General features: G+C 60.9%; 48 protein-coding genes (1 of these 48 running past the window's edge). 23 read left to right on the forward strand and 25 right to left on the reverse strand.

Annotated features, from left to right (window positions below; translation table 11 throughout):
* Positions 1 to 1,625: the 3' portion of a mechanosensitive ion channel family protein gene (locus CQ009_RS25545; RefSeq protein ID WP_105709078.1), read on the forward strand. The gene continues 469 nt to the left of window position 1, outside the view; the window shows 1,625 of its 2,094 coding nt (coding positions 470-2,094); the start codon falls outside the window, past its left edge; the stop codon is at positions 1,623 to 1,625.
* Positions 1,626 to 1,740: 115 nt separating this feature from the next.
* Here CQ009_RS25545 and CQ009_RS25550 read toward each other — a convergent pair whose 3' ends face one another.
* Positions 1,741 to 6,027 (reverse strand): DEAD/DEAH box helicase, encoded by a 4,287-nt coding sequence (locus CQ009_RS25550; RefSeq protein ID WP_105709079.1) that lies wholly within the window; start codon positions 6,025 to 6,027, stop codon positions 1,741 to 1,743.
* 278 nt (positions 6,028 to 6,305) lie between these two features.
* Here CQ009_RS25550 and CQ009_RS25555 point away from each other — a divergent pair, with 278 nt between their 5' ends.
* Positions 6,306 to 7,190, forward strand: a complete 885-nt coding sequence (locus CQ009_RS25555) for a sugar nucleotide-binding protein (RefSeq protein ID WP_105709080.1) — start codon at positions 6,306 to 6,308, stop codon at positions 7,188 to 7,190.
* Positions 7,183 to 8,115, forward strand: a complete 933-nt coding sequence (locus tag CQ009_RS25560; protein ID WP_064392216.1) for an NAD-dependent epimerase/dehydratase family protein — start codon at positions 7,183 to 7,185, stop codon at positions 8,113 to 8,115. Before CQ009_RS25555 ends, CQ009_RS25560 begins: the two co-directional genes overlap by 8 nt.
* A gap of 476 nt (positions 8,116 to 8,591) precedes the next feature.
* Here the strand turns inward: CQ009_RS25560 and CQ009_RS25565 are convergent, their stop codons facing one another.
* The 5 genes from CQ009_RS25565 to CQ009_RS25585 form a co-directional block, all read right to left on the reverse strand.
* A complete protein-coding gene (locus CQ009_RS25565; protein WP_064392214.1) occupies positions 8,592 to 9,290 on the reverse strand; it encodes an OmpW family protein in 699 nt (232 codons plus the stop codon).
* A gap of 223 nt (positions 9,291 to 9,513) precedes the next feature.
* Complete coding sequence (locus tag CQ009_RS25570; RefSeq protein ID WP_064392280.1) at positions 9,514 to 10,032, reverse strand: DUF3299 domain-containing protein; 519 nt, start codon at positions 10,030 to 10,032, stop codon at positions 9,514 to 9,516.
* An 11-nt stretch (positions 10,033 to 10,043) separates the two neighbouring features.
* Positions 10,044 to 11,309, reverse strand: a complete 1,266-nt coding sequence (locus CQ009_RS25575; RefSeq protein WP_105709081.1) for an ABC transporter permease — start codon at positions 11,307 to 11,309, stop codon at positions 10,044 to 10,046.
* A gap of 1 nt (position 11,310) precedes the next feature.
* On the reverse strand, positions 11,311 to 12,021 hold the full coding sequence (locus tag CQ009_RS25580; protein WP_090286721.1) for an ABC transporter ATP-binding protein: 711 nt from the start codon (positions 12,019 to 12,021) through the stop codon (positions 11,311 to 11,313).
* Positions 12,022 to 12,157: 136 nt separating this feature from the next.
* Positions 12,158 to 12,757 (reverse strand): DUF2796 domain-containing protein, encoded by a 600-nt coding sequence (locus CQ009_RS25585; protein ID WP_105709082.1) that lies wholly within the window; start codon positions 12,755 to 12,757, stop codon positions 12,158 to 12,160.
* Between the two features lie 135 nt (positions 12,758 to 12,892).
* On the opposite strand from CQ009_RS25585, the gene CQ009_RS25590 reads away from it, so the two are divergent.
* Positions 12,893 to 13,252 carry a hypothetical protein gene (locus CQ009_RS25590; RefSeq protein ID WP_105709083.1) on the forward strand — a complete coding sequence of 120 codons (360 nt, stop codon included), beginning with the start codon at positions 12,893 to 12,895 and terminating at the stop codon, positions 13,250 to 13,252.
* A gap of 88 nt (positions 13,253 to 13,340) precedes the next feature.
* Here the strand turns inward: CQ009_RS25590 and trxA are convergent, their stop codons facing one another.
* The 3 genes from trxA to CQ009_RS25605 all read right to left on the reverse strand — a co-directional run bounded on the left by trxA (position 13,341) and on the right by CQ009_RS25605 (position 15,487).
* Complete coding sequence (trxA, locus tag CQ009_RS25595; RefSeq protein WP_105709084.1) at positions 13,341 to 14,213, reverse strand: thioredoxin; 873 nt, start codon at positions 14,211 to 14,213, stop codon at positions 13,341 to 13,343.
* A 156-nt stretch (positions 14,214 to 14,369) separates the two neighbouring features.
* Positions 14,370 to 15,026, reverse strand: a complete 657-nt coding sequence (locus tag CQ009_RS25600) for a methyltransferase (protein ID WP_105709085.1) — start codon at positions 15,024 to 15,026, stop codon at positions 14,370 to 14,372.
* A complete protein-coding gene (locus tag CQ009_RS25605) occupies positions 15,023 to 15,487 on the reverse strand; it encodes a YbaY family lipoprotein (RefSeq protein ID WP_064392278.1) in 465 nt (154 codons plus the stop codon). The genes CQ009_RS25600 and CQ009_RS25605 overlap by 4 nt, the downstream gene beginning before the upstream one ends.
* Positions 15,488 to 15,615: 128 nt before the next feature.
* Here CQ009_RS25605 and nrdR point away from each other — a divergent pair, with 128 nt between their 5' ends.
* The 12 genes from nrdR (at position 15,616) to CQ009_RS25665 (ending at position 24,449) form a co-directional block, all read left to right on the forward strand.
* Positions 15,616 to 16,080, forward strand: coding sequence for a transcriptional regulator NrdR (gene nrdR, locus CQ009_RS25610; RefSeq protein ID WP_007910946.1), 465 nt, complete (start codon positions 15,616 to 15,618; stop codon positions 16,078 to 16,080).
* The gene (gene ribD, locus CQ009_RS25615; protein ID WP_105709086.1) at positions 16,077 to 17,210 is read left to right on the forward strand and encodes a bifunctional diaminohydroxyphosphoribosylaminopyrimidine deaminase/5-amino-6-(5-phosphoribosylamino)uracil reductase RibD; all 1,134 of its coding nucleotides are present in this window, start codon (positions 16,077 to 16,079) and stop codon (positions 17,208 to 17,210) included. Before nrdR ends, ribD begins: the two co-directional genes overlap by 4 nt.
* Positions 17,211 to 17,257: 47 nt before the next feature.
* Entirely contained in the window at positions 17,258 to 17,923 is a 666-nt protein-coding gene (locus CQ009_RS25620) for a riboflavin synthase (protein WP_105709087.1), read from the forward strand.
* Between the two features lie 31 nt (positions 17,924 to 17,954).
* A complete protein-coding gene (ribBA, locus tag CQ009_RS25625) occupies positions 17,955 to 19,046 on the forward strand; it encodes a bifunctional 3,4-dihydroxy-2-butanone-4-phosphate synthase/GTP cyclohydrolase II (RefSeq protein WP_008081846.1) in 1,092 nt (363 codons plus the stop codon).
* Positions 19,047 to 19,137: 91 nt separating this feature from the next.
* Entirely contained in the window at positions 19,138 to 19,614 is a 477-nt protein-coding gene (gene ribE / locus CQ009_RS25630) for a 6,7-dimethyl-8-ribityllumazine synthase (RefSeq protein WP_003228649.1), read from the forward strand.
* Positions 19,611 to 20,111, forward strand: a complete 501-nt coding sequence (gene nusB, locus CQ009_RS25635) for a transcription antitermination factor NusB (RefSeq protein ID WP_034153728.1) — start codon at positions 19,611 to 19,613, stop codon at positions 20,109 to 20,111. Before ribE ends, nusB begins: the two co-directional genes overlap by 4 nt.
* Before the next feature lie 18 nt (positions 20,112 to 20,129).
* Entirely contained in the window at positions 20,130 to 21,095 is a 966-nt protein-coding gene (gene thiL / locus CQ009_RS25640; protein WP_105709088.1) for a thiamine-phosphate kinase, read from the forward strand.
* Positions 21,092 to 21,595 (forward strand): phosphatidylglycerophosphatase A, encoded by a 504-nt coding sequence (locus CQ009_RS25645; RefSeq protein WP_011336134.1) that lies wholly within the window; start codon positions 21,092 to 21,094, stop codon positions 21,593 to 21,595. The genes thiL and CQ009_RS25645 overlap by 4 nt, the downstream gene beginning before the upstream one ends.
* Positions 21,596 to 21,632: 37 nt before the next feature.
* On the forward strand, positions 21,633 to 22,370 hold the full coding sequence (locus CQ009_RS25650) for an ABC transporter substrate-binding protein (protein ID WP_105709089.1): 738 nt from the start codon (positions 21,633 to 21,635) through the stop codon (positions 22,368 to 22,370).
* 245 nt (positions 22,371 to 22,615) lie between these two features.
* Positions 22,616 to 23,233, forward strand: coding sequence for a GTP cyclohydrolase II (gene ribA, locus CQ009_RS25655; protein ID WP_016984117.1), 618 nt, complete (start codon positions 22,616 to 22,618; stop codon positions 23,231 to 23,233).
* Complete coding sequence (locus CQ009_RS25660) at positions 23,230 to 23,649, forward strand: hypothetical protein (RefSeq protein ID WP_064392192.1); 420 nt, start codon at positions 23,230 to 23,232, stop codon at positions 23,647 to 23,649. The genes ribA and CQ009_RS25660 overlap by 4 nt, the downstream gene beginning before the upstream one ends.
* Entirely contained in the window at positions 23,649 to 24,449 is an 801-nt protein-coding gene (locus CQ009_RS25665; protein WP_105709090.1) for a cobalamin-binding protein, read from the forward strand. Before CQ009_RS25660 ends, CQ009_RS25665 begins: the two co-directional genes overlap by 1 nt.
* 113 nt (positions 24,450 to 24,562) lie before the next feature.
* On the opposite strand, the gene CQ009_RS25670 is transcribed toward CQ009_RS25665, so the two are convergent.
* The 5 genes from CQ009_RS25670 to CQ009_RS25690 form a co-directional block, all read right to left on the reverse strand.
* Positions 24,563 to 26,449, reverse strand: coding sequence for a TonB-dependent receptor domain-containing protein (locus CQ009_RS25670; protein ID WP_105709091.1), 1,887 nt, complete (start codon positions 26,447 to 26,449; stop codon positions 24,563 to 24,565).
* A gap of 139 nt (positions 26,450 to 26,588) precedes the next feature.
* A complete protein-coding gene (dxs, locus tag CQ009_RS25675; protein ID WP_105709092.1) occupies positions 26,589 to 28,487 on the reverse strand; it encodes a 1-deoxy-D-xylulose-5-phosphate synthase in 1,899 nt (632 codons plus the stop codon).
* A gap of 91 nt (positions 28,488 to 28,578) precedes the next feature.
* Positions 28,579 to 29,466 carry a (2E,6E)-farnesyl diphosphate synthase gene (gene ispA / locus CQ009_RS25680; RefSeq protein ID WP_064392184.1) on the reverse strand — a complete coding sequence of 296 codons (888 nt, stop codon included), beginning with the start codon at positions 29,464 to 29,466 and terminating at the stop codon, positions 28,579 to 28,581.
* The gene (locus tag CQ009_RS25685; RefSeq protein WP_003228627.1) at positions 29,463 to 29,705 is read right to left on the reverse strand and encodes an exodeoxyribonuclease VII small subunit; all 243 of its coding nucleotides are present in this window, start codon (positions 29,703 to 29,705) and stop codon (positions 29,463 to 29,465) included. Before CQ009_RS25685 ends, ispA begins: the two co-directional genes overlap by 4 nt.
* 112 nt (positions 29,706 to 29,817) lie before the next feature.
* Entirely contained in the window at positions 29,818 to 30,963 is a 1,146-nt protein-coding gene (locus CQ009_RS25690; protein ID WP_105709093.1) for a Fic family protein, read from the reverse strand.
* A gap of 276 nt (positions 30,964 to 31,239) precedes the next feature.
* Between CQ009_RS25690 and CQ009_RS25695 the strand changes: the two genes are divergently transcribed.
* From CQ009_RS25695 to CQ009_RS25720, 6 genes are read left to right on the forward strand one after another with little or no spacing between them, the layout of a single operon-like run.
* A complete protein-coding gene (locus CQ009_RS25695) occupies positions 31,240 to 32,031 on the forward strand; it encodes a YfaP family protein (protein WP_105709094.1) in 792 nt (263 codons plus the stop codon).
* 48 nt (positions 32,032 to 32,079) lie between these two features.
* Positions 32,080 to 33,792, forward strand: coding sequence for a DUF2138 domain-containing protein (locus CQ009_RS25700; RefSeq protein WP_105709095.1), 1,713 nt, complete (start codon positions 32,080 to 32,082; stop codon positions 33,790 to 33,792).
* Positions 33,777 to 34,427: a DUF1175 domain-containing protein gene (locus tag CQ009_RS25705; protein ID WP_105709096.1), complete on the forward strand. Its 651-nt coding sequence runs from the start codon at positions 33,777 to 33,779 to the stop codon at positions 34,425 to 34,427. The genes CQ009_RS25700 and CQ009_RS25705 overlap by 16 nt, the downstream gene beginning before the upstream one ends.
* On the forward strand, positions 34,424 to 38,998 hold the full coding sequence (locus CQ009_RS25710; protein WP_105709097.1) for an alpha-2-macroglobulin: 4,575 nt from the start codon (positions 34,424 to 34,426) through the stop codon (positions 38,996 to 38,998). The genes CQ009_RS25705 and CQ009_RS25710 overlap by 4 nt, the downstream gene beginning before the upstream one ends.
* 1 nt (position 38,999) lies before the next feature.
* Complete coding sequence (locus CQ009_RS25715) at positions 39,000 to 40,619, forward strand: DUF2300 domain-containing protein (protein WP_105709098.1); 1,620 nt, start codon at positions 39,000 to 39,002, stop codon at positions 40,617 to 40,619.
* A gap of 3 nt (positions 40,620 to 40,622) precedes the next feature.
* Entirely contained in the window at positions 40,623 to 41,435 is an 813-nt protein-coding gene (locus tag CQ009_RS25720) for a YfaP family protein (RefSeq protein ID WP_064392173.1), read from the forward strand.
* Between the two features lie 9 nt (positions 41,436 to 41,444).
* On the opposite strand, the gene CQ009_RS25725 is transcribed toward CQ009_RS25720, so the two are convergent.
* The 11 genes from CQ009_RS25725 to CQ009_RS25775 form a co-directional block, all read right to left on the reverse strand.
* On the reverse strand, positions 41,445 to 41,876 hold the full coding sequence (locus CQ009_RS25725) for a hypothetical protein (protein ID WP_082355488.1): 432 nt from the start codon (positions 41,874 to 41,876) through the stop codon (positions 41,445 to 41,447).
* 77 nt (positions 41,877 to 41,953) lie between these two features.
* On the reverse strand, positions 41,954 to 43,123 hold the full coding sequence (locus CQ009_RS25730; protein ID WP_105709099.1) for a diguanylate cyclase: 1,170 nt from the start codon (positions 43,121 to 43,123) through the stop codon (positions 41,954 to 41,956).
* Between the two features lie 498 nt (positions 43,124 to 43,621).
* A complete protein-coding gene (locus CQ009_RS25735; protein ID WP_064392169.1) occupies positions 43,622 to 44,368 on the reverse strand; it encodes a helix-turn-helix transcriptional regulator in 747 nt (248 codons plus the stop codon).
* A 222-nt stretch (positions 44,369 to 44,590) separates the two neighbouring features.
* Entirely contained in the window at positions 44,591 to 45,118 is a 528-nt protein-coding gene (gene ppa / locus CQ009_RS25740; protein ID WP_003205933.1) for an inorganic diphosphatase, read from the reverse strand.
* A 112-nt stretch (positions 45,119 to 45,230) separates the two neighbouring features.
* Entirely contained in the window at positions 45,231 to 46,043 is an 813-nt protein-coding gene (locus tag CQ009_RS25745) for a zinc-dependent peptidase (RefSeq protein ID WP_064392168.1), read from the reverse strand.
* 3 nt (positions 46,044 to 46,046) lie between these two features.
* Positions 46,047 to 46,697 (reverse strand): DedA family protein, encoded by a 651-nt coding sequence (locus CQ009_RS25750; RefSeq protein ID WP_064392166.1) that lies wholly within the window; start codon positions 46,695 to 46,697, stop codon positions 46,047 to 46,049.
* Between the two features lie 230 nt (positions 46,698 to 46,927).
* A complete protein-coding gene (locus CQ009_RS25755) occupies positions 46,928 to 47,389 on the reverse strand; it encodes an N-acetyltransferase (RefSeq protein WP_003228592.1) in 462 nt (153 codons plus the stop codon).
* 115 nt (positions 47,390 to 47,504) lie between these two features.
* Positions 47,505 to 48,338: an ethanolamine ammonia-lyase subunit EutC gene (eutC, locus tag CQ009_RS25760; RefSeq protein WP_371920186.1), complete on the reverse strand. Its 834-nt coding sequence runs from the start codon at positions 48,336 to 48,338 to the stop codon at positions 47,505 to 47,507.
* Positions 48,335 to 49,729, reverse strand: a complete 1,395-nt coding sequence (locus tag CQ009_RS25765) for an ethanolamine ammonia-lyase subunit EutB (protein WP_064392162.1) — start codon at positions 49,727 to 49,729, stop codon at positions 48,335 to 48,337. Before CQ009_RS25765 ends, eutC begins: the two co-directional genes overlap by 4 nt.
* Positions 49,730 to 49,781: 52 nt before the next feature.
* A complete protein-coding gene (gene eat, locus CQ009_RS25770) occupies positions 49,782 to 51,233 on the reverse strand; it encodes an ethanolamine permease (protein WP_064392161.1) in 1,452 nt (483 codons plus the stop codon).
* Positions 51,234 to 51,411: 178 nt separating this feature from the next.
* Complete coding sequence (locus CQ009_RS25775) at positions 51,412 to 52,932, reverse strand: aldehyde dehydrogenase family protein (protein ID WP_064392159.1); 1,521 nt, start codon at positions 52,930 to 52,932, stop codon at positions 51,412 to 51,414.
* Between the two features lie 380 nt (positions 52,933 to 53,312).
* Between CQ009_RS25775 and CQ009_RS25780 the strand changes: the two genes are divergently transcribed.
* Positions 53,313 to 55,226 carry a sigma-54-dependent Fis family transcriptional regulator gene (locus CQ009_RS25780; protein ID WP_105709101.1) on the forward strand — a complete coding sequence of 638 codons (1,914 nt, stop codon included), beginning with the start codon at positions 53,313 to 53,315 and terminating at the stop codon, positions 55,224 to 55,226.
* The last annotated feature ends 254 nt before the right edge of the window (positions 55,227 to 55,480 follow it).

Below are 55,480 nucleotides of genomic sequence, written 5' to 3' on the forward strand. Positions count from 1 at the left end.
TGCCGCTGACGCTTTACGTCAGCCACTTTCTGCCAGCTTCGGTCGGACGTGCGCTGGCGCTGTGTCTGGCCTACGCGACCAGCAGCGGCATCTTTTCCACGTCGATGTTGTTGTGCGTGGTGGTGATGTTCAATGTCGGGCACAAACGGCCCGCTGCACGCATCATCCGCAATTATTGTCCGCGACCATTGTTCCTGATCGGCTTCCTCGCCGCCCTCAGCGATGCGCTGACCAGCCCGCAAATCGCCCGTCAACTGGGCGGCAATATCACCAGCAGCGTCGCCGTGTTTACCGGCCTGATCGCCTCGGTGATTTTCGGACTGTTGGTGATTCGTCTGCGCCGTCCAGTGGCCCATCTGATTCGCAACCGTTCGCTGGCTCAACGTTTGAAACAGCCCTCCTTGCAGGAGTCACTGCGGATTTTTTCCGGACTGTGGTATTGGCCGATTGTGTTGATGGTGCTGGTCTCGGCGGTGAATCTGATCGGCATCGGCGAGGACAATCAAAAAGCCCTGCGCTGCGCGTTGTTCACCACGGTGCTGCTGATCGGCACGGTGTTTCTCAGCACGATTCTGCAGCACTTGTTCAAGTCACGAAAAGCCGAGGCGATCCAGCGCAGCAGCGCCTATAAGGAACGCTTCCTGAGCCTGTTGCATGCCTTGCTACGGATCGTCATCGCGGTTGCCTTCATCGATATCCTCGGACGGATCTGGGGCGTGTCGCTGCTTGATTTCGCCCAGAGCAGTACAGTCGGGCGAGCAATCAGTAACGCGCTGAGCAGCATTGGTCTGATCTTTCTGGTGACGTGGCTGTTGTGGGTGGTGCTCGACACGGCGATTCAGGAAGCACTGAAGCCACCAGTCAGCAAGCGCGGCGCTCGCCAGCCAAGTACGCGGGTGAAAACCATCCTGCCGCTGCTGCGCAACGCGATCAAAATCATCCTCGTGGTGATCTGTGCGATCACCACCATGGCCAATCTGGGGATCAACGTTGCGCCACTGCTGGCCGGGGCCGGGGTGGTCGGTCTGGCCATCGGTTTCGGTTCGCAGCAACTGGTGCAGGACGTGATCACCGGGTTGTTCATCATCATCGAAGACACCTTGTCGATTGGCGATTGGGTGGTACTCGATTCGGGCCATGCCGGCACGGTCGAAGGGCTGACCATTCGTACCCTGCGTCTGCGTGACGGTAAAGGTTTTGTGCACTCGGTACCGTTCGGCCAGATCAAGGCTGTGACCAACCAATCGCGGCAGTTTGCCTTTGCGTTTTTCTCTGTGCAGTTCACTTACGACACGGATGTGGACAAGGCCATCGAGCTGATTCGTGAGACCGGCGATTCGATCCGCGAAGACCCGTTCCTCAAGTACAACCTGCAAGGGCCGCTGGATGTGTTTGGCGTGGACAGGATGGATTTGAACGGCGTGGTGCTCACGGCGCAATTCCGCACCGTGTCGGGTGGGCAGTATGCGGTGAGCCGGGCGTTCAATCAGCGTTTGAAGAAGCTTGTGGATAACACCGAGACGGTGCATTTCGCGCAGACTTATCCACAGCAGGTTTTGTTGCCGAAGCGTTCGCAGGGGAGTGAGGTGGTGGTGAGCGAGGTGCCACATGAATCGAGGACTTAATATCGGGTTTTGTGTTGGTAATACTGGCGTCATCGCGAGCAGGCTCACTCCTACCTTTGGAATGCGTTCCCCTGTAGGAGTGAGCCTGCTCGCGATAGCACCAGAACAGCCGACATCAATGCCGGATCAATTTGCTGCGCACCTGCTCCATCGCGATCTGATCCAGCACCAGCCAAAATTGCGGCTTACCGGCAATCTCCGCCGCCGCCGGCAAACCATCCCGATACACCAACCGATTACTCACCAGCGCCGGCACTTTCACCCCCGGCAACAACGTCCCGGCGAGGTTCAGCGGATCAGCCCCGCACACCGCAACCAGACTGCCGTCCTGTGGCCGCCGACGTACTTCGCGTAAAAGTGGAATCGCCTCCGGCAAGGCAAACTGTTCCCCCGCCAAGCCACTGACAAACCGTCCACCACGAATCTCGCCGCGCGCTTCCAGTCGATGAAACGTGCGCAGCAATTCCCGCCAACTTGGCAACCAGTCCGCCTCACGCTCCAGCAAGCGCCAGAACACCACGCCATAGCGGCGCAGCAAGGTCATGGCGACATGTTCCAGGGTTTCGCTGTTATCCACAGCTGCCCCGCGCCGCAGCAAGGCCCAGCGCCCGGCATCATCCATGCCGCCTACAAACGCGCCGCGCCCGCGACGACTGCTGCGCTGCTGGCGTTTGCTCGCCGGGGTGATCAGCGCACGCAGGCCAGCGAAGCTGTCGGCATTCACCAGCCCGGCACCGACCAGTTCCTGCAGAGCGATTTCCAGCTCGGTGCGCAGCAGATGCGCCTCATGAATCAACTCATCGAAAAACAGCGCGCCGTGCTGACTCAACGCTTCAAAGACCTTCTGGGTTTTCGGCGACAGTTCGCTCACGGACGTCTGTTCGGCCAGCGCACTCCACAAGCCAACCTGACTGCGCGGCAGCAACACGATGGGCGTACTGCGCAACGCCGTGCCGCTGATTTTTTGCCGGGCACTGAGGCGCGTCCACACCAGTTTGCCGTTGCGGCACAGCTCATCCAGCCAGCTCGGCGAATAGTCCTTGAGCCGCGCCGGCAGAATGTCGCTGTCCCACGCCGAAGCTGCCGCTGCGTAGCCTTCGAACTGGCTGACAATCGCCGGCAACACCGCGCCGCCCTGGCCCCGCGTCGAAGGCGAGAGATGCTGCCAGTCGAACAGAAATCGCATGAAATCCTGCAAAGCCACCGGTTCGATTTCCCGGCGCAGACGCTTGACCGTGTAGCGATGAATACGCGCGAGCAGGTGACGTTCGCACCATTCTTCGATGTTCAGTTTCGGCGTGAATTGACCGCGCAGGACATAGCCTTCGCGCTCGAGTTGGGCGAGCGCTTGGTTGACTTGAGTGGTTGGCAGCCCCAGCGGTTCGGCGATAGCGGTTAACGGCAACGGGCCGAAAGCACCGAGCCGTGCGCGGATCACTTCGACCAATGCCTCATCGTACGTCCAGGTTTCATCGAATCCCGGCAAGGCCTCCAGCCCGGGTTGCAATTTAGCCTGTGGATAAAGTGCTTGCAGGCAGGTCAGGCGCTCGCGGGCCAGCCATAAACAATGCTCGGAATCGATCTGCAAACGGCAGGCGCGGCCGCTGCTGGCCAAGGTTTCCAGCCATTTGCGCCAGCCTTCGTTCGCTTGCACCTCATCCTCGCTGATGCACGCCAGACTCATCAGCGCCTCATGCATTTCATCCACAGCGTTCGGCGTCGGCCAGGCTTCTTCGCGCACGGCGTTTATCGCGTCTGCATCCAGCGCACCGAGATCATCAGTCGATTGCGGATCGCTCCAGCGGCGGTTGATCACCGCTTGAGTGCGACGTTCTTCCAGCGGTGCATCGTCGAGAAAAGCGTACGGCCGAGCACTGAGAATTTCCGCCGCGAGCGGTGAGGGCGCTGGCAGATCGCGGCTGATCAAACGCACCTCGCCACGCTCCATGCGCCGCAGCAGATTGAGCCAGCCTTCGCTGTCCATCGCCTCGTGCAGGCAGTCGTCGAGGGTTTGCTCGATCAATGGATGCTCGGGAATTTCGCGTTCGCCGGCGAGGTTTTCCAGGCAGGCGATCTGATCGGGAAACACGCTGGCAATCAGGTCTTCGCTTTTCATCCGCTGCAACTGCGGCGCGACTTTGCGCCCGCCGGTAAAGCGCGGCAATGCCAGCGCCACACCGGCGTTCCAGCGCCAACGCACGCCGAACAGCGGCGCATCGAGCACCGCTTGAATGAGGATCTGCTCGGCGCTGTTGCTGTGCAGGTAGCGCCAGATCTCATCGAGTTCAAAGCTGTGGCTGGTGGACAGCGACAGGACGATCGCGTCTTCACTGGCAGCGGCCTGCAATTCGAAGTTGAAGGTGCGGCAGAAGCGCTTGCGCAGGGCCAAACCCCAAGCGCGGTTGACGCGACTGCCGAACGGCGAATGAATGATCAGTTGCGTGCCGCCGGACTCGTCGAAAAACCGTTCCATCAGCAAAGTATCTTGCGAGGGCAGGGCGCCGAGGGTCTGCCTGGCGCGGGCGAGGTATTCGACCAGTTGCTCGGCGCTGGCGCGGTTGAGACCGAGGGTCTGTGTCAGCCAGTCGAGCGCTGGTTGCAAGTCTCCGGGGCTGGCGCCGAGCAGTTCGTCGAGTTGCGCTTGCAGGCGTGCCACGGCGAACGACAGTTCATCGCTGCGCCCCGGCGCTTCGCCGAGCCAGAAGGGAATGGTCGGCGGCTGGCCGTGGGCATCCTCGACTCGAACCTTGCCGGTTTCCACACGCAGGATGCGGTAGGAGGTATTGCCGAGCTGGAACACATCGCCGGCAATGCTTTCCACGGCGAAGTCTTCGTTGACGCTGCCGATGTTCAGGCCTTGCGGCTCAAGCATCACGCTGTAATCGGCGTTGTCGGGAATGGTGCCGCCGCTGGTCACGGCAGCGAGTTTCGCGCCACGGCGGCCACGCAAGGTGCGGCTGACGGCGTCGCGATGCAGATAAGCGCTGCGGATGCCCTGACGACCGTTGTAGCCTTCGGCGAGCATGCTCAGCAGCGCTTGATAATGTTTTGCATCGAGATCGCGATAGGGCGAGGCCTGGCGGAACATCGCCAGCAAATCGTCTTCTGGCCATTCCTGACAACTGACTTCGGCGATGATCTGCTGCGCGAGCACATCCAGCGGCGCGACAGGAATGTGCAGGGTATCGAGTTCGCCACGGCGCACGCAGTCGAGCAGGGCGGCACATTCGATCAGGTCGTCGCGGGTGGTGGCGAACAGCCGACCTTTCGGCGTGCCACCGACCTGGTGACCGGAACGGCCGACGCGTTGCAGAAACCCGGCGATGGAGCGCGGCGAAGCGATCTGACAGACCAGATCGACTTCACCGATATCGATACCCAGTTCCAGCGAGGCGGTGGCGATCAACACCTGCAACTCGCCACGCTTGAGGCGTTGCTCGGCGTCGAGGCGAAACTCCTTGGCCAGACTGCCGTGGTGCGCGGCTACCGCATGCTTGCCGAGGCGTTCGCTGAGGTGTCGGCTCAGGCGTTCGGCCAGGCGCCGGGTGTTGACGAAAATCAGCGTGGTGCGATGCTCGCGGGCCAGTTCGGCGAGGCGGTCGTAGACCCGCTCCCAAACGTCGTTGGCCATGACTGCCGACAACGGCACGGGCGGGACTTCGATGCCAAGATCCCGGGGGCGGGCGTGACCAATGTCGATGATTTCGCAGGGGCGACCATGACCGACCAGAAATTGCGCCACGGCTTCAACCGGTTTTTGCGTGGCGGACAGGCCGATGCGGGTCAGCGGTTCGGCGCACAAGGCCTGCAGGCGTTCAAGGCTCAGGGCCAAGTGACTGCCGCGTTTGCCGGCGGCCATCGCGTGGATTTCGTCGATGATAACTGTGCGCGTGGTGCCGAGCATTTTTCGCCCGGAGTCGGAACCGAGCAGCACGTACAGCGATTCCGGGGTGGTCACCAAAATGTGCGGCGCGTTTTTGCGCATGGCCGCGCGTTCTTTTTGCGGGGTGTCACCGGTGCGCACGGCGGTGGTGATGTGTACTTGCGGCAGGTTCATCTGCCGCAACTGTTCGGTGATCCCGGCCAGCGGGTTTTGCAGGTTGATGCGGATGTCGTTGGACAGCGCTTTCAGCGGCGAGACATAAACGACGAGCGTTTCATCGGGCAGGCTGTCGGGGTTTGCCAGGCCTCGGTGGACGAGGTCGTCGAGCACGGCGAGGAACGCGGTCAGGGTTTTTCCCGAGCCGGTGGGTGCGGCGATCAGTGTCGAGCGGCGCTGGCGGATCAACGGCCATGCGCGGGCCTGGGCGGCGGTGACCGTCGGGAAGGTCTTGCTGAACCAGGCGCTGACGGCGGGGTGAAAGCCTGCCAGGGCCGCGTTCGTGGGGATGGGCAGATTCATGGCTTAAGTTATGCGGGCGCAGGGGGGAAGATGCAAGTACCGTTCGGGCCTCATCGCGAGCAGGCTCACTCCTGCAGGGGAATGCATTTCAATTGTAGGAGTGAGCCTGCTCGCGATGGCGCCAGTCGAAGCGCTACAAATATCCGGGATGTACACTTTACGGATGACGGTTGCGCACTAAACCCGCAAAATGCAACGATTCCGGCAATTATCGGCGACGGTTCCACAAGGTCTGTCGCTAAAGCCATCGTTCCAACCAGACTGGGCCTGCTGACTCTATGCGAATGCGCCTTATGTTACTGGGCGGCGGAAATGCCCTTGGGCAGGCGCTGATTCGCCTCGGTGCAGAGGAAGACATCGGTTTCCTCGCCCCCCGCCCGCCCGAAAACGGCTGGGATGCCGCGAGCCTGACCCAATTGCTCGACGACACCCGTCCCGATGCGTTGATCAACCTCGCCTACTATTTCGACTGGTTCCAGGCCGAGACCGTCAGCGAAACCCGGATGGCCGGGCAGGAACGTGCAATCGAACGTCTGGCCGAACTGTGCCAGCACCACAACATTGTCCTCGTGCAGCCCTCCAGCTATCGGGTGTTCGACGGCTCGCGTGCGACTGCTTACAGCGAAAAAGACGAACCGGTGCCGCTCGGTCTGCGCGGTCAGGCCTTGTGGCGTATCGAACAGAGCGTTCGCGCGACGTGCCCGCAGCACGTGTTGCTGCGTTTCGGCTGGCTGCTCGATGACAGCGCCGACGGCACCCTCGGGCGTTTCCTCGCCCGCGCCGAGCATCCGGAAGAATTGCTCCTGGCCGATGACCGCCGCGGTAATCCGACCCCGGTCGACGACGCTGCGCGGGTAATCATTTCGGTGCTCAAGCAACTCGATTGCGCCGCGCCGCTGTGGGGCACTTATCACTACGCCGGCCACGAAGCGACCACCCCGCTGGCGCTGGGCCAGGCGATTCTGACCGAAGCGCGCAGCCTGCACGCCCTGGCCATCGAAGCGCCGACCGCACAGGCTCACGCCGCGCGCCCGGACGCAGCCGAAGAGCCGCAACACGCAGTGCTGGCCTGCAAGAAAATTCTGCACACTTTCGGGATCAAGCCGCGCGCCTGGCGTGCTGCGCTCCCGGCTTTACTGGATAGGTTTTATCGCCATGGCTGAAGGCCCTGTTTTAATCACCGGCGGCGCCGGTTTCATCGGCTCGCACCTGACCGACGCCTTGCTTGCCAAGGGCCATTCGGTGCGCATTCTCGATGACCTGTCGACTGGCAAACGCGCCAACCTGCCGCTGGACAATCCCAAGGTCGAGCTGATTGTTGGCGATGTCGCCGACGCCGCACTGGTCGCGCAAGCGATGCAGGGTTGCAGCGCTGTGGCGCACTTGGCCGCCGTGGCCTCGGTACAGGCCTCGGTGGATGATCCGGTAAAAACCCACCAGAGCAATTTCATCGGCACGCTGAATGTCTGCGAAGCGATGCGCCAGACCGGGGTCAAACGCGTGCTGTACGCCTCCAGCGCGGCGGTGTATGGCAACAACGGTGAAGGCCAGTCGATCGACGAAGACACGCCGAAAGCGCCGCTGACGCCGTATGCCTCGGACAAACTGGCCGGTGAGCACTACTTCGATTTCTATCGTCGCCAGCATGGTCTGGAACCGGCGATCTTCCGTTTCTTCAACATCTTCGGCCCACGTCAGGATCCGTCCTCGCCGTACTCCGGGGTGATCAGTATTTTCAGCGAGCGCGCACAAAAAGGACTGCCGATCACCGTGTTTGGTGACGGCGAGCAGACGCGGGATTTCCTCTACGTCGAGGATCTGGTCGATGTGCTGGTACAGGCGATTGAAAAGCCTGAAGTGGACGTCGGTGCGGTGAACGTCGGCTGGAATCAGTCGATGAGCCTCAAGCAGATGCTCGAAGCCCTGCAAGCGGTGGTCGGTGAATTGCCGCCCATCAGTTATGGGCCGGCGCGTTCCGGCGATATCCGTCACTCGCGGGCGGACAACGCTCGCTTGCTGGAGCGCTTCAAGCTGCCAGAGCAGACGCCGATGAGTGTGGGTTTGGCGCGGTTGCTCGGTCGCTACTGAAAAGCCCCCTCACCCTAACCCTCTCCCTGAGGGAGAGGGGACTGATCGAGGTGTACTTTCGAGTTACGCCGACGTGAAATACCGAGTCGAACTCAGGTTTTGAAGACACCACAAATCGGCTCCCTTTTCCCTCTGTCATTGGGAGAGGGTGCTCACCGAGGCGTTCGGATGAGATACACCGAACTGAGGTATCGAGTCGAACTCGGATTTGAAAAGCACACAAATCGGCTCCCTTTCCCCCTCTCCCTGAGGGAGAGGGCTGGGGTGAGGGGGAGATCCAACTCACGCCACAGGTTTCCAGCAGACATGAAAAAGGCGCCCTTTGACAGGCGCCTTTTTCACGGCCGGAATTTGTCGCCATTCCTGTGGCGAGGGGATGTTATCCCCCGATCAACTGCGTACGGTCGCCGTCAGTTCTAAGCCTGCTCACCACCAAGCCTCATTCACCACCACGTGAACGTTCGGTAAAAATCAGCTTAGAACTTATAGCCCAGACCGACCATGTAGATGAACGGATCGACATCGACGTTCACCCTTGCGCGGGTGCCCGGAGCGACGGCGTTGTTTTCCACAGTGGCGCGGGTATCGATGTCGATGTAGCGCACTTGGGCGTTGAGCATGATGTTGTCGGTCAGCATGTAATCCGCACCGACCTGCCAGGCCAGACCCCAGGAGTTTTTCGCCTTGAAGTTGCTGAAGCCTGCAGTCTGCGCTTCGCTGCCGACGTGCTCGTCATAGATCCAGGTGTAGTTGATACCGCCGCCAACGTAAGGCTGGAAGGCCGACTTCGAATCCAGCGGGTAGTAGACGACGCTGAGGGTCGGCGGCAAGTGCTTCAGTGTGCCGAGCTTGCCGTTCGCGGCTGGGAGGGCAGTGCCCTTGAGCTTGACGTCATGCTCGAACGGCGTCGCCGCGAGCAATTCGAGGCCGACGTGATCGGTGAGCATGTAGGCGAAGTTCAGACCCAGTTGGGTATCGCTGCTCATGGTCGCCTTGCCGCCGAGATTGGTGCCACTCAACGGACCCTGATCGACCTTGACGCTGGAGCTGTCAGCCTTCGGGTTGACGGTGATTGCACCGGCGCGGATGAGGATGTCACCGGCCTCGTGGGCGTGGGCGAGCGGGGCTGCGAGCGCGAGGGCAAACAGCGAAGCACTGAGCAAGGACTTGTTCATGGGGGCTCCGAAAGGACGTTAGAAATGTCTGATGTCCTATGGTACGAAGCCAACTGATACGGTCTTTTGACGCAGCTCAATGAAACAGTGAAGGGGGCGGGTTTCTGTGGAACCTTTGCCGACCCCATCGCGAGCAAGCTCGCTCCCACCCTGGAATGTGATCACCTGTGGGAGCGAGCCTGCTCGCGAAGACGATGGATCAATCAACACAAAACCGCCGGATTCACTCCGGCAGCTCATACACATAAATCTTGTCCGCATCCATCTGATACCCGGCATCCGCCAGTTCGCTGCTTGATGCCTTGACCTGCAACGGTCCCTCGACCCAGTACGGCTGATACAGCTCATCAAGCTTCACGCCCAACTCGCTTTTGACATGCACGATCTGGTTCGACGGTGGTGGCGGCACGTGGATGCAGGCGCCGAAATACGGCACCAGCAAAAAGTCCGTGGTGCGTCCTTCTTCGTTGACTTCCAGTGGCACGATGTAGCCCGGCAAACGAATGGTCTGCCCGTCGAGTGACTGCACCACCGGCGCATTCGGCAGATCCTGCTTCGCCGCTGGCGCGGACTCGGCAGACAACGCATCGCCCATCTTCGACAGGTCGTGCAGCGGCGTCATGTTCGGTACTTCCGGCGCGGCGTCCGGCGGAATCATTTCCGACCACGTCAGGTCTTTCGGCGCCGCTGCCCACACGGGCAGGGCGACCAGCAACAGCAGCGCAAGTGCAGCGCGGGGCATGGTGAACATCCTCATAAACGGATCGACAGGCCATCGGCCAAGGATTGGCGATAAGCGCGCCAGGCCGGCACGCTGCCCATCAGCAGCGCGGCCGCCAGAATGCCACCGAGCAGCGTCCATTCATACTCGCTCGGCCACGCCAGCGGCAGATACAAACCGTAATTGGCCTGCACGTAACCCTGCGCGGCGGCGATGCCGATGTACAGCAACGCCAGACCTGCGATGACGCCGGTCAGTGCCAGCGCGAACGCCTCCAGCACCAGCAGGCTCGCGATGTGCCACGGCCGCGCTCCGACCGAGCGCAGAATCGCCATCTCGCGGCGACGTTCGTTGAGGCTGGTGAGAATCGCCGTGAGCATGCCGATCAATCCGGTCAGCACGACGAACAACGACACCACGAACAACGCTTTTTCAGCGGTGCTCATCAGGCTCCACAACTCCTGCAACGCCACCCCCGGCAGGATCGCCAGCATCGGTTCGCCACGGAATTCATTGATTTCGCGTTGCAGTGCAAACGTGGAAATCTTGCTGTTGAGGCCGAGCATGAACGCGGTGATCGCTTGCGGCGTCAGGTCCATGTTGCGCGCCTGATCTGCGCTGATCCGCCCGTTGCCTCGGGCCGGCACGCCGTTGTGCCAGTCGATGTGAATCGCCTCCATGCCACCGAGGCTGATGTGCAGTGTGCGGTCGACCGGGGTGCCGGTGCGCTTGAGGATGCCGACCACGGTGAACGGTTTGTCATCGTGCTTGACCAGACTGATCGCCGCCACGCCGTGGGCCAGCACCAGTTTGTCGCCGAGTTTGTAATGCAGCGCATCGGCCACTTCCGCGCCGAGCACCACTTCAAACGGATCGGTGGCAAACGCGCGACCGTCGGCGAGTGCCAGATGTTGCTGGCGACCGTACTGGTAATGCTCGAAATAGGCTTCGGTGGTGCCCATCACCCGGTAGCCGCGATGGGAATCGCCGAGGGACATCGGGATCGCCCACTTCACTTTCGGGTTGTTGGCAAAGTGTTCGAAGCTGTCCCAGCGGATGTTGTTGGTGGCGTTGCCGATGCGGAACACCGAGTACAGCAACAGGTTTACCGAACCGGAGCGAGCGCCGACGATCAGGTCGGTGCCGCTGATGGTGCTGGCGAAACTGGCTTTGGCCTCGGTGCGCACCCGTTCTACGGCGAGCAGCAGGCAGACCGACAGGGCGATGGCGAATGCCGTGAGCAAAGCGGTGAAGCGGCGGTTGGCCAGGCTGGCCATGGCCAGACGAAACAGATACATCTCAGACCTCGGCAGACGTGGCGGCGCGATTGAGTTCGGCCAGGGACAGATGACGGTCGAACAGCGGCGCCAGGCTCTGGTCGTGGCTGACGAACAACAGGCTGGAACCGGCTTCGCGGCATTCGGCGAACAATAGGCGAATGAAGTTTTCCCGGGCGTCGTAGTCAAGGGCCGAGGTCGGTTCGTCGGCGATAACCAGCTCAGGCTGACCGATCAAGGCGCGGGCAGCGGCGACGCGTTGTTGTTGGCCGATGGACAGCGAGTCAGCGCGACGGCTGAGTAGGCTTTCATCCTTCAGGCCCAAGTGGGCGAGGAGGGTGGCAGCGGCTTGGTCGACGCTGCCGTGGCGCTGTTTCGCCCGTTGCGCGCGCAGTTTCGAGAAGTGACACGGCAACTCGACATTCTCGCGTACCGAGAGAAACGGCAGCAGGTTGAACTGCTGGAAGATGTAGCCGGTGTGATCGACGCGGAAGGTGTCGCGGGCGCCGGCGGAGAGTTCGGTGAGTTCCTGGCCGAGCAGGCGAATGCTGCCGCGACCGGGCTTCTGCACGCCGCCGAGCAGGCCGAGCAGGGTGGTCTTGCCGCTGCCGCTGGGGCCTTTGAGGAACAGGGTTTCGCCGGCTTCCAGACGAAACGCCGGGATGTCCAGCAACGGCGGGTGGCCGGGCCAGTTGAAGCCCAGGTCGGACAGTTCGATGAGTGCTTGGGTCATGGCACCAGTTTCAAAGTTGTAGACAGAACCCCTGTAGGAGCTGCCGAAGGCTGCGATCTTTTGATCTTGGCTTTTACAATCAAAAGATCGCAGCCTCGTTTCACTCGACAGCTCCTACAGGAGATTTACGGAGTGATCAGAATTTCAGCGCGGCAGCCTTGGCCGTCACTTCGGTACCTTGCTGGCCGTTCGTGCTGATCAGTTGTACCTGAATTTTCTGCGTGGCCGGGAAGGTCTTGAAGACGTTCGCCAGATCCAGGGTCTTCAACGCACCTGGTGTGGTACAGCTGAATTGGTAATGCGCATGGATTTCGCTGTGGTCGTGGTGATGCTCGTGGCCGTCCTTGTCCGCTTCATCGTCGTCATGGTCGTCGGCATCCGGCTTGTCACCGAACAGCGGGCTCTCCAGTTCCTGGCTGATCACTGTGCAGCCGGCAGCAGACGGCAGGCTGAACAGGGTCAGCGGCTTTTCCAGTTGCGCACGGGCGGCAGCGACTTTGGCCTTGTCGGCATCCGTGGTGGCGGCGTGTTCGAAACCGACGAGGTTCATTGCCGGGCTTTCCAGCTCAAGCTCCAGGGTCTGGCCATCAAGCGCGGCATTCAGACGGCCGACGCCATGTTCATGCGCGCCAAGGCTGCCGTGTTCATGATCGTGATCGTGGTCATGCTCATCAGCCGCGTGGGCGATGGCCAGCGGCAACAGGGCAAACGGCAAAGCGAGCAGCAGACGACGCATGGAGGTCTCCGGGAAGTAAAGTGAAGAGTTTGTTATGTAATCTTATAACGAAAGTCCGCAGAGTTTGCCCGTGCGCTTGGCGTTGCACAAGTCCCGTGGGAGCATGCAGGTCATAAATGTGCGGGAGCGAACTCAATGTTGCGGATACGCGGAACCGTCGGCGACGTGCCGGTGGACTTGACGGTGGAACTGGATGACAACGACTGGGCCAGGCTCGGTTCGGCGCTGAATGCGCAGGCACCGATCACCCAACCTGAGGTCGCCGCGTCGGCGCCAGCGGCGAAACCGCTGAATCAGGACGACGCGTTGTGGCAGGTGGCCAAGGATCTGTTGCGCAAGGCCGGGCAACTCAGCGGGCCGGATCTGCTTGATCAGCTTGAAGGACTGACGGGCAGCGCGGCGGCGGGCAAGCGCTTGCTGGTACGCCTGCGCCACAGTTCGGACGTTAAAGTGGTGAGCGGCGGGGATACGCCGCTCTACAGCTGGATCGAGTGAACCGCAAAAGATCGCAGCCTGCGGCAGCTCCTGCAAGGGTGTACACGATCCCAATGTAGGAGCTGCCGCAGGCTGCGATCTTTTGATCTTAATAAAGCGCAGCAAACATCTTGCGGCGGTACACCGTCACCAGCGGATGATCATTGCCCAGCAACTCGAACACCTGCAGCAAGGTTTTGTGCGGCAGACCTTCGCCATAGTTGCGGTTGCGGATGAACAGCTTCAGTAGTGCATCCAGCGCCGCTTCGTACTGCTGACGCGCCAGTTGCTGGATCGCCAGTTGATACACCGCTTCATCGTCCTGTGGATCTTTCGCCAGCCGCGCTTTCAGGTCGGCGGCATCCGGCAGATCACGCGCCAGGCCAAGGAATTTGATCTGCGCCTTGGCGCCGGCCAGTGCGGCTTTGTGCTCATCACTCTTGACCGCATCCAGCACGGTTTGCGCTTCGCCCAGTTCGCCGCGTTCAGTCAGGCAACGGGCATAGAGAATCAGCGCCTTGGCATTGGTGTTGTCTTCATTGAGCATCACCACCAGCGCCGCTTCGGCATCGGCGTAACGACCGTCATCGAACAACGCCTGAGCCTGCTCGAACGGATCGGCTGCGGCCGGTGGTGGCATCTGCACATGTGGCTCAAGCAGGGCGCGCACGGCGGATTCCGGTTGTGCACCGGCAAAACCGTCGACCGGTTGACCGTCCTTGAACAGCACCACGGTCGGCAGGCTGCGAATGCCGAAGCGGGCGACGATGTCCTGCTCGATGTCGCAGTTGACCTTGGCCAGCAGCAATTCGCCCTGATAGCTCTCGGCAATGCCTTGCAGCATCGGCATCAGCGCCTTGCACGGCGCACACCATTCGGCCCAGAAATCCACCAGCACCGGTTTGTTGAAGGAAGCCTCGATCACCGACTGGTCGAAATCGGCCGTCGTGGCGTCGAAGATGTACGGCGTTTGCTCACTCATGGGGGATCTCGTCAAAGCGTTAATGAACGCACTATAAGCGGTGGCGCAAAAGATCGCAGCCTTCGGCAGCTCCTACAGGTTCAGTGTCCGCCCGCAATATGGACGACAAAACCGATCACTGTAGGAGCTGCCGAAGGCTGCGATCTTTTAACGATTTCAATCACGCCGCGCGTGGTACAGGCTGACATGCCGAAATTCCTCAGGCTCCGCCAGATCCGGCAACGTCATCGCCTCAAGCATTTCAATGCGCTCATACAACGGATGCCGAAAATCCCGAACCCGAGAATCCGCCACCAACGCCTCTCGCCCACGGCTTAAAAACGCATCGAGTAACGGCAGATTCGCCCGGTCATACAACACGTCAGCCACCAAAATCAGATCGAACCGGTCGGCCTCGGCAAAGAAATCCGTCGAATAGCTCATCTCGACATTATTCAGCGCGGCATTCGCCCGGCACGCGGAAATAGCCAGCGGATCGAGATCGCAGGCTACCACCTCCAGCGCCCCGGCCTTAACCGCCGCGATCCCGGCAATCCCGGAACCCGCGCCGAAATCCAGCACACGCTTGCCGCGCACCCACTCCGGGAACTCGTCCAGATAGCGCGCCACCGCCAGACCGCTGGCCCAGCAGAAACCCCAATAGGGTGGCTCGTGCAGAATTCGCTGGATTTCGTCCTGACTGAATTGGCGATCCATGTTGTCGCCATCGATCAACCACAGCTGCAATTCGGTGTCCGGCAACGCACAGACCTTGAGTCTGGCGTCGCCGAGCAGTTCACCTAACGCCTGTTGCAGGTCGAGCGGTGCCGTCATGGTGCTTTGACAAATTGCAGTTGGCCCAGCGCCTGAGTGGTCGGCTGGGTGATGGTTTGCGATGGCAGATGCAGGATCAACTGGCCGGACTGGCTGGCGCGACCGCGCAACTCAACCCGCGCACCGGCCGGGAAGGCGTCCGGGTTGAAACGCAGGCGGAACGGTAGAACCTGGTTGTTGCCGATCAGGCTGGAACTGGCGAGCAATTGTTGCGGGCGATCCTTTGCATCGATCACCAGCAACGCCAGCTCGACTTCGGCACCGGCCGGCACGCCCTGAAGGGTGCCACTCAATTCGCGTTGATAGGCGGGCAGCGGGCCAAGCTCGGCGGCCTCTTTGGCTTTTTTCTGCGCCTGTTGCGGCGCGGGGCCTGGCGTCGGCGGCTGAGGCTTGGGTGCATCGCTGCCACAGGCCACCAGCAGGCTGAAAAGACTGAGCAAAACGAGCGGACGTAACGGCATTGGATGCTCCAGCAAAATGAAATCCATGGATCAAACGATCATGCCGTTCTGTATACCGCAAAGCCTATGGCTTGTCTTGCCACCGGGATGCGCTACCATGGCCCTCCCTTTTTTTGTTGCCAGCCACCATGCACTGTCCCTTCTGCGGTGCCAACGACACCAAGGTCATCGACTCGCGTCTGGTCGCCGAGGGCGAACAGGTGCGCCGCCGGCGTGAATGCCTGGCCTGCGGCGAACGTTTCACGACGTTCGAGACGGCCGAACTGGTGTTGCCGCGCCTGATCAAAACCGACGGCAGCCGCCAACCGTTCGACGAAGAAAAACTCCGTGCCGGCATGCAACGCGCCCTGGAGAAACGTCCGGTGAGCGTCGAGCGCCTCGAATCCTCTCTGGTTCACATCAAGCACAAGCTGCGCGCCACCGGCGAGCGCGAGGTCAAATCCCTCGTGGTCGGCGAACTGGTCATGGCCGAGCTGCAAAAGCTTGATGAAGTCGCCTACATCCGTTTCGCTTCGGTGTACAAGCGCTTCCAGGACCTCAACGAATTCCGCGAAGAAATCGACCGCCTCGCCCGCGAACCGGTGAAAGAATGACCACCGTCGCCGAGCAGGCCATCCTCGACGCCCACTTCATGGCGCGTGCGCTGGAACTGGCGCGCAAAGGTCACTACACCACCCATCCCAATCCTCGGGTGGGTTGTGTGGTGGTGCGCGACGGGCAGATTGTCGGCGAAGGCTGGCATCAACGTGCCGGCGAACCGCACGCTGAAGTCCATGCGTTGCGCGCCGCCGGTGAGCTAGCCCGAGGCGCGACCGCTTATGTGACCCTCGAGCCGTGCAGCCACCATGGCCGCACGCCGCCGTGCGCCGATGCGCTGGTGAATGCTGGCGTAGGCCGCGTGGTCGCAGCGATGCGTGACCCTAATCCGCAGGTTGCCGGACGTGGATTGCAGCGCCTGGCCGATGCCGGCATCGCCACTGAAAGCGGTGTACTGGAAGCTGAAGCGCGCAAGCTCAATCAAGGTTTTCTGAAACGCATGGAACACGGCTTGCCGTTCGTGCGGGTCAAGTTGGCCATGAGCCTCGACGGTCGTACAGCGATGGAAAACGGCGAGAGCCAATGGATCACCGGCCCGGCCGCACGTTCAGCCGTACAGCGTCTGCGCGCTGAGGCCGCCGTGGTGCTGACCGGTGCCGACACGGTACTGGCCGATGGCGCGCGTTTGACTGTGCGGGCCGATGAATTGGGTCTGGATACCGAACAAACCGCATTGGTCATGAGCCGTCCGCCGCTACGCGTATTGATCGACGGCCGCCTACGGGTGCCGCTGGATGCGCCGTTCTTCAAGGCCGGCCCGGCGTTGGTCGCCACCTGTGTCGCGATCGAAGAGCAATACGCTCACGGTCCCGAGTGCCTGATCGTGCCGGGTGAGGACGGGCAGGTCGATCTGCATCAATTGCTGATCGAACTGGCCGGTCGCGGCGTCAACGAAGTGCTGGTCGAGGCGGGCCCACGTCTGGCCGGCGCCTTTGCTCAGTTGGGTCTGGTCGATGAGTTCGTGATCTTCATCGCCGGCAAGTTTCTCGGTTCCACGGCGCGTCCATTGCTGGACTGGCCGCTGGCCCATATGAAGGATGCGCCGGAGCTGAAAATCACTGAAATTCGCGCGGTGGGCGATGACTGGCGAGTCACTGCCAACCCTGTCCTTTCGGCGAGCGTATAATTCCCGGCCATCGCGTTAGCGCTGGCTCAGTTCTCAAGGAGAACCCCATGTTTACCGGCATCATCGAATCCATCGGCAGTATCCGCGCATTGACCCCAAAGGGCGGTGATGTGCGGGTCCACGTCGCCACCGGCAAGCTCGACCTGAGCGACGTCAAACTCGGCGACAGCATCGCGGTCAACGGCGTCTGCCTGACTGCCGTTGAACTGCCAGGCGACGGCTTTGCCGCCGACGTCAGCCGTGAAACCCTCGACTGCACCGCCATGAATGACCTGAAAAGCGGCAGCCCGGTCAATCTGGAAAAAGCCCTGACCCCGACCACCCGTCTCGGCGGGCACCTGGTCAGCGGTCACGTCGACGGCGTCGGCGAAATCGTCGCGCGCAGCGACAATGCCCGCGCCGTGGAATTTCGCATCCGCGCGCCGAAAGACCTGGCCAAGTACATTGCCCACAAAGGCTCGATCACTGTCGACGGCACCAGCCTGACCGTGAACGCCGTCGATGGCGCCGAGTTCATGCTGACGATCATTCCGCACACCCTGAGCGAAACCATCATGGCGTCGTACACGCCAGGTCGCCGGGTGAACCTGGAAGTCGATTTGCTGGCACGTTATCTGGAGCGTCTGCTTTTGGGCGACAAGGCCGCAGAGTCGACATCCGGCGGCACGATCACTGAAAGCTTTCTGGCCCAAAACGGCTACCTCAAATCCTGAAGCTCTAAATTCGAAAGAAGGGGGGTGCCTTGTGGCGCTCAATAGCATCGAAGAACTGGTTGAAGACATCCGCCAAGGCAAGATGGTCATCCTCATGGATGACGAAGACCGCGAGAACGAAGGCGACCTGATCATGGCCGCCGAGTGCTGCCAGGCCGAACACATCAATTTCATGGCCAAGCACGCCCGTGGCCTGATCTGCATGCCGATGAGCCGCGAGCGCTGCGAACTGTTGAAGCTGCCGCTGATGGCGCCGCGCAATGGTTCCGGTTTCGGCACCAAATTCACCGTTTCGATCGAAGCGGCCGAAGGCGTGACCACCGGCATCTCCGCCGCCGACCGTGCGCGCACCGTGCAAGCGGCGGCGGCCAAGGATGCCAAGGCTGAAGACATCGTCAGCCCGGGCCACATCTTCCCGCTGATGGCGCAGGCCGGCGGCACCCTCGCGCGCGCGGGCCACACCGAAGCCGCTTGCGACCTCGCACGCATGGCCGGTTTCGAGCCGAGCGGGGTGATCTGCGAAGTGATGAACGACGACGGCACCATGTCCCGTCGCGCCGAACTGGAAGCTTTCGCCGCTGAACACAACATCAAGATCGGCACCATTGCCGACCTGATTCACTACCGGATGATCCACGAACGTACCGTTCAGCGGATTGCCGAGCAGCCGCTGGACAGCGAACTGGGCCAATTCAACCTGGTGACCTATCGTGATTCCGTGGAAGGCGACGTGCACATGGCGCTGACCCTGGGCACTGTTTGCGCCGAAGAGCCAACGCTGGTTCGCGTGCACAATATGGATCCGCTGCGTGACTTGCTGATGGTCAAGCAACCCGGCCGCTGGAGCCTGCGCGCCGCCATGGCGGCGGTTGCCGAGGCCGGTAGCGGTGTGGTGCTGTTGCTCGGGCACCCGCTCGATGGCGACGTGCTGCTGGCGCACATCCGCGAAACCGGTGATCAGCCGGCGCCGAAAAAACCGACCACCTACAGCATCGTCGGTGCCGGTTCGCAGATCCTGCGAGACCTCGGTGTACGCAAAATGCGCTTGATGTCTGCGCCAATGAAATTTAATGCGATATCCGGTTTCGATCTGGAAGTTGTAGAATACGTGCCCTCCGAATAATGACCGGTTGTTTCCGGACTCCGATTCGCGGCAAATAAATCACTGAGGGACGCGTAGCAGACGCGTCCCGGCTCTTTAAGAGAACTGACGAATGACCCTGAAGACCATCGAAGGTACCTTCATCGCCCCTAAAGGCCGCTACGCTTTGGTAGTGGGCCGTTTCAACAGCTTCGTGGTTGAAAGCCTGGTCAGCGGTGCAGTTGATGCCCTGGTTCGCCACGGCGTGAGCGAAAGCGACATCACCATCATCCGCGCACCTGGCGCCTTCGAAATCCCGCTGGTAGCGCAGAAAGTCGCCCAGAAAGGTGAATTCGCAGCCATCATCGCCCTCGGCGCGGTCATTCGTGGCGGTACTCCGCACTTCGAATACGTGGCAGGCGAGTGCACCAAGGGTCTGGCCCAGGTGTCCATGGAGTTCGGCGTGCCGGTCGCTTTCGGCGTCCTGACCGTTGATTCCATCGAGCAAGCCATCGAACGTTCCGGCACCAAGGCCGGTAACAAAGGTGCCGAAGCTGCCCTGTCCGCTCTGGAAATGGTCAGCCTGCTGGCGCAGTTGGAGGCCAAGTGATTAGCGACGAAAGCGATCGTTTCAACCCGCGCGAGCCGCGTCCAACCGACGCCGGCAAGCCTTCGAAAAGTGAAAAGCGCCGCGCTGCCCGTCAGTTGGCGACTCAAGCGTTGTACCAGCGCCACATGGCCAGTACTTCGCTGAACGAAATCGAAGCGCAGTTCCGCGTCGATAACGATTTCACCTTCGCCGATGCCAGCTACTTCCACGACATCCTGCACGGTGTTCCGGCCAGTCTGACCGAGATCGACACTGCGCTGGCGCCGTGCCTGGACCTGACCATCGAAGAGCTCGACCCGGTTGAACTGTGCGTACTGCGCCTGTCGACCTGGGAACTGCTCAAGCGCGTTGACGTGCCGTACCGCGTTGTGATCAACGAAGGTATCGAGCTGGCGAAAGTCTACGGTTCGACCGACGGTCACAAGTTCGTCAACGGCGTGCTCGACAAGCTGGCGCCGCGCCTGCGTGAAGCTGAAGTGAAGGCGTTCAAGCGCTGAAACGCGCTTGAAACCTCAATGGGCGAGTTCGAGCTGATCCGCAATTTCTTCGCCGCCGCGCCTTGTGCGCAGGGCGGCGAAGGCGTTGCTCTGGGGATCGGCGATGACTGCGCCTTGCTCGCTGTTCCCCCCGGGGAACAGTTGGCGATTTCCACCGATACGCTGGTGGCCGGTGTGCATTTCGCCGACCCCTGCGATCCGTTTCTGCTCGGTCAGCGCTCGCTGGCCGTCGCGGTCAGCGATCTGGCCGCCATGGGCGCCACGCCCGTTGCCTTTACCCTTGCCCTGACTGTGCCGACGGTGACTGCCGATTGGTTGCAGGCCTATGCCCACGGTTTGAACCGCATGGCGCAGAACTGCGGCGTTGCGTTGGTGGGCGGCGATACCACGCGCGGGCCGTTGAGCCTGACGGTGACCGTGTTTGGTCGCGTGCCTGCGGGCCTGGCGTTGACCCGTAGCGGTGCGCAGCCGGGTGACTTGCTATGTGTCGGCGGTGAGCTGGGCAATGCCGCTGGCGCACTGCCGCTGGTGCTGGGGCAGCGTGGCGCCGAAGCGCCTATCGCCCAACCGCTGCTCGATCATTACTGGTCGCCGCAGCCGCAACTCGCCCTCGGTCAGGCCCTGCGCGGCAAAGCCACGTCGGCGCTGGATATCTCCGATGGCCTGCTCGCCGATTGCGGTCATATCGCGCTGGCATCACAGGTGCGGCTTGAGATTGAACGCGAGCGCGTACCGCTGTCGGATGCATTAGTGGCGTTTCTCGGTCAGCGTGGCGCCGAGCGTGCAGCGCTGAGCGGCGGCGATGATTACGTGCTGGCGTTCACCCTGCCGTCCGTCGAGTTGCCGGCGCTGCTGGCCAATGGCTGGCCGATCCATGTGATCGGTCGTGTGGCAGAAGGTCAGGGCGTGATTCTGCTGGATCGCGAAGGGCACGACATCACCCCGACAATCCGGGGCTATCAACATTTTCAGGAGACACCGTGACAGATCACCCGAAACAGGTTCCGGCCGAATTCGTTCCGCCGTCGGTCTGGCGCAATCCCTGGCATTTCCTCGCGTTCGGCTTTGGCTCCGGCACCTTGCCGAAAGCGCCGGGCACGTGGGGCTCGTTAGTTGCGCTACCCTTTATTCCGTTGTGGCAGATGTTGCCCGACTGGGGTTACTGGTTGATGCTCGGGATCACCATGCTGTTCGGCTTCTGGCTGTGCGGCAAGGTCGCCGACGATCTGCGGGTACACGACCACGAAGGCATCGTCTGGGACGAAATGGTCGGGATGTGGATCACCCTCTGGCTGGTGCCGGAAGGCTGGTACTGGTTGCTCGCGGGTTTTCTGGTGTTCCGTTTCTTCGACATTCTCAAACCATGGCCAATTCGCTGGATCGACCGGCATGTGCATGGCGGCGTCGGCATCATGCTCGACGACGTGCTGGCCGGCGTATTTGCCTGGCTGGCGATGCAGGGGCTGGTGTGGGTTTTCGCCTGATTCCAAGGGATGTCAGGGGTAAGTGAGGAGACTAGGGATGGCTCGACGCTGGTTGGCGGTGATGTTTTTTGCTTTGCTGGGCACGGTGGCCAGTGCGCAGGAAGCTGTGCCGACGCCTGCGGTCATCCATCTGGCCAGCGAAGACTGGGAAGACTACACCGCCGCCGACGGCCATGGCCTCGGTTGGGACGTGTTGCGCAAGGTGTTCGAACCGGCCGGCGTGAAGCTGGACATTCGCACGGTGCCGTACACCCGTTCGATCGGTCTGGTGCAGTTGAAGGAAGTCGATGCGCTGGTCGGCTCCTATCGCGACGAAGCCGAGCAAGTCCTGTATCCGCACTGGAATTTTGATTCCGACCACATTTACGCACTGGGTCTGGCGAGCGACCCATCGCCGACTCAGGCGACGCTGGGCAAGTATCGACTGGCCTGGGTGCGTGGCTATCGTTACGAAAACTACCTGCCGAACATCAAGCGTTACAACCAGATCGAGCGTCGTACCGGCATTCTGTCGATGCTCAAGCAGGGGCGGGCGGATTACTACATTGATGCGTTGACCGAGATTGAAGCCGTGGTGAAAACCGCAGCCGATCCAGCGCAGTATCGCTATTCACACCTGGCCGAGCTGCCGCTGTTTCTCGGCTTTGCCGACACTCCGCAGGCGCGAGCGCTGATGGCGCTGTATGACCAGCGTATGGAGCAGTTGGTGAAGAGCGGCGAGTTGAAACCGATCTTCGAGAAGTGGAAACAGCCGTATCCGTTCGGATCGGACTGAAGGCCTGCACAAATCCCCTGTAGGAGCTGCGGCACGCTGCGATCTTTTGATCTTGATCCTAAAAGCCGGATCAAAAGATCGCAGCCTCGTTTCACTCGACAGCTCCTACAAGGATCCATGTCGACCGGGTTGTTATCAAACTTTTTGATCGTTATGCCCGATAATTCAGCCTAAGCGTCTGCAGGAACCTGCTGTTACAATGCCCGCCTGCGAATTTTCAGACTCTTTAGATCAGGAGCACACCGGTGCCTGTCGTCTTTGTCGCCGCTTCCAAGCTGCCAACACCTTTTGCGCAATTCACCATGCACGGTTTTCTCGATGAAGCCACCGGCCGCGAGCACGTCGTGCTGAGCCTGGGTGAAATTGCCGACGGTGCCCCGGTACTCGGCCGGTTGCACTCCGAATGCCTGACGGGCGATGCCTTGTTCAGCCAGCGCTGCGACTGCGGTTCGCAACTGGAAGGCGCGCTGAAAGCCATCGCCCGCGAAGGCCGAGGCGTGTTGCTGTACCTGCGCCAGGAAGGTCGTGGCATCGGTCTGCTGAACAAGATTCGCGCTTATGAATTGCAGGACGGCGGCGCCGACACCGTTGAAGCCAACGAGCGTCTGGGCTTTGCCGCCGACCAGCGCGACTACGCCATGTGCCTGCCGATGCTTGAGCATCTGGGCGTGAAATCCCTGCGCCTGATGACCAACAACCCGCGCAAGGTCAAAGCCTTGACCGACATGGGCATCACCGTGGCGGAGCGCGTGCCGTTGCACACTGGCCACAACCCGCACAACAAACTGTACCTGGCGACCAAGGCCAGCAAGCTCGACCACATGATGGGCAACGAGCACCAGGGCGAGGTTGATCGCGCGTGACCCGTGGTCAGGTGCGGCGCCGATTGTCGGTCGATTGGTGGAAATACCTGGCGCTGGCGCTGGTGCCGCTGTTCGTGCTCAACGCGCTGTTTGGTCAGGGCAAAGGAATTCTGCCAGTACTGGCGATGCCGTTCTTTATCGCCGGTGTGGCATCGATGTTTGTCAGCCTGAAGTTTTTCGGCCGTTACAAACATGCGCTGATCGCCACGCAGAAAGCCCTCGATACCCCGGATGAACCGGCCGCGTGGATTGCCCTCGCTGCGCGTCGTCGTGCGGCTTTTCTGGCGGCAGCCTTGCCTGCGTGGATCGGCGCACTGGCGGTGTTCGTCGGTCTCGAAGCAGTGCCACTGATGCTGCTGGCACTGTCCACGGCGGTGCTGTTTTATCTCTACCGTATCCCGCGTCAACTCGGCTGATGCGTCGTCTCTGGCTGGCGGTTCTGCTGCTGGCCGTCTCGGCTCCGGTTCTGGCCGGCCTGCGGGTGGTCAGCCTCGCACCGTCGCTTTCTGAAATCGTTGTCGAGCTTGATTCGGCGGATTTGCTGGTGGGCGTGCTGGATGCCGGTGAGCGTCCGGCTGAAACTGCCAGCGTCCCCTCTGTCGGCCGCTATGGCCAACTCGACATGGAACAACTGCTGAGCCTCAAGCCTGATTTATTGTTGCTGTGGCCCGGCAGTGTCGGCCCTGCGCAGCGTGATCAGCTCAAGCGCTTGGGCATCCCGACCTTCGTCGCCGAACCGCATTCCTTTGAACAACTCGCCGCGCAGATCGAAGCCATTGCCGCGCAATTGGGGCGACCGGAGCGTGGGGTGAAACGGGCTTCGGAGTTGCGCAAACAACTCGCAGAGCTGCGCCAGCGCTATCGCCGGGACGTGCCGTTGCGGGTGTTTTATCAGGTGTGGGACAAGCCGCTGTACACCGTCGGTGGCGGGCAGATCATCAGTGATGCGCTTGAGGTGTGCGGCGCGCGCAATGCTTTCGGCGATCTGAGTCTGCCGGCGCCACAGGTGAGTATCGAGGCGGTGTTGCAGCGTGATCCGGAGGTGATTCTGGCGGGGGATCAGGCGCAGTTGAATGCGTGGAAGGCCTGGCCGCAAGTGGCAGCGGTGAAACAGGGGAAATTACTGTTGGTCACCGATAAAGGCCTTGAACGCCCCAGCGGTCAGATGATCGACGCCACCGCCAAGCTCTGCCAATTGATCGCGCCGAACAGGTGATTCTGTAGGAGCTGCCGAAGGCTGCGATCTTTTGACTTTGTTGTTTGACTGAGTCGGAAACGCCGAAGATCAAGATCAAAAGATCGCAGCCTTCGGCAGCTCCTACAGGGGGCTCAGTTGATTTCGGGAGTCCAGGTCACCCCAAACATCCACACCCGACCTTCCTCGCGATAACCGTACTGGCTGCCGTCATAGCTGTAATTCGCCCGGCTGTAACCCTTGTCCAACAGGTTGTCGACCTTCAGATCCAGCTTGATCTCGCGATTCAACGCCCAACTGCTGCGCAAGCCGAACAGCGCATAGCCACCCAGCGCCTGCGTATTGTCCTTGTCGTCATAACTGCTGCTGACCGCCTGCCAACTGGCGCCGAGGCTGACTTGGTCAAACTGTCGATCCAGATCCCAACTCAACGTGCGCCGCGCACGCCGGGCCAAGGTGTGTCCGCTATCGCGGTCGCGCGGGTCGATGATCGCCACGCCCAGATTGCTCTGCCAGTTGAACAGCTCCTGCTTCAGCGCCGCTTCAAAGCCGTTGATTCGAGCTGAAGCGACATTTTCCGGACGTGAATTGCTGCCGAAGATAATTGCGTCTTCCAGATCCGTTCGGTAAATCGAGGCTTCGAGACGGCTGCTGTCGGTCAACTGGCTACGCCATTGCAGCTCGTAACTTTTCGAGGTTTCCGGCTTCAGATTCGGGTTGCTGAAATCCGGGTAGTAAAGGTCGTTGAAAGTCGGTGCGCGGAAGCCTTCGCTGTAGCTGAGCAGCAGATCGTTGTCAGGATTCAGTGGCAGGGTGAACGTGCCACTCCAGGTGTTCTGGCTGCCAAACTGCTGGTTGTCGTCGTGACGCAGACCGAGTTCAGTGGAGAAACTGTCGGCCTGATAACGATGCTGGATAAATGCCGCCCGGTTCCAGCGGCTGTCCTCATCGAATGCGGTGCTGCTGTTGACTCGATCTTCGTACCAGTCGCCGCCGAGGATCAGGCTGTTGCGCGCGTCCAGAGTCAGGTCGTTCTGCCAGTTCACCGAGTCGCGGTAGGTGTTGAACACCGTGCGCTCGTCGCTGAGTTTGTCGAAGGTCTTCTCGCGGTTTTCGGTGTGGCCGAACTCGACGCGGGTTTTCCAGGTTTCGTTGACCCGCGCGTCGACGTAACTGCTGACGCTGCTGACGTTGAAATCGCTGTATGGCTGCTGCTGCACCGAATCGAACGTGGTCGTGTCGAAGCGGCCGAAGGGGTTGTCGAACTCGCTCTTGCCTCGGTTATCCAGCAGATTGGCACCAATTTCGATGTCATCGGTCAGCGCATGACTGAGGCTCAGGCTGACGGACTTATTGCGGTAAGCATCGTGATCGCTGTCGCTTGGGTACGACTCATGGGTACGGTCGATCCCGGCGGTTTCATCCAGGCTCGCACCAAGATTGAAGCGGGTTTTATCGTCGCCCCCGGACAGCCCAAGGCTGCGTTCCCAGGTCTGGTTGCTGCCAAAACCGACGTGCATCCGCGGCTGCAAACCCTGTTCGCTGCCACGGCGGGTGAAGATCTGAATCACCCCGCCAATCGCGTCGCTGCCATAGATCACCGAACGCGAACCGCGCAGCACTTCCACGCGCTCGATCTGTGCGATGTTCAGGTGCTGCAGATTGCTGTCGCCCGAGGTGGAGTTGCCGATGCGCTGGCCATCGACCAAAACCAGACTTTGCGCCGATTGCGTGCCGCGAATGTAGATCCCCGGCAGACTGCCGCGCCCGCCGGTCTGCGCCACTTGCACGCCCGGCACGCGCCGCAGCAAGTCCGGCACGTCGCTCGGTTGCAGACGATCGATGTCTTCGCGAGTGAATACCGTGTTGGCGGCGCTGCTGTCGTTGCGCGCTTCGATCTGACGGTTGGCGGAGATCAGCACATCCGGCAGTTTCAGTGCCTGATCACGCTCGAAGTTGTCGGCGAGGGCGTTGGCCGATGGCAGCAGAAAGAAGGGCAGGGCGAGGCGCGAGAGGTTCATCGGGCGTCCGTTGTCATTGTTGATATACACAAAACAAATGTGGGAGCGAGCCTGCTCGCGAATGCGGTGTATCAGTCAGCAATGATTTGACTGACAGTCCGCCTTCGCGAGCAGGCTCGCTCCCACAGGGGTATTGCGTTTACTTGTCGAGCAGGGTCAGACGCTCACGAATCGACGCTTCGATCCCGGCCTCATCCAGCCCGCATTCGGCCAGCATCTGCGCCGGTTTCGCGTGCTCGACGTAAACATCCGGCAAGCCCAGATGCAACATCGACTTGAGGATGTTCTCCCGTGCCAGAAACTCGCTGACCGCGCCGCCGGCGCCGCCCATGATTGCGTTCTCTTCGATGGTCACCAGCAACTCGTGGCTGCCGGCAATCTCGCGTACCAGCGCTTCATCCAGTGGCTTGACGAAACGCATGTCGACCACCGTGGCATCCAGCTTCTCGGCGACTTTCAGCGCCTCGGCCAGTTGCACACCGAACACCAGCAAAGCCACTTTGCTGCCCTGACGGCGGACGATGCCCTTGCCGATTTCGATCGGCTCGAGATCTTTCTCGATGGCGGCATTCGGGCCGCTGCCGCGTGGATAACGCACTGCCGCCGGGCCGTTATACAGGTGGCCGGTGGTGAGCATCTTGCGCAGCTCGTTTTCATCGCTCGGAGTCATGATGACCATGCCCGGGATGCAACGCAGGTACGACAGATCGAAACTGCCAGCGTGGGTCGGACCGTCTTCGCCGACCAGACCGGCACGGTCGATGGCGAACAGCACGTCGAGGTTTTGCACCGCCACATCATGGACGAGCTGGTCATATCCGCGCTGGAGGAACGTCGAGTAGATCGCCACCACCGGTTTCGCGCCTTCGCAGGCCATGCCGGCAGCGAATGTCACCGCGTGTTGCTCGGCAATTGCCACGTCGAAGTAGCGCAGCGGGAAGCGTTCGCTGAACGCCACCAGATCCGAGCCTTCCTTCATCGCCGGGGTGATCCCGACCAGACGTGGATCGGCGGCGGCCATGTCGCACAGCCACTCGCCAAACACTGCTGAATACTTTGGCCCGCTGGCCTGCTTCGGCGCGGCGGCCGGAGCGTCCAGTGGTTCGAGTTTGGTGATGGCGTGGTAACCGATCGGGTCGACTTCCGCCGGGGCGAAGCCTTTGCCTTTCTTGGTGACGATGTGCAGGAACTGCGGGCCTTTCAGATCGCGCATGTTGCGCAGCGTGGCGATCAGCGTTGGCAGGTCGTGGCCGTCGATCGGGCCGATGTAGTTCCAGCCCAGCTCTTCGAACAGGGTGCCGGGAACCAGCATGCCTTTGGCGTATTCTTCGGTACGACGGGCGATTTCCCAGGCGCCGGGCAGGCGCGACAGGACTTTCTTGCTACCTTCACGCATGCTCGCGTAAGTGCGGCTGGAAAGGATCTTCGCCAGATAATTCGACAGACCGCCGACATTGCGCGAGATCGACATGTCGTTGTCGTTGAGGATCACCAGCATGTTGGCGTTCACTTCCGGCGCATGGTTCAGCGCCTCGAAGGCCATACCGGCGGTCAACGCACCGTCGCCGATCACCGCAATCGCCTTGCGATCACTGTCCTGCAGGCGGGCGGCAATGGCCATGCCCAGCGCTGCGCTGATCGAGGTGCTGGAGTGGCCGACGCCAAAAGTGTCGTACTCGCTCTCGGAGCGACGCGGGAAGGCAGCGATGCCGTCCTTCTGGCGCAGGGTGCCCATGCGCTCGCGGCGACCGGTGAGGATCTTGTGCGGATAGGCCTGATGACCGACGTCCCACAGCAGACGGTCGTCCGGTGTGTCGAAGACGTAATGCAACGCGATGGTCAGCTCGATCACGCCCAGGCCGGCACCGAAATGCCCACCGGTCTGACCGACCGTGTAGAGCAGTTCCAGGCGCAACTCATCGGCCAGGGTTTCCAGCTCGGCTTCGCCTAACCGGCGCAGGCCGTCCGGCGTGTTCGCGCGGTCGAGCAGGGGCGTGGTCGGGCGCTTGCGGGGAATCTCATGAAACGTCGTGGGCATCAGGCGAATCGTTATAGGTATAGAAGATGCGGCAGTTTACCTGATGCATCGCCCCCTGCCCACGCGTTGGTTTTTTTTGGCGGATTCGCCGTCAGCTGCGGCGCTCGACGATATACCGGGCCAGCTCGCGCAAGGGCTCGGCTGCCGCGTCAAACGGTCGCAGGGCGTGCAGGGCCTGATCACGCAGTTCCAGCGCGTAGGCTTTGGCGGCGTCGAGGCCGAGCAGGGCCGGGTAAGTTGGTTTGTCACGAGCGATGTCGGCGCCCTGGCGTTTGCCGAGGGTTTCGGTATCGCTTTCGACGTCGAGGATGTCGTCCTGCACCTGAAAGGCCAGGCCGATGGCCTGTGCATACGACTGCAGGGCCTTGAGTTCATCCTGTTCGGCACGGCCGCTGGCCAGAGCGCCGAGTTTGACGCTGACTTCGATCAGCGCGCCGGTCTTGTGCCGGTGCATCTGTTCGAGGGCTTGCTGATCGAGTTTCAAACCGACCGAACCAAGGTCGATGGCTTGACCGCCGACCATGCCTGCCGGGCCGGCGGCGTTAGCCAGCGCGGTGACCATTTGCAAGCGAATGTCGCTGCTGCAATCGCTCAAGCGCGGGTCGAGCAGGGCGCTGAAGGCCAGGCTCTGCAAACCGTCACCGGCGAGAATCGCGCAGGCTTCGTCGAATTTCTTGTGCGTGGTGGGCTGGCCGCGACGCAGATCGTCGTCGTCCATCGCCGGCAAATCATCGTGAACCAGCGAATAAGCGTGGATCAGCTCGACCGCGCAAGCCGCGCCGTTGGCTTGCTCAGCCTTGCCACCGAGCGCTTCGCACGCGGCGTAGGCCAGCAGCGGGCGCACGCGTTTGCCGCCGTTCATCACGCTGTAGCGCATGGCTTCGTAAAGCCGCGCCAGCTCCGGCAACGGCGCATTGAACAGGGTTTCCAGCGCTGCGTTAACCCGGGTCTGGCTGGTCGCCGTGTACGCCGCAATCATTCTGGCTGTTCCGCGTCGAAGGGTTCCTCGGCGAGTTCGCCATCGCGCTCCAGCAGCACTTGCACCTTCTGCTCGGCTTGCGCCAGCGCTGCCTGGCAATCACGGGTCAGACCGATGCCCTGCTCGAAAGCGGTCAGCGAGTCTTCCAGCGACAATTCACCGTTCTCCAGACGCTCGACCAGTGTTTGCAGGTCGGCGAGGGACTGTTCGAAATCCAGTGCAGCTTTTTTGCGGGCCATGGCGGCGATTTCCGGTTGACGTTAAACCGGCGCGACACTAGCAGATAGGGGGTTTATGGGCAAATGAGCGGGCCGCCTCCCAAGGACAGAAATAGCACTGTGGTGAGTGAGATTAATGTTTGGCTCTGTCGGGATAGTTGATCTGGTAGCGCGTACTACGACCGCCCCCCGGCAAGCGTTGCAGGCAACCTTTCTCCAGCAACTCCACAAGATGTCGGGTCGCCGTGGCCTTCGACACTTTCGCCACCGCTTGATATTGACCGGCGCTGATACCGTGCTCAAAGCCCCGCTCGCCGCCGTCGAGCAGGCGGTTAAGCACTTTAACCTGCTCCGCCGAAAGTTCGGACTCACGGTGTGCTTGCCAGAAACGCGTATTGCCCAGCACGCTTTCAATTCGAGTGATGGCTTGTTGCAAACTGCTTAGCAACGTTTGCAGGAACCATGTGAGCCATTCAGTGATATCCAGTGTGGCTTTCTGGCTCGACTCCAGAATCCGATAGTAGCCGGAACGATCATCCAGAATGCTCGCCGACATGGCGTAGAAACGGATGGCTTGCGCTTCGCCCTGTGCCAGCGCCAGATCAGTGATGGTGCGGGTCAGGCGACCGTTGCCATCGTCGAACGGATGCAAGGTAACAAACCAGAAATGGGCGATGCCCGCGCGAAGCATCGGGTCGAGTGCTGTCTGATACCGGCAGGCCTCGAACCATTGGAGAAATTGATTGAGCTGCTGTTCAAGACCTTGGCGTGGTGGGGCTTCGAAATGAACGGTCGGGCGATCAATGCGACCCGATACCACCTGCATAGGCTCGTCACCGCGTAGTGCACCCACATGCATGCGGCGTGCAGTAAGGTCAGCCTCTTGATCAGGAAACAGCCACTGGTGCCATTCCAGCAGGCGTTCCAGGGTCAACGGATCGGCGAGTCGACGGGTGGCATCCAGCATTAGCTGCGCCAGACCTTCACTGCGTTGGCTGACGTTATCGCCGTCGATCAACTCCAGGCCCAAACGTCGCGCCAAGGATGACCGCACGGAGCCGACATTCAGTTGCTCACCTTCGATGGCCGAAGACGTCACGATATTCTGCAAAAGGGCGTCCAGTTCGGTCTGAGCCCCCAAAGAGTCACCTACCGAACCGGCCATACCCATCAACTGACCTTGCGCCTGCACACACTCACGCAACAACGGTGTCAGGCGTTCTGCCTGCCAGTTGAAGTCGGGCCAATCGGGCTGCTGCCAGATCCAGTGAGTTGCCATTCGTTGCCTGCCTTGAGTCCGTGAGCCGAATAGAAAAGCTATTCGGCTCATTTTGTGAGCCGAATATGACGGCTATTCGGCTCACCGTCCACCGGATTGGCGTGATTCCTACAGTAAAAGCACATGTATCCGATTGTTAAAAAACCGCCGAATCGCTAATCTTCGCGCCTTCTACGACCCCATAGTCACGGGTCTTTCAGACGAAACGCAGTTTCACCGCTGTGAAGTACCGAGGATCGGGTGCAAGGTTTCGTTCAGGCATGGCAGGAGGCTTACATGCGTTCATTTCTTTGGCTGTTGATCGGGTTGTCCTGCGCGCCCGCGCTGCTGGCGGCGCCGACGGCCGAGCTGTCGGAGCCGGTGGGTGGCTGGCGCTATCACGGCCTGCTCGATCGCACGGAAAACCCGCAAGTCGCCTACCCGACGCCGCCGATCGATCGCGGCGTCCAGCGCAATCGCACGATGATCCAGGGCCAGCTCAAAGCAATCGGCCACATGCGCCCGCCGCACAGTCTCGCTGTGAATGGCAATCCACTGAATCTGTACACCGACGACCAAGGGCGTTTCGCCCGGCCGTACGCGTTCGGTGCCGGCTCCAACAGTGTTGAAGTGATCAGCGCCGAGGGCCAGTCGCTCAAGCGCGTGCAATTTTATGAAGCAAATAACTTGCGCACGCCGGCACGTATTCGTCTTGTCCTGGGCTGGGACGATCCGAAAGCCGAGCTCGATCTGCACATTGTCACCCCCGACGGTCAGCATGCGTTCTGGGCGCGTCCGGCGTTGAACAATGGCGGCGGCCTCGACCCGGATGGCGTCGATGGCCCGGGCCCGGAAATGTTCACCATGACCGCGCCGTTGCATGGCACCTATCTGGTTTACGTCAACTATTGGGGCAACTTCGGCAACGGCGGCTATAACTTCGAGGAGACCAGCAACCAGAACGAAGTGATCACCTCGCAAATCACGCTGGTGCTCAACGAAAACAGCGTCGACGAAAAACGCGAAACGTTCATCGTGCCCCTGCGGGCGATCGGTGATCTGCTGCTGGTCAAGACTTTCAACTATTAAGCATTCCACCACGGATGAAATCCTGAGCTTTGGGAAATGAGCGAGAAGATGAGCGATAACACTGTTACTTCGGCTGCCGACACGCCGGCGGCCAAACCTTCGCGACGCTGGCCGCTGTTGCTGGCCGGGTTGTGCCTGGTGGCCGGGGTGGCGGGTGGTTTTGGCTGGCTGCTGCTCAAGCCCAAGGCACCGCCGGCGGAATTGGCCAGTGACAAGCTTGGCCTGAGCCGCCCGGACGCATTGCTGGAAACCCGCTCGCTAAGCCAGTTGCCCAAGGACTTGCTGACCGTGCCGTTTCTCAAAGCCACGCTCACCGAAGATTTCGTCTTCTATTACGAAACCCACGCCGACCGCCTCGGGCTGATCGGCAGCCTGCGCCGGATCATCTACGAGCATGACCTGAAACTGCAGGACAGCCTGATCGAAGAGCTTTTCGATCAGCCGGCCGACGTCGCGTTGTGGCGTGGCGCGGATGGTCGCTTGAAGGATTTCCTGCTGGTGATGGACCGTGGCGGTCTGGCGAAACTGCTTGAGCCATTGGCAAAGGTTGCGCTGGATGACACGCAGCTCAGTCAGATGGGCGAGCTCAAGGTCGGCGGCGACACTGTGCCGCTGTACCAACTGACCTATAACGCCAGCAAAGCCCTGTTGTTCGCCTCTCGCGGCGACAAACTGGTGGTGCTGTCCAATCCGGCCAAGTATTACGACCCGGAAAGCGGCGTCTCCGAAGAGTCGGGCCACGTCTCGCCACAAGCGCTGGCGGCGTTGCTCAACGGCGAAAAACTGTTCCCTGAGGCGTTCGGTCTGCCGGCTAAAACCCCGGAAACCAAGCAGCGCCTGTCGGTCAACTCCAGCGTTCTCGCGATGGGCTATCAGCGTTTCATCCCGAACTTCGCCGGGCTGCGTTTCGACATGGACGACAAGGGCTGGCACAGCTACCTGGCCATGGACGAACTGGAAAACCAGCCGGACTTCGATTTCAAACCGGTCTGGCAGGCGATGCCGCTCGGTGCCAGTGCCTGCGTGACCTTGCCGGTCGCGGCCGAACCGCAAAAACCATTGCTGGTGAAGCTCGGCGCTGAAGAAGCTGTGGCGCAAACCCTCACCGAACACGTGGCCGGCGCGGCGGGCCTGTGCTGGTACGCCGATTCGCGTTTGTACACGCCGTTGCTGGTGGCCAGTCTGAAAGACGAGGACAGCAGCAAACTTGATGGCGATCTCGGCAAGCTGTTCGGTTCGATGGTTGGTGCGTTCGAGGCCAATGTCGACGAAAACGTGTTCCCGGTGGTCGAGAAGCAAGAAGGCCAGAACCACGTCTGGCAGCGTCAGGTCAGCTCCAATTTCGGTCCGTATGCGGCGAAGACTGCCGAGAACCCGGACGCGATTTCCGGCAAGGCTTTCATGAAAGTCAGCCTCGCTCGCCACGGTTCGACGCTGCTGTTTTCCCTTGATGACAAACTGGTCGACAAGGCCCTCGGCACCCTCGACAAACGCTTTCCGCCAATGGCCGACGTGCTGCCCAAAGATGTGCTGATGCCGATCTACTTCGGCCCGGATTCGATGGCGCAACTGATGCAGCAGGAAACCCTCGACAGCCTGCCGCAGGACATGGAACCGGTGTTCTATAACGCCGCGCAAACTTACCTGATCCCGAAACTGCGCACCCTTGGCGGCTACGGCAAATATGCCCTGACCTTGCCTAAAGGCAGCGAGCCTGACGGTCACTGGCAATGGTTGCCGCTGGAATGGAAAGCGCTGTGACGGCACTGATCCGCAGCCTCGGCCTGCTCGCGCTGTTACTCAGCGCGGGCGCCCGAGCCGTTGAAGCACCTGCACTGGATCCGGCGCAATCCCAGGTGTTTCGCGCCTGGTTCGTGCGTATCGCCCAAGAGCAACTGAGCCAAGGCCCGAGCCCGCGCTGGTATCAGCAGGACTGTGCCGGGCTGGTGCGTTTTGCCGCCAACGAAGCGCTGAAAGTCCATGACGACAAATGGCTGCGCAGCAATGGCCTGTCCAATCGCTATCTGCCGCCAGAGCTGTCGCTCAGCGATGATCAGCGCAAGCTCGCCCAGCAATGGCAGCAGGGCGGCGGCAAGGTCGGGCCGTACGTCAACGCGATCAAACTGATTCAGTTCAACAGCCACTTGGTCAGCCGCGACGTGTCGCAGGCGCGGCCCGGGGACTTGATGTTTTTCGATCAGGGTGACGACCAGCACCTGATGATCTGGATGGGCCGCTACATCGCCTATCACACCGGCAGCACCACCCCGACTGACAACGGCATGCGTTCGGCAAGCCTGCAGCAACTCATGACATGGAAGGACACCCGATGGATACCCGACGCAGCCAACCCCAACTTCATCGGCGTCTATCGACTGAACTTTCTCTCCCAATGACCGGTGCCCGCATGTTGCGTATCTGCTCGCGAATTCCTTTGCTGTTGGCGCTGTTGCTGCCACTGGCCAATGCCAATGCCGAAGATTCGGTCGAGCCGAGCAACTACATGCCGGTCTCGGGTGAGAGCTTTTTCCTCTTGGCCGACAGCAGTTTCGCTGCCGATGAACAGGCGATGGTGCGCCTCGAAGCGCCGGGCCGAGACTATCGCCGTTTCCGCATGGAACCGTACGGCGGCGCCGACATTCGTGTGTACCGCATCGACAAGCCGCTGGATTTCCTCAAGCGCCAGAAGAACCTGCATCGCGTGGTCAGCGACGGCCAGTTCAAGGGCGAGGGCCTGTCCAACACCCTCGCATACCTGTGGGACAACTGGTACCGCAAATCCCGTCGGGTGATGCAACGCGCGTTCTCCTATGAGTCGCGCAAACAGGTCACCGAAGAAGTGCCGGAACTGAAAATGGGCAACGCCATCGCCGCGCCGACACCGTACGACGCGCAGCCGCAGTTTGCGTTGATTCCAGGTCTGCCGGTGGTTAGCCAGTTCCGTTATCCGTTGTGGCAGGCCAAGCCGATTCAGCCGCCAGCCGGGGTCAATCTCGCGGGCTCTTCCAGCGATTTCGTCAGCGTCGCGCCGGGTAACGTTTATATCCCCTTGGGTAATCTGAAACCGGGTCTGTATCTGGTCGAAGCGCTGGTCGGCAAGTACCGTGCGACCACCATGGTGTTCGTCTCCAACACTGTCGCAGTGAGCAAGATTGCCGGTGATGAACTGTTGGTCTGGGCTGCGCGCAAACACGAAGGCAGCTCGGTGCCGAAGGTCAATGTGCTGTGGACGGATGGCCTCGGCGTGATGAGCAGCGGTGCCACCGATGCTGATGGCTTGCTGCGCCTGAAACACGTCAGCCCGGAGCGTTCGTTCGTCATCGGCGAGGACGAAGAGGGCGGCGTATTCGTCTCGGAAAACTTCTATTACGACAGCGAAATCTACGACACCAAACTTTATGCCTTCACCGATCGGCCGCTGTATCGCCCGGGCGATTGGGTGTCGCTGAAAATCGTTGGTCGCGAATTCAAGAATGCGCGGGATTCGGTGCTGCCAGGTGCGGCAGATGTCACGGTCAGCGTGCTCGATGCCACCGGCACCGAGCTGCAACACCTTGACCTGAAACTCGATTCGAAGGCTGGCACTCAGGGCCGTTTCCAGTTGCCGGACAACGCGGTAGCGGGCGGTTACGAGATCCGCTTCAACTACAAGGATCAGGCTTACAGCAGCGCCTTCCGTGTCGCCGAGTACATCAAGCCGCACTTCGAGATTTCGCTGAACCTGGCCAAGCAGGATTACCGCACCGGCGAGCCGGTCAAAGGCAGTCTGGTGTTGCTATACCCCGACGGCAAACCGGTGGCCAACGCCAAACTGAGCCTGAGCCTGCGCGCCCAGCAACTGTCGATGGTCGACAACGAGCTGCAATACCTCGGGCAATTCCCGGTGGAGTTGACCAGCACCGAACTGACTACCGACAGCAAAGGCAGCGCGGCCCTTGATCTGCCGGCCGCCGACAAGCCGAGCCGCTACATGCTCACCGTGTTCGCCAGCGATGGCGCGGCCTATCGGGTCAAGACCACCAAGGAAATCCTCATCGACCGTGGCGCCGCAAGCTTCCGTCTGAATGCACCGCAACGCTTCAGCGCGGTCGGCGACAAGGTTGCGTTCAGCTACGCCAACGAAGGCGGCACCGAGCAAAGCAAAGCGGTGACGCCGAGCACCTATGGCTGGGTGCGCCTGGAAGACCAGAGCACCGGTGAAGGCAAACTGGCGGCGACGGATAAAGGCTTCAGCCTCGCTTTCGAGCGTCCGGGCACCTACAACCTGACCTTGAAAGATCAACACGGCCGCGTCCTCGGGGCAACCGGGCATTCGGTCACCGGCGATGGCGTCAAGGCAGTACCGGGCACCGTGGAAATCGTCCTCGATAAACCTGAGTACAAGGCCGGCGATGAAGCGCTGGCACTGATCACTTTCCCGGAACCGGTCAGTGATGCATTGCTCTCGCTGGAACGTGACAAGGTCGAAGCCACGGCGCTGCTGGCCAAGGGCGGCGACTGGTTGAAGCTAGAAAAACTCAGCGACACCCAATACCGCGCACGCATCCCGGTGAAGGATAACTTCGCGCCAAATCTGACCTTCTCCGTGCTCTACACCAAGGGCGGTCAGTACAGCTTCCAGAACGCCGGGATCAAAGTGATCGCGCCGCAAATCGACGTGGCGATCAGCACCGACAAAGCGGTGTATCTGCCGGGCGATACCGTCACGGTTGACCTGACCACGCAGTTCGCCGGCAAAGCAGTGCCGGCGCATCTGACCGTCAGCGTCGTCGACGAAATGGTTTATGCGCTGCAACCGGAAGTCGCGCCGACCATCGACCAGTTCTTCTATCACCCGCGCCGCAACAACGTGCGCACCAGCGCCAGTCTGTCGTTCATCAGCTACGACGTCGCGTTGCCGGGCAGCCCAGGCGCACCGGGCAAAGCCAACCGCAGCGAGCGCGGGGTGAAAGTACTGGAGCGACCGCGTCGTGAAGACGTCGATACTGCGGCGTGGCAGCCAGAGTTGTTGACCGGAGCCGACGGCAAAACCCGCTTCACCTTCAAGATGCCGGACTCGCTGACCCGCTGGCGCATCACCGCCCGCGCGATCGCCGATGATGGGCAGGTCGGGCAGAAGAAGCAGTTCGTGCGTTCGGAAAAACCGCTGTACCTGAAGTGGAGCGGGCCGAGCAAATTCCGTAAGGGCGATCAGCCGCAACTCGGTGTGTTCGCGTTCAGTCAGGCCGAGAAACCGGTCAAGGCTGAACTCGTGACCCACTACGCTGGCGCTGAACAACGTGTCCCGGTGACCCTCAACAACGGCATCAATTACCTGCCGCTGCCAGCATTCGCCTTGGCTTCCGGTGATTGGACGGCTGAACTGGTGCAGGATGGCAAAACTGCCGACTCCCTCGCCGTGCGCCTGAGTGCGACCGGTGACGGCTGGCAAGTGACGCAGACGCAAAGCCTCGATGTCGCCAGTGGTGATACGCCGTTGAGTCTGCCGCCCGACGCCACGGATATTCGCCTGCGTCTGGATGACAGTCCGCAAGCGCTGTTCCGTTCGGCACTCGATGATCTGCTGAGTTATCCGTACGGTGGCGTCGAGCAAACCGCCAGCCGTTTGCTGCCGTTGAGCATCGCCTATCCATCACTGGCGTCGAATCCGCAGATCCGTGATCGCTTGCGGCTGACCATGCAGAACAGCCGTCTGCGTCTGGTGCAAATGGCCGGGCCGTCGGCGAGCTTCACCTGGTGGGGTTACGACGGTGAGCCGGATGCGTTCCTCACCGCTTACGCCTATTACGCCGACTGGAACGCCAGCCAGGTGCTGGAACTGACCTTGCCGCCGGAGCACTGGCAGCGCGTGCTGGAGGTGTATGCCAAGCAGGCGCCGAACACGCCGTTGCTGCAGCGGGCGCTGATTCTGTCGTTCGCCAAGCAGATGCATTTGCCGGTGAACACACTGCTCAGCGGTTTGATGGACGATCTGGCCAAGGTCGGTGAAGGCAATGCGCAAACCATGCTCGACGATGGCGAAGACAGTCTGGTGATGAGCGATCCGGACTCGGCGCTCGGTCTGGCAGCGGCGCGAGTGTTGACCGCAGCGCTGGCCTCGCAGTCGAAAGTGGCCTTGCCAGATGCATTCAATCATCAGCTGGCTGCTGCGCAACAGCGTCTGTCCGTCAGCTCGCAGCCGTTTGCCGAAGCGCTGAACCTGTCGCTGCAAGCGTTCGATCAGGCACATGCGCAAGCGCTTTTGCAACGTCTGCTGCCACAGCAATCCACCCTCGAACGTGCACTGTCGCTGACCTGGTTGCAGCGCAGCATCGCCCAGGCTTCGCCGACCATCGCATTGACGCCGGGTGAAGGCTGGAAGAAAAACTACGGTGCAACCGGTGAGATGTACTGGACGTGGCAGGGCGCGACACCGGTCCCGAGCGTATTGACGGTGTCCGGCACGCAAGAGCGTCCGCTGCGCGCGGCGCTGAGCTTCCAGACCCAGCAACCAGCGCTCGATCCAATGGCCGTGACCATCACCCGTCGCCTGTCGCGACTGGTGCCGGGCGATGAGGCGTTCACCTTCAAACTGGAGCCGGTCGGCACCAAGCCGCTGTCCAGCGACAGCCTGTATCTGGACGAAGTGATCCTCACCAGTAAAGCGCCGAAACCGCTGCGCTACGGCATGCTCGAAGTGCCGCTGCCACCGGGCGCCGATGTCGAGCGCACCACGTGGGGCATCAAGTTGCAGGGCAAGGACGGCACCGAGCCGACTGCGCTGGAGAAGGCGCGTTTCGAACCGGGACAACTGGCTTACGCGGTGCCGGTCGATGCGTTGAGCGGCGAGTTGCGCCTGCGCCATCTGGTGCGCTTCTCGCAGAAGGGCCAGTTCAATCTGCCGCCGGTGCGTTTCAAGCAGGTTTACGCGCCGCAACATCAGGCCCAGGAAGCGAAAGCCGCCCTCGGTCAGGTCACGGTCAACTGACATGAGCCGGCCGCTGCTGTGGCTGCTGATGTGTGTGATCCCTGCGCTGGCGACGGCGCAGGATGAACCGTTGCGCGTGGCCTATAAGGGCGAGTTGTTGTCGCTGAGTCAGACGCAACTGATCGCTCGTGAACCGTTGCCGTCATCGCTGGATACGCCGCTGGGCAGCCTGTGGAAGCTGTTTGTCTACGCGTGGCTGGTGGACACCGGCGCACGGGAGCCGGCATATGAATGTCGCGGACAGTCGAAGGAAGAGGTTTATTGCTGCTCGGCGGGCGGCAGGATCGAGCGTGATCAGGCGCTGGTGAAATCCTGCGGGTTGTATTTCGAGCCTGCACGATTGGGCATTACGGCGACGGATTGGCGGACCTATTGGCAGGCGCGGCAGGCGCCGTCGTGGTTGCTGGATTTGCCGTCGGTGCAACCGGCTCAACGGGTTTCCTTGGTTGAACTGCTGAAGGTCCTGGCCTCGTTGCCGGCACAGGATCAGGCGCGGCGGGTGTTGCTCGATGTGGTGCTGAATGCGGCGGACGGCAATGTCGTCGGTGAACTGGGCGGGCGCCTGCGGGTGAAGACCTGGAGCTGGCTCGGCGATCAGGACCCGCAATCGCGGCAGGGTGGTTTCGCCGGTTGGACGGCGGACGGCTCGCCGCTCTGGGCTGGCGGGCGTGGCACCAGTCAGATGGTCTTGCGCCATTACGGCCAGGCATTGGCGACCGTGTTGCCGGCAGCCTGGCCCGCGGAGGCGGGGCGTTGTGTCGAAGTCAGCCTGTTTTCGAAGTACCCAGTTTCGAAGGTCTTAGCGGGTGATCGCCGCGCGACATCCGGCCCGTTGCAGGGCGACTATCGCGTCGAATTCGCCAACGGCAACGCGCTGGATATCCACAGCGACGGCGAACTGTTTCTGCTCAACGACAAACTCGTCGCAAGGCTTGATCGCGAAGAATACGTCGCCCGCGTGCTGGAACGTGAAGCCAAACCTGAACCCGCCGAAGCCGCCAAGGCGTTGGCCGTAGCGATCCGCACGTACCTGCTGCAAAACGCTACACGTAACGGCGATTGCCTGAGTATCGATGACAGCAGCAACCGCCAACGCGTCGCACCGCGCCCGGCCTCGGCCGAATCCCGCAACATCGCCGCATGGACGGCGGACCTGGTTTTGGCCGGCAGTACGGTCACCTATCACTCCGACCAGCCCGGCCCGGACAAACTCGCCTGGCAACAAGCTGTCGAGCAAGCCAATGCCGGACAGCGTTACGACGCCATTCTGCTGCACGCCTATCCGCGTGCCAGCCTCAGCCGTTGGGACAACCCGGTTGCTTCCTGCGAAGCGCTGCCCGCCGCGCAAGACTGGCTGCAAAAACAACGTCGCGGCTGGCGTCCGACACTGGAAAGCGAAACCGGCTACAACGAAGTCAGCACCTTCGCCGTGTGCAAACTCGCCTTCGGCCGGCCCTTCGTTGATCGCGAACGCCAACGTATTTACGTGCGTGGCGTACTGACCCTGCAGGATCGCCTCGACCTGACCCACGAATATCTGCATCTGGCCTTTGAAGCACATCCCAACGGCCAGGATGAAACCTACATCGAAGGGCTCGCCCGTCACCTTTTGCTGGAATAGACCATGACACTCCGTTATCCACAGGTCTTGCTGCTGCTCTGCACATTGACCGCGCTATCGCCGGCCATCGCCGCCGACAGCGTCAAACTCGACACCCCGGTCGGCGGCTGGCGCAGCGGTGCGCCCGAAGGCGAGGGCGAAAGCTTCCGCCAGACCGTCAACTACCCGGCCTCGTCGGTCAATACCCCGGTGGGCCAAGCCAACACCGCACGCATCAGCGGCGAGATCAAAGCTGCGCGGAAGGACAACGAACCCGGTCGCCTGATCGTCAACGGCGTGAGCATGCCGCTGAAAATCGACGACAGCGGCCGCTTTGACCGCCCGTTCTCCTTCCCCAACGGCAGCAACAGCGTCGAAGTGCGCAGTCCCGACGGCCAGCAACGTCATCGCACGCAATTTCTCAACACCAGCGGCGGCGCCACCCCGGCAAAACTGCGCGTACTGCTGGCGTGGGACAGCGATGGCACCGACCTCGACCTGCACCTCGTCACCCCTGACGGCGCGCACATCTGGTACGGCAACCGCACCGCACCTAACGGCGCCGCGCTCGACGTCGACGTCACCACCGGCTACGGCCCGGAAATCTTCGCCATGCCGGCACCGATCAAGGGCCAGTATCTGGTGTATGTGAATTACTACGGCGGTGGCTATCGCGGGGATGACGAGGGTGGAGATGAACCGGTGCAGCCGCTGACCACGGCGCAAGTGACGGTGATTACTGAAGAAGGCACGCCGAGCGAGAAGATGGAGACGTTTGTGGTGCCGATGCGGGCGGTGGGGGAGTTGACGTTGGTGAAGTCGTTCAGTTATCCGTGAATCAACGGATCAGTCAGGAAAAACACCGCACAGCGCATTCCCTTCGTAACCGTGAACGATCGGCCCCAGCACCATGAGTGGGCCACAGGCGTAGAGCGGGGATGGCACTGATTGTCGGGTGTTGAGCAGAACGGTCTCCCTCCCGAACTCGTCACTGCCGAAGGATTGCTCGGAGTACGAGTGGCAAACCGGCAGCTTCAACGGCACCGGAATCACCAGCGCCCAGACAGTGATTCCGCACCATTCGCGGGTGGGCGTCGATGTTGCTGTTCGGGTGATTTGTGGGGTGATTGAGCGGTAACTTTGCGCTCGGTAGGCGTCGGTTTTCAGTGTGACTTTTTCTGGCAGGGAGATGCCTACTCCGACACACCCGGTCAAGCAGAGGCACAGGGTGGTTGCGGCAACGGATTTCAGCTGTGAGTTCAGCCTGCGGAGATTCAATGTCTAACTTCCTTGTGGAGCGTTTCTCGGATTTACAGCCCGGCCAACTGCGTCGGACGGCTACTTCAAAAGGGTTTTTACGCCAGACCCAGATACAACGAGCGCAACGTTTGAACCCGGTTGCGGCCCTGATGCTTGGCGCCGTACAGCGCCTGATCCGCCTCCGAAAGCAGACGCGACAGGTCGTAACCCGATTCACGGGTGGTGACCACGCCGATACTGACGCTGAGCAGCCCCGGTTCCAGAATGGAGAGTCCGGCGAAGGAGTGACGGATTCGCTCGGCAGTCTCCAGAGCAGTCGGCTCATCGCATGCGCAGAGCAGACAGGCAAACTCCTCGCCACCGATGCGCCCGAATAAATCCTCTTGGCGCACGCTTTCCATCAGGACTTCGCTGAACGCGATCAACGCTTGATCGCCGACAGGATGGCCGTAGGTGTCGTTCAAACGCTTGAAGTGATCCAGATCGCAAAGGAGCAACGCCGCCGGTTCGGCCCGCTGCTGACAGCCGTCCAGCAAGTGACTGCCGTGCTGCATGAACGCGCGACGATTGCCGATGCCGGTCAACGGATCGCTGAGCGCCGCGGCCTTGAGCTTGAGTTCGGCGCGTTCCTTGACCATCGCCAAGGTGATGTAGGCAATGCCGATGACATACAACATCGACTCGAAGAGCATGAATGAAAAAAACGGCACGCCTTCGCCACTGCCCAGCAACGCCTTGGTCACCGGCAGCCCGTCATCGGTCGCGCTGCGCACCGCGTAGAAAATGGTGTGCAAAACGGTCAGCACCAACGCCGGCATGAACGCGACGTCCAGGCTGTGACGGTTGCGCCAGAGTTCCAATCTCGTCAGCACGCCATACCCGAATGCCAGGAGAGAGTAGATCAGTACTCGATTCGCCATCGAGTCGTAAAAGGCGGGTATCAGGCACAACAGCAGCCAGACCACAGAACCCGCCAAAATGCCTGGCAGGTAAGGTTGGCGACCCGTCAACGTGCGCATGGCCGTCCAGTTCATCGCGGCGCTGAGCAACAGAACAATGTTGCCGAAGATGATCGGAACGAAATCCACCCCGCGATCCCGCCAACTCACCAGCACCACGCCCAGCGCGCCCAACAGCATCATGCTGCCGAGGTAGGCCAGCGGCGGTTCGCGGGTTTCGCGATACCAGGCGTGCAGCGTCAACAGCCCCATCAAAAAGAAGACGAAGACGGAAACGACCAGCAGGGTCGGGATATGCAGGGCCATTCCATGGATTCCCGTGAGGCTCAATACCGGAATCCGGCCGGGGTCGGGGATGCGGGTAAAAACAGAGGGGTTGGGTGTTGGGCAGGATTTAGCACTGAGGGGGTTAGGGTTGGCAAGTGTTGAGTCAAGCTCGCCAAGGTAAACGTGTTTTTTTGCAGGCATTAAAAAGCCGGCTTGTGGCCGGCTTCTCGGGGACTGGCTTGGCCTATTTTTGGTAAGCCTTGCCAGCCTTCAAAACGTACATCCGGATCTGCGTCCGGCTGTGGGACTTGGTCAGACGTTGGTCTGCCGCGTCGGGCGCTCTCTGAGCCGCGGGGCGGGTCGATGCGCAAATGTGGGGCGCAGGATACTGAGTTTTGCTTGGGATTCCCAGCCTGAAGTGCGGGTTAGAGCGACTTCTGCGCCACAAATCCGGAATTTGTACCGTTTGTCCGGGCCTCTTCGCGAGCAGGCTCGCTCCCACAGGGTTCAGTGCAGATTCGAAAAAAACGCATCAGGTCAAAGAAACGGCACCACCGGCCGGCGCTTGCTCACCGTCGACCACCAGAACACCCAGCCCAATATATGAATCCTTTGCTCCTCGATCTGCGCTGGGCGGAACACTTCGTCCGGGTATTCGGCGCTGTTGTGGCTGCGCAGTCGCAAGCCGTTGCCGGGCATGCGGTGCAGGTATTTGATGCGCAGCATGCCGTCGTGTTCGATGGCGTAGATTTCGCCGTCGACGACCTGAGTCAGGCCGCGGTCGATGGCGACAATGGAGCCGTCTTCGATGCGCTCGGCCATGCTGTTGCCGATCATTTGCGCGCAGATGGCGTCTGAGTGTCTGACTTCCAATTGATCGAGCTGGGCGCGGAGCAGGCGGATGGATTGATCCGGGTCCTGAATGACATGGGTTTTGCCGGAGCCGTTGCTAAGCGGGGTTTCCTTGAAGAACACCAGGTCGATGTCGTTGGGGTCGATTACGGTGTAGACGCCGCAGATGGCGTGGGCGTCGAAGGTGTCGCCGTTGCTGGCGGGTGCATTGAGGCTTGGCGACTCTTTGCTGCCTTCACCGGTTTTCAGCCATTCGCTGTTGACGGACAGCAGGCGTGAGACTTCTTCCATGCGATACGCCGGGACGCCCCGGGTGTACCAGTTGTGGACATTTTGGGCTTCCGTGCCCCAGAACTTTGCGAAACCCGTGGTGGTGATGTTCGCTGCTTCCAGGAGTGCCTTGAATCTTGGACCGCTAGTGTTCTTTCTCATAAACACAGAGTCTACGGCCGTGCCAGAGCGGTTTGAATAAACCTGGCGTTCAAAAGCGGGGTGAATTTTGCGACGGGATGTAAGGCATTCTTGTAGGAAATTAAACAGGTTAAAACTGCGTCGTTCAGATTTTAAACGAGCCGTTTAACGTGCATGTTCTCGCGCACAAAAAACCCCGGATCAACCGGGGTTTTCTTCAAGCATCACGCGTAGCGCAGGTGCTTAGCCTTTGTAGGCGGCAACCGACTTGGTGATCGCTTCGCGGGCGGCGTCTGCACCGGCCCAGCCTTCGATCTTGACCCATTTGCCCTTTTCGAGATCTTTGTAGTTCGCGAAGAAGTGCTCGATCTGCTGGATCAGCAGTGGTGGCAGGTCAGTGTATTCCTTCACATCGACGTACAGCTGGGACAGCTTGTCGTGTGGCACTGCGATGACTTTGGCATCGCCGCCGCCGTCGTCGGTCATGTTCAGGATACCGACCGGACGTGCGCGGATCACCGAGCCTGGCGCGACCGGGTAAGGGGTCACAACCAGCACGTCGAGGGGATCACCGTCGTCAGCCAGGGTGTTCGGGATGTAACCGTAGTTGGCCGGGTAGAACATTGGGGTGGCCATGAAACGGTCAACGAACAGGCAATCGCTGTCTTTGTCGATTTCGTATTTGATCGGCGCGTGGTTGGCCGGGATCTCGATCGCGACGTAGATGTCGTTCGGCAGGTCTTTGCCAGCCGGAATCTTGCTGTAGCTCATTGGGCGTTGCCCCCGTAGTTGACCAAAAACACTTGGCCGGATTGACCAAAAAGTGGCGGCGATTATAGGCATATTCTGCCGTCGACGCCATGTACCGAAAGTCGTGCAGAGCTTAGTCGTGCGCCTGATAGACCGGGTCTGTGGCCTGAAGTTGCCGCAATCGGCTCAACGGGTCCTGGCGGTAGAAAAGCTGCAACTGCGCATAGACCTGTGGATAAGCCTCGTGCAGCAGATCCGGGGCGCTGAAGAAATACTCGCTGGTGACCGCAAAGAATTCCGCCGGGTTCTCGGCAGCGTAGGGATCAATGGCGGTTTCGGCGTCGGGGTTGCGATCGAGCTGGCGGTTGAGGTCGTCGTAGGCCTGTTGCATGACCTCGGCCCAGTCGCTCACGCGCATGTCGGCATGCAGCGGCGGCAGGCCGTTGGCGTCGCCGTTGAGCATGTCGAGTTTGTGCGCCAGTTCGTGGATCACCAGGTTGTAGCCTTCCCAACCACCACTGGCCATGACGCCGGGCCAGGCGAGAATGATCGGGCCCTGTTGCCAGGCCTCGCCGCTGTGTTCGCCGTCCCACTCGTGCTCGACACCGCTGGCATCGCGGTGGCGCTGCGGGCTGAGGAAGTCATCGGGATAGAGGACGATTTCGTGGAAACCCTGATACCAGTTCAAATCACCGAGATTGAGCAGCGGCAATTGCGCCTGGGCTGCAAGCAACAGGCGTTGCTCCTGGTGCAGCTCGACGCCGGGCAGGGCGCTGAGGTGTTTTTCTTCGAGGAACAGCACGCAGGCTTCGCGCAGCCACTGGTCTTGCGCGGCAGTGATGCCGTCGAGAAAGCTCAGGTGATGGCGCACCCGTTGCCACATGTCGTCGGCAATCGGGTGTTTCGCCAGGATGCGCCGGCGACGCCAGGCGCTCAGCGACCACATTGCTTAGTGCGATTCGGCTTTGCTGCCGCCGAAACGGCCGCGAACCACGCCAAGGATCATTGGCACCAGCGATAGCAGAATGATTGCCACGACCAGCAACGACAGGTTTTTCTTGATGAACGGTACATTGCCGAAGAAGTAGCCCAGCGTCACCAGACCGCCAACCCAGAGGATGGTGCCGAGCACACTGAAGCCGAAAAAGCGTGGGTACGGCATCCGCGCCACACCGGCGACGAACGGCGCAAAGGTACGGATGATCGGCAGAAAGCGCGCCAGGGTCACGGTCTTGCCGCCGTGCTTGTCATAGAAATCGTGGGTTTTTTGCAGGTAGTCGCGACGGAAGATTTTCGAGTTGGGATTGCTGAACAGTTTTTCTCCCGCCGTTCGTCCGATCACGTAGTTGGTACTGTCTCCCATGATCGCTGCCAGCATCAGCAAACCGCCCAGTAGCACGGGGTCCATACCACCGCCCGCCGCCACGGCGCCGGCAATGAACAACAGCGAATCGCCAGGCAGGAACGGCATCACCACCAGACCGGTTTCACAGAAGATCACCAGAAACAGGATGGCGTAGATCCATGGCCCATAGTTGTTCACCAGCAAATCGAGGTACACGTCGAGATGCAGGATAAGGTCGAGCGGGTTGAAATCCATGGGGGCACCTGTTTGACGGCCGGACTCGGCAGGCCTGTGCGGATGACTTCGTGTAAGCCTACAAGCGGGTGTAGTTTTTCTTACAAGCCGGAAAGATCGGGATTATACGGTCTGAAGGATGAAAAGCGCGTTGGTTTTGTAGCGAGGGATGTCGAGGTGTGAACAATTGTCAGGGACGCGTTTTGCGTTTCTGAGGGAGCGGGCTCCCTCATCACAGGTTGTATCCGCGATCAGAGTTCGTCGCTGATCGGCAGCACATAGTTCTTGAACTCGGTGTCTTCCTTGAACCCGATGGATTCGTAGGTTTTCTGCGCCACTTCGTTGTTGCTGCTGGTGGAGACGCGCATGCGCACGGCTTGGGTTTCCTTGGCCATTTTCTTCGCAGTGCGGATCAGGTTGTCGGCGACCAGTTGGCGGCGCGCGTCTTCGGCGACATAGATGTCATTGAGGATCCACACGCGTTTGAGCGATAACGATGAAAAACTTGGGTAGAGCTGGCAGAAGCCCATCAGCTTCTTGTCGTCATCATCGGCCAGCGCCAGGTAAATCACCGATTCCTTGCGCCGCAGGCGTTTTTCGAGGAAGGCGCGGGAGGAGTCCGGATAAGGCAGGGAACCGTAGAACTCGCGATACTTGACGAACAACGGAGTCAACAAATCCAGATGTTCGAGGGTCGCTTGAATAATCCGCATGATAGGTCTCGTCTTCAAGTGGCTGTCTTCAACTGCTCTGACGGCGATGGGGAACCCGGGCGGCCGTGCATCGATCCTGCCTGAAACCGGCGCAGAAACGCAATGCGGAAACGGTTCAGGTTGAGGGCGGATCGAGTAGGAAATTGCCTTTCATGTCTACACCGGCGTCCGATTCCAGCGTCTGAACCTGAGCTTCGTCCTTCAGGTTGACCCCCGACAACTGCCGCCGACAGGCCTCACGCATCAGATACAACAAGCGATGCGCCGCCATGCCGTAGCTCAAGCCTTCGAGCCGCACGTTGGAGATACAATTGCGGTAGGCATCGGTCAGTCCGACTTTTGGATTGTAGGTGAAATATAAACCGAGGCTGTCCGGCGAGCTGAGGCCTGGACGCTCGCCGATCAGCATCACCAGCATTTTTGCACCGAGCAACTGGCCGATTTCATCGCCGACCGCGACGCGGCCCTGTTCCACCAGCACGACGGGCGCGAGTGACCAGCCATCGCCGCCCATCTGTTCTTCCAGTCGCGTGATAAATGGCAAGGTATGCCGGTGAACCGCCAGCGCCGACAAGCCGTCAGCCACGACAATCGCCAGATCGACGCCGCCCGGATGCGCGGCCGCGTAATCACGCAAGTGCTGGGCCGAGTCATCGCTCAGTTTGCGCCCCAGATCCGGGCGTTGCAGATAGCTGTTGCGGTCCACGGCGGCGCTGTGCAGCAGCAGGCTCTCACGCCCGCGCTCAGTCAGTTGCGCGCTGAGCCCGGCGTGATCGAATGGCAAGTGCACAGCATCGCGCGCTTGGGCGTGGGCGAACTGGAAATCCAGTTGCGCGCTGGTCGGCAGGCTGGTGCCGGTGCGGCCCAGAGCGATGCGCGCGGGCGTCAGGCGGCGCAGTTCCAGCCAAGGGTTTTGTGGGTCCACGGGCGGTTTATCCATACGACTCATCCCAGTTGCGCCAGTGCCTGGCGGAAGGCCGGCGGCAAGTTGTTACCGAAGCGAACCTTGCCATCCGCTTGCGTGAAAATGCCCATGTTCGCCAGCCATTGCTCGAACTCCGGCGCCGGTTTCAGGCCCAGGGTCTGGCGCGCGTAAAGCGCGTCGTGGAACGACGTGGTCTGGTAGTTGAGCATGATGTCGTCGGAGCCGGGGATGCCCATGATGAAGTTGATCCCGGCAACACCCAAGAGGGTCAGCAGGGTGTCCATGTCGTCCTGATCGGCTTCGGCGTGGTTGGTGTAGCAGATGTCGCAGCCCATCGGCACGCCGAGCAACTTGCCGCAAAAATGGTCTTCGAGGCCGGCGCGGATGATCTGTTTGCCGTTGTAGAGGTATTCCGGGCCGATAAACCCTACGACGGTGTTGACCAGGAACGGTTTGAAATGTCGCGCTACGGCGTAGGCTCGGGTTTCGCAGGTCTGTTGGTCGACACCGTGGTGGGCGTTGGCCGACAGTGCACTGCCCTGACCGGTTTCGAAATACATCAGATTCTGCCCAAGCGTGCCGCGATTCAGGCTCAGGCCAGCGTCGTAGCCTTCCTGCAATACGTTGAGGTTGATGCCGAAACTGGCGTTGGCGGCTTCGGTGCCGGCAATCGACTGGAACACCAGATCCAGCGGCACGCCACGGTTGATCGCCTCGATGGAGGTGGTGACGTGCGTCAGCACGCAGGCCTGGGTCGGGATGTCGTAGCGCTGGATGATTGCGTCGAGCATCTCCAGCATGGCGCAGATCGAGGCGATGCTGTCGGTGGCCGGGTTGATGCCGATCATCGCGTCGCCATTGCCGTAGAGCAGGCCGTCGAGAATGCTTGCGGCAATACCGGACGGCTCGTCGGTCGGGTGATTGGGTTGCAGGCGCGTCGACAGACGCCCGCGCAGGCCGAGGGTGCCGCGAAACTTCGTCACCACGCGAATCTTTTGCGCCACCAGCACCAGATCCTGCACGCGCATGATCTTCGACACGGCGGCGACCATTTCCGGGGTCAGGCCGGGGGCGAGGGCGCGCAGGCTGGTTTCGTCGGCGGCGTCGCTGAGCAGCCAGTCGCGGAAACCACCGACAGTGAGGTGGCTGACTACGGCAAAGGCTTGTTTATCGTGAGTGTCGATGATCAGCCGGGTGACCTCATCGGACTCGTAGGGAATCAGCGCTTCCTGCAGGAAGTGCGTGAGCGGGATGTCGGCCAGCGCCATTTGCGCAGCCACCCGCTCGCCGTCGTTGAGCGCCGCGACGCCGGCGAGGAAGTCGCCGGAGCGCGCCGGGCTGGCCTTGGCCATGACGTCCTTGAGGCTGTCGAAACGATAGGTCTGGGCGCCGACCGTGTGGGCGAAACTGGCCATACACAATTCTCCGTGACGGCGCAGACCGAGCCTGCGCCGGGATTCTCAGCACTCAGTGCAAGGCTTGCTCAGCCTTCTGGATCGCCGCGAATTCTTCTTCCGGCGTGCCTGCTACCAAGTGATGTCGACTGTAGAACGCAAAGTAAGCAATTAACACTCCATAGATGACGGCGGCACCGATTACCACCCGTGGATCGACCAGGAAGCCCGCCACCACGGCAATGCACGCCAGCACCAAGGCCACGCCGGAGGTGAAGATGCCGCCCGGTGTGCGGTACGGCCGGTCCATTTTGGGGCGGCGAATCCGCAAAGTGATGTGCGCGGCCATCATCAGCACGTAGGAAATGGTTGCGCCGAACACCGCCACTAGAATAAGCAGATCGCCCTGACCGGTCAGCGACAGGCCGAAACCGATGATGCCGGGAATCACCAGCGCCAGGACCGGTGCCTTGCTCTTATTGGTTTCGGACAGTTTGCGTGGCAGGTAGCCGGCCCGCGACAGCGCGAAAATCTGTCGCGAGTAGGCATAAATGATCGAGAAGAAACTCGCGATCAAGCCGGCAAGGCCCACGAGATTGACGAAACTGCCCATCCAGGTCGAGCCGCCATAAGCCTTGGTCAACGCTTCGACCAACGGGTTGCCAGAGGTCAGCAGCGAGTTGGCGCCTGCACCGCCAGGGCCGACGATCAGAATCAACAGGGCAAACATGAGCAGCACCAACATGGCGCCGATCAGACCGCGCGGCAGGTCACGCTTGGGGTTCTTGGTTTCTTCTGCTGCCAGCGGCACACCTTCAACGGCAAGAAAGAACCAGATCGCATAGGGGATCGCTGCCCAGACGCCGACATAGCCGAATGGCAGAAACGGACTGGCGCCCGCTGCGGCGGTGACCGGAATGTCGAGCAGGTTGGCGACGTCGAAGTGCGGAACCATCGCCACCAGAAATACCCCCAGCGCCAGCGCGGCAATGGCCGTAATGACGAACATCAGCTTGAGCGCCTCGCCGACGCCGAAAATGTGGATGGCAATGAAAATGATGTAGAAGGCCAGATAGATCATCCAGCCGCCGATGCCGAATAGCGACTCGCAGTAAGCGCCGATAAACACCGCGATGGCCGCTGGGGCAATGGCGTACTCGATGAGGATCGCGGTGCCGGTGAGAAACCCGCCCCACGGCCCGAAAGCACTGCGCGCAAAACCGTAGCCACCGCCGGCGGTGGGGATCATCGAAGACAACTCGGCCAGAGAAAAGCACATGCACAGGTACATGGTGGCCATCAGCAGCGTCGCCAGAAACATACCGCCCCAGCCGCCTTGTGCGAGACCGAAGTTCCAGCCGGCGTAGTCACCGGAAATGACATAGGCAACGCCCAGACCCACCAGCAGAACCCAGCCGGCGGCGCCTTTTTTCAGTTCGCGTTGTTGAAAGTAATCCGATCCGACTTTTTCGAAGTCGACAGAAGCGCCGGACGCCGGAGCGCCAGCCGGGGATTCGCTAGGCATAGGGTTCACCGTTCTTATTGTTGTATTGGCCCGGCTTTTTTGCCGGTGGGTAGCATGATCGTCCCCACGCTCTGCGTGGGGATGCCTCAACGGACGCTCTGCGTTCGGCTTTGGCGGGACGCGGAGCGTCCCGGGCGGCATTCCCACGCAGAGCGTGGGAACGATCAGTGCTGCAGGTTTAGAAGAAGCCCAACGGATTGATGTCGTAGCTCACCAGCAGGTTTTTCGTCTGCTGGTAGTGATCGAGCATCATCTTGTGCGTCTCACGGCCAACGCCGGACTTCTTGTAACCACCAAACGCGGCATGCGCCGGATACAGGTGGTAGCAGTTGGTCCACACGCGCCCGGCCTTGATCGCCCGGCCCATGCGGTAGGCGCGGTTGATGTCGCGGGTCCACAGGCCGGCGCCGAGGCCGAATTCGGTGTCGTTGGCAATCGCCAGGGCTTCGGCTTCGTCCTTGAAGGTGGTGATGCTCACCACCGGGCCGAAGATTTCTTCCTGGAACACGCGCATCTTGTTGGTGCCCTTGAGCAGGGTCGGCTGGATGTAATAGCCGGTCGACAGGTTGCCCTCGAGTTTTTCTACCTTGCCGCCAGTCAGCAGCTCGGCGCCTTCGCCCTTGGCGATTTCCAGATACGAAAGAATCTTGTCGAATTGCTGCTCGGACGCCTGAGCGCCGACCATGGTGTCGGTGTCCAGCGGATCGCCGCGTTTGATTTGCAGGACCTTCTTCATGACGACGGCCATGAACTCGTCGTAGATCGATTCCTGCACCAATGCGCGGGAAGGGCAGGTGCAGACTTCGCCCTGGTTGAAGAACGCCAGCACCAGACCTTCAGCGGCCTTTTCGATAAAGGTCGGTTCGGCCTGCATGATGTCTTCGAAGAAGATGTTCGGCGACTTGCCGCCCAGTTCCACGGTGGACGGAATGATGTTCTCGGCGGCGCATTTCATGATGTGCGAGCCGACCGGGGTCGAGCCAGTGAAGGCGATTTTAGCGATGCGTTTGCTGGTGGCCAGGGCTTCGCCGGCTTCTTTGCCGTAACCCTGAACAATGTTCAGCACGCCCGGTGGCAGCAGGTCGCCGATCAGTTCGACCAGCACGGAAATACCCAGCGGAGTCTGCTCGGCAGGCTTGAGCACCACGCAGTTACCCGCTGCCAGGGCTGGCGCCAGTTTCCACGCGGCCATCAGGATCGGGAAGTTCCACGGGATGATCTGACCGACCACGCCCAGTGGTTCGTGAATGTGATAGGCCACGGTGTTGCCGTCGATTTCGGCAGCGCTGCCTTCCTGGGCACGGATGCACCCGGCGTAGTAGCGGAAGTGGTCGGCGGCGAGCGGGATGTCAGCGTTGAGGGTTTCGCGGATGGCTTTGCCGTTGTCCCAGGTTTCGGTGATCGCCAGCAGTTCGAGGTTCTGTTCGATGCGGTCGGCGATTTTCAGCAGGATCAGCGAGCGCGCCTGCACGGAGGTCGCGCCCCACGCGTCGGCTGCGGCGTGGGCGGCGTCCAGTGCCTTATCGATGTCTTCGGCAGTTGAACGCGGGAATTCGGCAATCGGTTGGCCATTCACTGGCGAGGTGTTGGTGAAGTACTGACCTTTGACAGGCGCGACGAACTCGCCGCCGATGTAGTTACCGTACTTGGCTTTGAACGAAACTTTGGCGCCTTCAGTACCGGGGTGAGCGTAACGCATGATGATGTTCTCCTTGGCTTTGTACTTATTAGAGAAACGCGCAAGTGCGCTTGCTATAAGCGTAGAGCAAAGGTCGGGCCACTGCCGTGCAGGTCAGGTAAATCAAGGTGTTGCGTGGTTTTTGTCGGACGAGCGGATTGTGCCTGTGACGGTTTCGGTACAGTTGGAGTGACAGTTTGTACCGCTTTTGCCACAGCGTGTGACCGGGCAGTCTTGCCAGCATTGCAATGGTGCTTGAGCTGGAGGATGCTCAGCCAACAGCAACCCCTGTAGGAGCTGCCGCGGGCTGCGATCTTTTGATCTTGATCTTCAAAAATACAAGATCAAAAGATCGCAGCCTTCGGCAGCTCCTACACGGGGAATATGGAGAACAATAAGAAATGCACGACAACCATTTGAGTCGCCATGCCCAGCAGGTCCTCACCGTCAGTCAGGGCAAGCCGCACCTGCACGGGCCCGGCGCCGACCCGTCGATTGCGCGCTCCTGGCTTCGCTGCCTTGAGGACTATCACCTCGACCCGGCGCTGACCATGGCGCCGACCGTGCTCGAACACGGGCGCGTCCTCGAAAGCCGCGAGCGTCTGCAACAGGTTCTGCAGATCGCCGGCAACGAAATGAGCAGCCTGCATCAACAGCTCTCCGGCGCCGGCCACGCGGTGCTGCTGACCGACGCGCGCGGGGTGATCCTCAACTGCGTCACCGCACCCGCCGAGCGCAAGATCTTCGAGCGCGCCGGTTTGTGGCTCGGCGCTGACTGGAGCGAGGCCTGCGAAGGCACCAATGGCATCGGCACTTGTCTGGTCGAGCGTCAGGCGCTGACGATTCATCAGGATGAACACTTTCGCGGCCGTCATACCGGCCTGACCTGTTCGGCGAGCCCGGTGTTCGACCCACACGGTGAATTGCTCGCGGTCCTCGACGTGTCCTCGGCCCGCCACGACGTCTCGCGGCAGAGCCAGTTCCACACCATGGCGCTGGTCAATCTGTCGGCGAAGATGATCGAGAGCTGCTACTTCCTGCGCTGTTTCGATAACCAATGGCTGCTGCGTTTCCACTTGCAGGCCGAGTCGGTCGGGCTGTTCAGCGAAGGCTTGCTGGCGTTTGACGGGGAGGGGCGGATCAGTGCGGTCAATCAGAGTGCACTGAACCTGCTCGGGCATATTCGCGGAGGATTGCTCGGTAAACCGGTCGAAGCGTTCTTCGATTGCTCGCTGGATGAACTGCTCGGTCGCGCCAGCGCCAATGCCAGCGCCAGTTGGCCGCTGCACACCCGCGACGGCCGGCATCTGTTCGCGGTGTTGCGCGGTGAGTCGCGTAAACCGACGCCGCTCATGCAGGCGGCAAAACCAATAGCAGCGCCACGACTGTCCGGGATCTGTCTGGGAGACGCCGCGCTGCAAGCCGATTTCCGCAAAGCCCTGCGGGTGTTCGAACGGGACGTGCCGCTATTGGTCAATGGCGAAACCGGCTCGGGCAAAGAAGCGTTCGCCAAGGCTGTGCATCAGGCCAGCCAGCGCTCGAGCAAAGCCTTCGTCGCTCTCAACTGCGCGGCCATTCCTGAAAGCCTGATCGAGAGCGAATTATTCGGCTATCGCGGTGGCAGTTTTACTGGCGCCCGCAAGGACGGCATGCGCGGCAAGTTGCAGCAGGCCGATGGCGGCACTTTGTTTCTCGATGAAATCGGTGACATGCCGCTGGCCTTGCAGACACGGTTGTTGCGGGTGCTGGAGGATCGACAAGTGGTGCCGATCGGTGGCGAACCGGAGTCGGTCAACGTGCGGATTATCAGTGCGACGCACCGCAATCTGCTGGAGCGAGTCGCCGATGGTAGCTTCCGCGAGGATTTGTACTACCGGCTCAACGGGCTGGAAGTGGCACTGCCTGCGCTACGCGCGCGCAGTGATAAATCGCAATTGCTGGATTTTTTGCTGGCTGAAGAGGCGGGCGGCGACACGATCATGATCGACGAGACGGCACGTCAGGCGTTGCTGGCATTCAACTGGCCGGGCAATGTGCGGCAGTTGCGCAATGTGCTGCGTACATTGGCGGCGTTGTGTGATGAAGGGCGGATCGGGATTGAGGATTTGCCGGTGATGATTCGGCAGGGGAGTCCGGCAGTACGAGCGGTGGATGAATCCGATCATCCGCTGGAAGATGCCGAGCGGTCGGCTCTGCTCAATGTGCTGGAGCAAACTCGCTGGCACATGACCCATACGGCGCAGCAACTGGGGGTCAGCCGCAACACTCTTTACAGGAAGCTGCGTAAGCATGGGATTGAGCGGCGAGTCAGTTAGAAGGCCCTCACCCTAGCCCTCTCCCAAAGGGAGAGGGGACTGACCGCGGTGTTCTGCCAATTTACGCCGACCTGAAATATCGAGCCGAACTCAGGATTTGAAAGCAACCGAGATCGGCTCCCTCTCCCGTCGAAAAGTGGACTGGCCGAGTCAGATCTACTGATCTACGCCGACCTGAAATATCGAGCCGAACTCAGGATTTGAAAATGACGCAGATCGGCTCCCTCTCCCTCTGGGAGAGGGCTGGGGTGAGG

Source organism: Pseudomonas sp. MYb2 (assembly GCF_002979955.1).
Classification (GTDB): domain Bacteria; phylum Pseudomonadota; class Gammaproteobacteria; order Pseudomonadales; family Pseudomonadaceae; genus Aquipseudomonas.

Bases quoted from the DNA above. Each gene is read 5' to 3' on its own strand.
- CQ009_RS25775 (WP_064392159.1), bottom strand. From the start codon at position 52,932: ATGCGTTACGCTCACCCCGGTACTGAAGGCGCCAAAGTTTCGTTCAAA.
- CQ009_RS25605 (WP_064392278.1), bottom strand. From the start codon at position 15,487: ATGCCGTTACGTCCGCTCGTTTTGCTCAGTCTTTTCAGCCTGCTGGTG.
- CQ009_RS25710 (WP_105709097.1), top strand. From the start codon at position 34,424: ATGACCGGTGCCCGCATGTTGCGTATCTGCTCGCGAATTCCTTTGCTG.
- CQ009_RS25730 (WP_105709099.1), bottom strand. From the start codon at position 43,123: ATGGCCCTGCATATCCCGACCCTGCTGGTCGTTTCCGTCTTCGTCTTC.
- CQ009_RS25735 (WP_064392169.1), bottom strand. From the start codon at position 44,368: ATGAGAAAGAACACTAGCGGTCCAAGATTCAAGGCACTCCTGGAAGCA.
- CQ009_RS25685 (WP_003228627.1), bottom strand. From the start codon at position 29,705: ATGGCCCGCAAAAAAGCTGCACTGGATTTCGAACAGTCCCTCGCCGAC.
- CQ009_RS25695 (WP_105709094.1), top strand. From the start codon at position 31,240: ATGCGTTCATTTCTTTGGCTGTTGATCGGGTTGTCCTGCGCGCCCGCG.
- CQ009_RS25720 (WP_064392173.1), top strand. From the start codon at position 40,623: ATGACACTCCGTTATCCACAGGTCTTGCTGCTGCTCTGCACATTGACC.
- CQ009_RS25665 (WP_105709090.1), top strand. From the start codon at position 23,649: ATGCGTCGTCTCTGGCTGGCGGTTCTGCTGCTGGCCGTCTCGGCTCCG.
- eat (WP_064392161.1), bottom strand. From the start codon at position 51,233: ATGCCTAGCGAATCCCCGGCTGGCGCTCCGGCGTCCGGCGCTTCTGTC.
- CQ009_RS25650 (WP_105709089.1), top strand. From the start codon at position 21,633: ATGGCTCGACGCTGGTTGGCGGTGATGTTTTTTGCTTTGCTGGGCACG.
- CQ009_RS25550 (WP_105709079.1), bottom strand. From the start codon at position 6,027: ATGAATCTGCCCATCCCCACGAACGCGGCCCTGGCAGGCTTTCACCCC.
- CQ009_RS25555 (WP_105709080.1), top strand. From the start codon at position 6,306: ATGCGAATGCGCCTTATGTTACTGGGCGGCGGAAATGCCCTTGGGCAG.
- CQ009_RS25580 (WP_090286721.1), bottom strand. From the start codon at position 12,021: ATGACCCAAGCACTCATCGAACTGTCCGACCTGGGCTTCAACTGGCCC.
- eutC (WP_371920186.1), bottom strand. From the start codon at position 48,338: ATGAGTCGTATGGATAAACCGCCCGTGGACCCACAAAACCCTTGGCTG.
- ribE (WP_003228649.1), top strand. From the start codon at position 19,138: ATGACCCTGAAGACCATCGAAGGTACCTTCATCGCCCCTAAAGGCCGC.
- CQ009_RS25705 (WP_105709096.1), top strand. From the start codon at position 33,777: ATGGAAAGCGCTGTGACGGCACTGATCCGCAGCCTCGGCCTGCTCGCG.
- CQ009_RS25575 (WP_105709081.1), bottom strand. From the start codon at position 11,309: ATGTATCTGTTTCGTCTGGCCATGGCCAGCCTGGCCAACCGCCGCTTC.
- CQ009_RS25585 (WP_105709082.1), bottom strand. From the start codon at position 12,757: ATGCGTCGTCTGCTGCTCGCTTTGCCGTTTGCCCTGTTGCCGCTGGCC.
- ispA (WP_064392184.1), bottom strand. From the start codon at position 29,466: ATGATTGCGGCGTACACGGCGACCAGCCAGACCCGGGTTAACGCAGCG.
- dxs (WP_105709092.1), bottom strand. From the start codon at position 28,487: ATGCCCACGACGTTTCATGAGATTCCCCGCAAGCGCCCGACCACGCCC.
- nrdR (WP_007910946.1), top strand. From the start codon at position 15,616: ATGCACTGTCCCTTCTGCGGTGCCAACGACACCAAGGTCATCGACTCG.
- CQ009_RS25750 (WP_064392166.1), bottom strand. From the start codon at position 46,697: ATGGATTTCAACCCGCTCGACCTTATCCTGCATCTCGACGTGTACCTC.
- thiL (WP_105709088.1), top strand. From the start codon at position 20,130: ATGGGCGAGTTCGAGCTGATCCGCAATTTCTTCGCCGCCGCGCCTTGT.
- CQ009_RS25590 (WP_105709083.1), top strand. From the start codon at position 12,893: ATGTTGCGGATACGCGGAACCGTCGGCGACGTGCCGGTGGACTTGACG.
- ppa (WP_003205933.1), bottom strand. From the start codon at position 45,118: ATGAGCTACAGCAAGATTCCGGCTGGCAAAGACCTGCCGAACGACATC.
- trxA (WP_105709084.1), bottom strand. From the start codon at position 14,213: ATGAGTGAGCAAACGCCGTACATCTTCGACGCCACGACGGCCGATTTC.
- CQ009_RS25670 (WP_105709091.1), bottom strand. From the start codon at position 26,449: ATGAACCTCTCGCGCCTCGCCCTGCCCTTCTTTCTGCTGCCATCGGCC.
- CQ009_RS25690 (WP_105709093.1), bottom strand. From the start codon at position 30,963: ATGGCAACTCACTGGATCTGGCAGCAGCCCGATTGGCCCGACTTCAAC.
- CQ009_RS25715 (WP_105709098.1), top strand. From the start codon at position 39,000: ATGAGCCGGCCGCTGCTGTGGCTGCTGATGTGTGTGATCCCTGCGCTG.
- CQ009_RS25570 (WP_064392280.1), bottom strand. From the start codon at position 10,032: ATGCCCCGCGCTGCACTTGCGCTGCTGTTGCTGGTCGCCCTGCCCGTG.
- CQ009_RS25765 (WP_064392162.1), bottom strand. From the start codon at position 49,729: ATGGCCAGTTTCGCCCACACGGTCGGCGCCCAGACCTATCGTTTCGAC.
- CQ009_RS25700 (WP_105709095.1), top strand. From the start codon at position 32,080: ATGAGCGATAACACTGTTACTTCGGCTGCCGACACGCCGGCGGCCAAA.
- CQ009_RS25745 (WP_064392168.1), bottom strand. From the start codon at position 46,043: ATGTGGTCGCTGAGCGCCTGGCGTCGCCGGCGCATCCTGGCGAAACAC.
- CQ009_RS25755 (WP_003228592.1), bottom strand. From the start codon at position 47,389: ATGCGGATTATTCAAGCGACCCTCGAACATCTGGATTTGTTGACTCCG.
- CQ009_RS25620 (WP_105709087.1), top strand. From the start codon at position 17,258: ATGTTTACCGGCATCATCGAATCCATCGGCAGTATCCGCGCATTGACC.
- CQ009_RS25780 (WP_105709101.1), top strand. From the start codon at position 53,313: ATGCACGACAACCATTTGAGTCGCCATGCCCAGCAGGTCCTCACCGTC.
- CQ009_RS25565 (WP_064392214.1), bottom strand. From the start codon at position 9,290: ATGAACAAGTCCTTGCTCAGTGCTTCGCTGTTTGCCCTCGCGCTCGCA.
- CQ009_RS25600 (WP_105709085.1), bottom strand. From the start codon at position 15,026: ATGACGGCACCGCTCGACCTGCAACAGGCGTTAGGTGAACTGCTCGGC.
- CQ009_RS25560 (WP_064392216.1), top strand. From the start codon at position 7,183: ATGGCTGAAGGCCCTGTTTTAATCACCGGCGGCGCCGGTTTCATCGGC.
- ribD (WP_105709086.1), top strand. From the start codon at position 16,077: ATGACCACCGTCGCCGAGCAGGCCATCCTCGACGCCCACTTCATGGCG.